The organism is Streptomyces sp. NPDC048659 (assembly GCF_040650575.1).
In the GTDB taxonomy this organism is placed as follows: domain Bacteria; phylum Actinomycetota; class Actinomycetes; order Streptomycetales; family Streptomycetaceae; genus Streptomyces.
This window is the reverse complement of record NZ_JBEZHM010000028.1, coordinates 56403-101259: the sequence shown is the minus strand read 5'-3', so window position 1 is coordinate 101259 and position 44857 is coordinate 56403. Positions and strand designations below refer to the sequence as shown.

The following is a 44857-nucleotide window of genomic DNA, read 5'->3' as shown; positions in this document are numbered from 1 at the left end:
TTCACCGAGCAGGCGCTGTCCCGCCCGACCGAGGAGTACGTGCGCTCGCACGGCCTGCGGCTGGTGGTGTCGGCGGTGGCCGAGCTGGAGTCGGGTCAGACGGCGAGCGCCTGGGCGCGGCGCTTCACCTCCGTGCCGCGATTCTCACTCAGGGCCTGCGCGGGGGTGCCGGGCAGGGTCGGGTCCGGAGTGAAGAGCCACTCCAGCATCTCCTCGTCGCTGAAGCCGTCGTCCCGCAGGAGCGTCAGGGTGCCGGCGAGGCCCTTGACGACCTTGTCGCCGTCGATGAAGGCTTCGGGCACCTGGAGCACCTTGCGCTCGCCGCGGCGCACGGCGATGAGCTGGCCCTCCTTGACCAGCTGCCGCACGCGCGTCACCTCGACGTCGAGCATCTCGGCGATGTCGGGGAGGAAGAGCCAGGCGGGGACGAGAGCATCGGTTCTTGCGTCAATCTCGGTCACAGGACAAGCGTGCCATCCCGGACCGACAGCCGGTAGTCGGGCCCTACCGGACCGCCGCCTTCAGGGGGACGGAGGGGTCGGCGGCGCGCGCCGGGTCCACCGGAGTGCGCCGCTCGATCAGCCGGCGCCCCTGGGCGAGGTCGCGGGGGCGGCTGACGGTGAGCACCGCGACCGGCACCTCCTCGCGGAGCCACAGCACGGTCCACGCCTCCTCGGCCGGGTCGCCGCGCCACAGCAGGGTGTCGGCGGCGGCGTGGTGGCCGGCGTACTGGACGAAGCGGCCGAACTGCTCGGACCAGAAGTAGGGCACCGGGTCGTAGGGCTCCGCCGCCCCGCCGAGGATGTCGGCGGCGACGGTACGGGGGCCCTGGAGGGCGTTGTCCCAGTGGTGGACGAGCAGCCGCTCGCCGTAGCGGCCCGAGGGGAAGGAGGCGCAGTCGCCGACCGCGTACACGTCGGGCAGGGAGGCGCGCAGCCGGTCGTCGGCGGTGACGGCGCCGCCCGGGTCGAGGGCGATGCCGGAGCCGACGAGCCAGCCGGTGTCGGGGCGGGCGCCGATGCCGACGACGACGGCGTCGGCGGGCAGCTCGGCGCGCTCGCCGGAGTTCCCGGCGCCCTCGGCGAGCAGGACCCGGCCCTTCTCGACGCCGGCCACGCGCGCGCTCAGCCGCAGCTCGGCGCCGTGCTCGGCGTACCAGCCGACCATGGGCGCGGTGACCTCGGCGGGCAGGGCTCCGGCGAGGGGGCGGTCGGCGGCCTCGACGACGGTGACCGCGCAGCCGGCCGCGCGGGCGGCGGTGGCGAACTCGGCGCCGATCCAGCCGGCGCCGACGACCACGACGTCGTGGCGGCGGGCGAGCACCTCGCCGAGCCGGACGGCGTCGTCGAGGGTGCGCAGCAGGTGGACGCCGGGGACGTCCTCGGTGCCGGGCAGGGTGAGCGGGCGCGCGCCGGTCGCGAGGACCAGCGTGTCGTACCCGACGGGTCCGGCCTCGGTGTCGATCTCGTGGTCGGCGGCGCGCAGTCCGGTGACGGCGACGCCGAGCCGCAGGGTGATGCCGAGGGAGTCGAAGTCGATGTCGAAGGCGGAGCCCTCGGCGGTGCCGAGGAGGACGGCCTTGGAGAGCGGGGGCCGGTCGTAGGGCTGGTGGGGTTCGGCGCCGATGAGGGTCACGGGGCCGGTGAAGCCCTGTTCGCGCAGGGCGACGGCGGTCTGGACGCCCGCCATGCCGGCGCCGACGATCACGACGTGCCGGGCGGTGGGCCGCGGGGTCTGCTTCTGCTCGCTCACCCGACCACCTTACGCATCTGACGGTCCGTCAGGAAGCCGGGGGGCCTGCGACGGGCCGCGCGCTGCGGCTAGTGTGGCGGGCGTAAAGCACTCGCGGGAGCCCGGACGCACCGGGCTGAGAGGGAGGCTGTCCGGCCTCCGACCGTACGAACCTGATCCGGGTCATGCCGGCGAAGGGAGGGGCTGGACGCCCATGTCGCGTACACGCGGTACCACCGACGTCCTCGTCATCGGGGGCGGCATCATCGGCCTGGTCACGGCCTGGCGGGCGGCGCAGCGCGGGCTGCGCGTCGCCGTGGCCGACCCCGAACCCGGCGGCGGCGCGGCCCGGGTGGCGGCGGGGATGCTGGCCGCCGTCACCGAACTGCACTTCGGCGAGGAGACCCTGCTCGGGCTCAACCTCGACTCCGCCCGCCGCTATCCCGCCTTCGTCGCCGAGCTCGGCGAGGCCACCGGCCACGACGTCGGCTACCGCGCCTGCGGCACCCTCGCGGTCGCCCTGGACACGGACGACCGGGCCCACCTGCGCGAGCTGCACGCCCTGCAGACCCGCTGCGGGCTGGCCTCGGAGTGGCTGAACGGGCGCGAGTGCCGCCGCCTGGAGCCCATGCTGGCGCCGGGTGTGCGGGGCGGGCTGCGGGTGGACGGCGACCACCAGGTCGACCCGCGCCGGCTCGCCGACGCGCTGCTGCTCGCCTGCGAGCGGGCCGGCGTGGTCTTCCACCGGGCGCTCGCCGAGCGGCTCACGGTGAGCGGCGACCGGGCCGTCGGCGCCGAGCTGGCCGCCGGGGCCGAGGTGTCCGGGCTCGCCGCCGACCAGGTGGTGCTGGCGGCCGGCAGCCTGAGCGGGCGGCTGCCCGGGGTGCCGGAGCGGGTGCTGCCGCCGGTGCGGCCGGTGAAGGGCCAGGTGCTGCGGCTGCGGGTGCCCCCCGCGTACGCGCCCTTCCTCTCCCGCACGGTCCGCGCGGTCGTCCGGGGCAGCCACGTCTACCTGGTGCCGCGCGAGAACGGCGAGCTGGTCGTCGGCGCCACCAGCGAGGAGCTCGGCTGGGACACCACGGTGACCGCGGGCGGCGTCTACGAGCTGCTGCGCGACGCGCACGAGCTGGTGCCCGGCATCACCGAGCTGCCGCTCACCGAGACCCGCGCGGGGCTGCGGCCCGCCTCCCCCGACAACGCGCCGCTGCTCGGCCCGAGCGCCCTGCCCGGACTCCACCTGGCCACCGGCCACTACCGCAACGGGGTGCTGCTGACCCCCGTGACCGGCGACGTCATGGCCGAGGCCCTGACCACCGGGGCGCTGCCCGACGCGGCCCGCCCCTTCACCGCCCGCCGCTTCTCCCCCGCACACCTGGAGCACGCATGAACGTGTCCGTGAACGGAGAGCCCCGCGAGCTCGCGGACCCGCTCTCCCTCGACGCCCTCGTCGCCACCCTCACCACCGCCCCCGCCGGGGTGGCCGCCGCCGTGAACGAGACGGTCGTGCCGCGCGGCCGGTGGGCCGCGACGCTGCTCGGCGAGGGCGACCGGGTCGAGATCCTCACCGCCGTCCAGGGAGGCTGAACCATGTCCGACGACGTCTTCGCGCTCGGCGGCACCGAGTTCTCCTCCCGCCTGATCATGGGCACCGGCGGGGCGCCCAGCCTCGACGTGCTCGAACGCTCCCTGACCGTCAGCGGTACGGAGCTGACCACGGTCGCCATGCGCCGCCTGGACCCGAGCGTGCGCGGCTCGGTGCTCTCGGTCCTGGAGCGGCTCGGCATCCGGGTGCTGCCGAACACCGCGGGCTGCTACACGGCGGGCGAGGCGGTGCTGACCGCGCGGCTGGCCCGGGAGGCGCTCGGCACGAACTGGATCAAGGTGGAGGTCATCGCCGACGAGCGGACCCTGCTGCCCGACCCGGTCGAGCTGCTGGACGCCTGCGAGACCCTGGTCGACGACGGCTTCGTGGTGCTGCCGTACACCAACGACGACCCGGTCCTCGCGCGGAAGCTGGAGGACGTGGGCTGCGCGGCGGTGATGCCGCTGGGCTCGCCGATCGGCTCCGGGCTCGGCATCCGCAACCCGCACAACTTCGAGCTGATCGTGGAGCGGGCCGGGGTCCCGGTGATCCTGGACGCGGGCGCCGGGACCGCTTCGGACGCGGCGCTGGCGATGGAGCTGGGCTGCTCGGCGGTGATGCTGGCCTCGGCGGTGACCCGGGCCCAGGAGCCGGTCCTGATGGCCGAGGCGATGCGGCACGCGGTCGAGGCGGGCCGGCTCGCCCACCGCGCGGGCCGCATCCCGCGCCGCCGCTTCGCCGAGGCGTCCTCCCCGCACGAGGGCCGCGCGCGGCTGGACCCGGAGCGCCCGGCGTTCGGCGCCTGACCGCCGGGGACCCCGCCTGACCTCGCCCGACCCCGCCCGTGGCCCGGGTCGCCCGCGTCACAACCGCGCTGCAAGGCGCCGGACGCGGGCGGCGGGCCCCGGCGCGGCTCGTAGACTCGACGCCGTGGACACGACCCTTCAGGACCCTCTCGTCGGGCGGCTGCTCGACGGCCGCTACCGCGTCGACGCGCGCATCGCCGTCGGCGGGATGGCCACGGTCTACCGGGCCGTCGACACCCGCCTGGACCGGGTGCTCGCGCTCAAGGTGATGCACCCGGACCTCGCCACGGACGCCGCGTTCGTGGAGCGGTTCATGCGCGAGGCCAAGTCCGTCGCGCGCCTGGCGCACCCCAACGTCGTCGGGGTCTTCGACCAGGGCGCGGACGGCGCCTACGTGTACCTGGCGATGGAGTACGTGTCCGGCTGCACCCTGCGGGACGTGCTGCGCGAGCGGGGCGCGCTGTCGCCCCGGGCCGCCCTCGACATCCTGGAGCCGGTGCTGGCCGCGCTCGGCGCCGCGCACCGGGCCGGGTTCGTGCACCGGGACATGAAGCCGGAGAACGTCCTCATAGGGGACGACGGCCGGGTCAAGGTCGCCGACTTCGGCCTGGTCCGGGCCGTGGGCTCGGCCACCGACACCACCGGCGCGGTCCTCGGCACCGTCTCGTACCTCGCCCCGGAGCAGATCGAGCACGGCACCGCCGACACCCGCGCCGACGTGTACGCGTGCGGGGTCGTCCTGTACGAGACGCTGACCGGCGCCAAGCCGCACACCGGCGACACCCCCGCCCAAGTCCTCTACCGGCACCTGAACACCGACGTCCCGGCGCCCTCCGGCACCGTCCCGGGGCTCGCCCCCGAGCTGGACGAGCTGGTCGCGAGCGCCACCGCGCGCAACCCCGACCTGCGCCCCTACGACGCGGTCGCGCTGCTCGCCCTGGTCCGCGAGGCCCGCGCCGCACTCGACGACGCGCGGCTCGACGCCGTACCGCCGACCGCGCACCCGCCCGCGCGGGGCGGCGGCTCCGAGGACCGCACCAGCGTCATCCCGCGCCTGCTGCCGCAGCCCGTGGAGCACACGAGCGTGCTGCCCGCCCCGCCGCCCGCGCCCCCGGCCGGCCGCCGCCGGGCGCCCCGGGGGCCGTTCCTGATCGTCGCCGCCGTGCTGCTGGCGCTCGGGCTCGGGGCCGGGGTCTGGTACATCAACTCGGGCCAGTTCACCCGCGTCCCCGCCGTCCTCGGGCAGACCGAGGAGCAGGCCACCCGGCGCCTCGCCGACGCCGGACTCGACGTGGCCGCCACCCGGCGCGCCTTCAGCGACGTGTACGAGCGGGGCACGGTGATGGCCACCGACCCCGGCTCCGGCGAGCGCATCCGCGGCAACGGCACGGTGACCCTCACCGTCTCCCGCGGCCCCGAGATCGTGAAGGTCCCGAACCTGAAGGGCGTCCCGCTCGCCGACGCGAAGAAGCGCCTGGCGGACGAGGGCCTCGCGCCCGGCGTGATCACCTACGCCTTCAGCCAGGCGATCCTCCAGGGCGCCGTCATCAGCTCCGACCCCGAGCCCGGCACCGGGCGCGCCCCCGACTCGGCCATCGCGCTCGTGGTCAGCAAGGGCGCCCCGATCGACGTCCCGGACGTCACCGGCGAGACGGTCGCCGAGGCCACCGCCACCCTCCAGGACGCCGGGCTCAAGGTCACCGTCGCCCCCGAGCGGATCAACTCGCCCGAGGACGCCGGCGCGGTCGCCGCCCAGTCGCTCGCCGAGGGCAGCCGGGCCGCCAAGGGCGACGCGGTCACCCTGACCGTCTCCAAGGGCCCGCGGATGGTCGAGGTGCCGGACGTCGTCGGCATGAAGACCGACGAGGCCAAGGCCGAGCTGGAGACGGCCGGCTTCGAGGTGAAGGTCGAGAAGACCTTCCCCTTCCTCGGCGACACCGTCGGCGGCCAGTCCGTGCCGGGCGACTCCACCGCCGCCCAGGGCTCCGCCATCACGCTCACGATCAAGGGACTGTAGAGACTCATGCGCAACCCCGTCGGCGGACACGTCCCCGTGGCCGGCGGCCTCGCCACCACCGGCCTCGGCTACGCCCGCGAGCTCGGCGCGGAGACCGTCCAGGTCTTCGTCGCCAACCCGCGCGGCTGGGCCACCCCGGTCGGCAACCCGGCCCAGGACGAGCTGTTCCGGGCCGGCTGCGAGGCCGAGGGCCTGTCGGCCTGGGTGCACGCCCCGTACCTCATCAACTTCGGCTCGCACACCGAGGCGACGGCGGAGAAGTCGGTGGAGTCGATGCGCCACTCGCTGCGCCGGGGCCGGGAGATCGGCGCCAAGGGCGTGGTCGTGCACACCGGCTCCGCGACCGGCGGGCGCCCGCGCGCGGTGGCGCTGGCGCAGGTCCGGGAGCGGCTGCTGCCGCTGCTGGACGAGCTGACCCACGAGGACGACCCGTTCCTGCTGCTGGAGTCGACCGCCGGGCAGGGCTTCTCGCTCTGCTCGCGGGCGGAGGACTTCGGCCCCTACTTCGACGCGCTGGACCGCCACCCGAAGCTCGGGATCTGCCTGGACACCTGCCACATCTTCGCCGCCGGACACGACCTGACCGGCCCGCACGGGGCGGCCCAGACGCTGGACGCGCTGGTGGACGTGGTGGGCGAGGGGCGGCTGAAACTGATCCACGCCAACGACTCCAAGGACGTCGTGGGCGCGCACAAGGACCGGCACGCGAACATCGGCGCGGGCCACATCGGCCAGGAGGCGTTCGCGAACCTGCTGAGCCACCCCGCCACCGACGGCGTACCGCTGATCATCGAGACGCCGGGCGGGCCCGAGGGGCACCGCGCCGATGTGGAGCTGCTGAAGAAACTGCGCTGAGGATCACCCCGGGGTCGGCGAGCGGACGATCGGCCGCGGCAAGGGCCACGCCGTCGTCCACGACTAGGGCGTGTGCGCGGCGGGTGTGAAGGCGTCGAGGGACTCCGGGAGCGTCTGCCCGCCGTCGACGGTCAGCGTCTGGCCCGTGATGAACGCGGCCTCGTCCGAGGCGAGGAACAGCACCGCGTGCGCGACGTCCGCGCTCTCGCCGAGCCGGCCCAGCGGGATCGAGGCCGCCATCCGGCGCAGATAGGGCTCCCCCAGCTCCATCAGGCCCTCGGTGCGGACGTTGCCGGGCAGCACGGCGTTGACCGTGACGGCGTAGGGTGCCAGCTCCAGGGCGGCGCCGCGGAGGAAGCCGAGCTGCCCGGCCTTGCTCGCGCCGTAGTGGGACCAGCCCGCGTAGCCGGTGGTGGGCCCGGTGATCGACGAGGTGAGGACCACCCGGCCGCCGCCCGCCCGCCGCATGGCCGGCACACAGGCCCGGGTCGCCAGGATCGTCCCGCGCAGGTTCACGGCCAGCACGTCGTCGACGTCGGCCGCCGTCATCTCCTGGAGCGGCTTCTCCGGGAAGACGCCCGCGTTCGCGCAGAGCACGTCGAGCCGCCCGTGCCGCTCCTCGGCGCCCGCCGCCATCTCCTCGATCGCCGCGGGGTCCCGCAGGTCGACGCCCATGCCCGAGACCCGGCCCCCGGTCTCCTCGGCGAGCTCGCGCGCCACCCCGTCGGCGACCGACGCCGTACGGCCGGTGAGCACGACCGCCGCGCCGCGCCGGGCGAACAGCTCCGCGATGCCCCGCCCGATGCCCCGCGTGCCGCCCGTCACGAGCACGGACCGGTCCTGCCACTGAGTGATCGTCATCGGGCCACCGTAGTGAGGCACCCGGAAGGCCAGCGGCGCATTCCGCTGCGAACGGAAGAATCCGTCACCTATCTGGCCGGTTCACGCCCAGACAGGCCCTAGAGCTCGGGGCCGTCGCCCGGCTCCTCCTGGTACGAGTAGCGCTGCTCGGTCCACGGGTCGCCGATGTTGTGGTACCCGCGCTCCTCCCAGAAGCCGCGCCGGTCGGCGGCCAGGTACTCCACGCCCCGCACCCACTTCGGGCCCTTCCAGGCGTAGAGGTGGGGCACCACGAGCCGCAGCGGGAAGCCGTGCTCGGCGGTGAGCAGCTCGCCGTCCTTGTGGGTGGCGAAGATCGCGCTCTCGGCGGCGAAGTCGGACAGGCGCATGTTGGCGCTGTAGCCGTACTCCGCCCAGACCATCACATGGGTGACCCCGGGCGCGGGCGGGGCGAGGTCGAGGAGCGTGCGGGCGGAGACGCCGCCCCACTCGGCGCCGATCATGCTGAACTTGGTCACGCAGTGCAGATCGGCCACGACCGAGCGGTAGGGCAGCGCCGAGAACTCCTCGTGGTTCCAGCAGTGCTTGTCGCCGTCGGCGGTGGCCCCGAAGACCCGGAACTCCCAGCGCTCCGGCTTGAAGCGGGGTACGGGTCCGTAGTGGGTGACCGGCCAGCCGCGCTGGAGGCGCTGCCCCGGCGGAAGGTCCGTCACTCCTGCTTCCCGGCGTACTCCGCCCTCCGGCTGACCCATGCCATCCATGGTGACAGACGGCGAGGGGTGGTCATGACCAGTCACCGCCCGACATCTCCGGACATCCGGGCGATCTGGACGACCCAAGGACAACTCAGAGTAAGCCTGCACTTACTGGACGCCACCCGAGGGTGCTGCGAGGATGCGGCCATCCTGCCCGGTGGCGGCGGTGTCTATGGTGGAAGGATCCTGAAGCGATGCAGGGCGACCCCGAGGTCCTTGAATTCCTCAACGAGCAGCTCACCGGCGAGCTGACCGCGATCAACCAGTACTGGCTGCACTACCGGATCCAGGACAACAAGGGCTGGACCAAGCTCGCCAAGTACACCCGCGAAGAGTCCATCGACGAGATGAAGCACGCGGACAAGCTCACCGAGCGCATCCTCATGCTCGACGGGCTGCCGAACTACCAGCGCCTCTTCCACGTCCGGGTGGGCCAGACGGTCAAGGAGATGTTCGAGGCGGACCGGCAGGTCGAGGTCGAGGCCATCGACCGGCTGAAGCGCGGGATCGAGGTCATGCGGGCCAAGGGCGACGTCACCTCGGCCAACCTCTTCGAGGAGATCCTGGCCGACGAGGAGCACCACATCGACTACCTGGACACCCAGCTGGAGCTGATCGAGCAGCTCGGCGAGGCGCTCTACTGCTCGACGCTCATCGAGCAGCCGAGCTAGCCGGGCCGGCCGGGGTCTAGGCGGCTTCGGAGAGCTCCGTCGTCAGGGCCGGCATCCCCTGGTCGAGGAGCTCGCGGCGCGGGCAGTTGCCGCGCCCGAGGAGGGCCTGGATGCGCTTGACGCACGAACCGCAGTCCGTGCCGGCCTTGCAGGCCGAGGCGATCTGGCGGGGCGTGCAGGCGCCGGCCTCCGCGTGGTCCTTGACCTGCTTCTCCGTGACACCGAAGCATGAGCAGACGTACACGCGGTTTCACCTCCCGCCGGGATCGATAAGGCTAACCTAACCTTACCCGGCGGTCCCGGCTCTCAAAAGGCCCGGATACGACGATGGGGCGCGGATCACATGGATCCGCGCCCCATCGTCGTAGGAAGCTCCTTACTGATCGCGGTACATCTCCGCGACCAGGAAGGCCAGGTCGAGCGACTGGCTGCGGTTGAGCCGCGGGTCGCAGGCCGTCTCGTAGCGCTGGTGCAGGTCGTCGACGAAGATCTCGTCGCCGCCGCCCACGCACTCGGTGACGTCGTCGCCGGTCAGCTCCACGTGGATGCCGCCCGGGTGGGTGCCGAGCTCCTTGTGGACCTCGAAGAAGCCCTTGACCTCGTCGAGCACGTCGTCGAAGCGGCGGGTCTTGTGGCCCGAGGCCGCCTCGAAGGTGTTGCCGTGCATCGGGTCGGTCACCCAGGCGACGGTCGCGCCCGAGGCGGTGACCTTCTCGACCAGCTCGGGGAGCCGGTCGCGGACCTTGTCGGCGCCCATGCGGACGATGAAGGTCAGCCGGCCCGGCTCGCGGTCGGGGTCGAGGCGCTCGATGTAGGTGAGCGCCTCCTCCGGGGTGGTCGTCGGGCCCAGCTTGATGCCGATCGGGTTCGCGATCTGCGCGCAGAACTCGATGTGGGCGTGGTCGAGCTGACGGGTGCGCTCGCCGACCCAGACCATGTGGCCGGAGGTGTCGTACAGCTTGCCCGTGCGCGAGTCCGTGCGGGTCAGCGCGCCCTCGTAGTCGAGCAGCAGCGCCTCGTGCGAGGCGTAGAACTCCACCGCCTTGAACTCGGCCGGGTCGGTGCCGCACGCCTTCATGAAGTTCAGCGCGTTGTCGATCTCGCGCGCCAGCTGCTCGTAGCGCTGGCCCGACGGGGACGACTTCACGAAGTCCTGGTTCCAGGCGTGCACCTGGCGCAGGTCGGCGTAGCCGCCGGTGGTGAAGGCGCGCACCAGGTTCAGCGTCGAGGAGGACGCGTTGTACATCCGCTTCAGGCGCTCGGGGTCCGGGATCCGGGCCGCCTCGGTGAACTCGAAGCCGTTCACGGAGTCGCCGCGGTAGGTCGGCAGGGTCACGCCGTCGCGGGTCTCGGTGCCCTTGGAGCGCGGCTTGGAGTACTGGCCGGCGATGCGGCCGACCTTGACCACGGGCACGGAGGCCGCGTAGGTCAGGACGGCGCTCATCTGGAGCAGGGTCTTCAGCTTGGCGCGGATGTGGTCCGCGGACACGGCGTCGAAAGCCTCGGCGCAGTCACCGCCCTGGAGGAGGAACGCCTCGCCACGGGCGACGGCTCCCATCCGGGCACGCAGCTGGTCGCACTCGCCCGCGAAGACGAGGGGGGGATAGCTCTGGAGCTCCGCGACGACGTCGCGCAGAGCCTCGGCATCGGGGTACTCGGGCTGCTGCGCCGCGGGCAGGTCTCGCCAGGTCGCCTTGGCGACGGCGTGGGTATCAGCGTTCACGGTCACGCCCCCCACAGTACGGTGCCGCGTGCCGCGTCCACGCCAGTGACCGCTTGCTGAGACGGGTGTGATCCGACTCATGCGCTACGATCGGCGCCATGTTCGCGCTTTCGACCCAGAACTGGTGGTGGACCGCTCATCCGGCGGCCCACTGACTGCGCGTACACCGACATCACGCGAAGGCCGCCCGAGGGGCGGCCTTTCTCGTACCCCGAGGCCGTTCCTCTCCGCTCTCCCCCCGGAAGGAACGACACCCGCCATGGACGTCTCCCCGCTCCTGCACCGCCTGCTCGACCCCTCCTGCCCGCCCTTCGCCCTGCTGCGGCGGCGCACCCCGGGCCGCGACCACGACACCGTCGAGGTGCTGATCGGCCCGGTGCGCGAGGCCGGGCGCCTCGCCGAGCTGCCGGTGGGGGCGGCACCCACGCTGGCGCTGGTGCCGTTCCGGCAGATCCGCGAGCGCGGCTTCGAGGTCCGCGACGACGGCACCCCGCTCGCGTACCTGACCGCCGAGGAGTCCCACGAACTGCCGCTCGCCGAGGTCCTGGCGCAGCTCCCGGCCCATGACGTACGGGTCGAGGGCGGCGGCTTCGACGTCTCGGACGAGGCGTACGGGCGGATCGTGCGGCGGGTGATCGACGAGGAGATCGGCGCCGGCGAGGGCGCGAACTTCGTCATCCGGCGCACCTACACCGGGGAGATCCCGGGCTTCGGGCGGGCCGACGCGCTCGCCCTGTTCCGGCGCCTGCTGGCGGGCGAGCGGGGGGCGTACTGGACGTACGTGGTGCACACCGGGGACCGGACGCTGGTCGGGGCGAGCCCCGAGGTGCACGTGCGGATGTCCGGCGGGACGGTCGTGATGAACCCGATCAGCGGCACCTTCCGCTACCCGGCGGGCGCGGCGCCCACCGCCGAGCAGCTCCTTTCGTTCCTCTCCGACCGGAAGGAGACCGAGGAGCTCTCGATGGTGGTCGACGAGGAGCTGAAGATGATGTGCACCGTCGGCGACCAGGGCGGGGTGGTGATCGGGCCGCGGCTGAAGGAGATGGCGCACCTCGCCCATACGGAGTACGAGCTGCGCGGCCGGTCCTCGCTCGACGTGCGCGAGGTGCTGCGCGAGACGATGTTCGCGGCGACCGTGACGGGCTCGCCGGTGCAGAACGCCTGCCGGGTGATCGAGCGGCACGAGGCCGGGGGCCGCGGCTACTACGCGGGGGCGCTGGCGCTGCTCGGGACCGACGCGAGCGGGGCGCAGACGCTGGACTCCCCGATCCTGATCCGGACCGCCGACATCTCGCCCGGGGGCCGGCTGCGGGTCCCGGTGGGCGCGACCCTGGTGCGCCACTCGGACCCGGCGGGCGAGGTCGCCGAGACCCACGCGAAGGCGGCGGGGGTGCTGGCCGCCCTAGGGGTGCGGCCGGGGCGGCCCTCGGGCGGGGGCGCCGCCGGGCCCCGGCTGGCGGACGACCCGCGGGTGCGGGCGGCGCTGGACGCGCGGCGGGCGGACCTGGCGCCGTTCTGGCTGAAGATGCAGGCCCGGTCGGCGGAGCTGTCGGGGCACGCGCTGGTCGTGGACGCGGAGGACACCTTCACGGCGATGCTGGCGCACCTGCTGCGCTCCTCGGGCCTCACGGTCTCGGTGCTGCGCTACGACGAGCCGGGGCTGCGGGAGCTGGCGCTCGCGCACGAGGGCCCGGTGGTGCTGGGGCCCGGTCCCGGTGATCCCTCGGACGCGGCGGACCCGAAGATGCGCTTCCTGCGCGGGCTGACCGCGGAGCTGCTGCGCGGGCACCGGCACGGGCTGCTGGGGGTGTGCCTGGGCCACGAGCTGATCGCGGCGGAGCTGGGCCTGGAGATCGTCCGCAAGCGGGTCCCGTTCCAGGGGGCGCAGGTGCGGATCGACCTGTTCGGGCAGGAGCGGGTGGTCGGCTTCTACAACAGCTTCACCGCCCGCTGCGACGAGCGGACGGCGACGGAGCTGGCGCTGCACCGGATCGAGGTGAGCCGGGAGGAGGCGACGGACGAGGTGCACGCGCTGCGCGGGCCGGGCTTCGCCGGGGTGCAGTTCCACCCGGAGTCGGTGCTGACGAAGGAGGGGGCGGCGGTGACCGCGTCCCTCCTGGCGGGGGTGCTCGTGTAGGCGCTACGGCAGCTTCGGGACCAGGACGTTCTCGCTGCGGCGCCCGGCGAGGTAGTCGAGGACGTTCTGGACCGTGGTGTCGATGATCTGGCCGACCGCGTCGACCGTGTAGTACGCCTGGTGGGAGGTGACGATCACGTTGGGGAAGGTCACCAGCCGGGCCAGGGTGTCGTCCTCGACGACCTCCAGGGACTTGTCGAGGAAGAAGAGCCCGACCTCGGCCTCGTACACGTCGAGGCCGACCCCGGTGAAGCGGCCCGCGCGCAGCTCGGTGACCAGGGCCTCGGTGTCGACGAGGCCGCCGCGGCTGGAGTTCACCAGGATCGCGTCGTCCTTCATCGCGCGCAGGGCGTCGGGGCCGATGATGTGCTGGGTGGAGGGCAGCAGCGGCACGTGCAGGCTGATCACGTCGGACTCGGCGAAGAGCCGCTCCTTCTCGACGTACTTCATGCCGAGCTCCAGGCAGGCGGGGTTCTCGGCGACGTCCCAGCCGAGCAGGTTCATGCCGAAGCCGTGGGCGATCCGGGTGAACGCCTCGCCGATCTTGCCGGTGCCGAGGACGCCGACGGTCCGGCCGCGCATGTCGCGGCCCATCAGCCCGTCGAGCCGGAAGTCGAAGTCCCGGGTGCGGTTCGAGGCGCGGACGATCCGCCGGTTGACGCCCATGGCGAGGGTCCAGGCGAACTCGGCGACCGAGTACGGCGAGTAGTACGAGACCCGGGCGACCGTGAAGCCGAGCCGCTCGGCGACCTCCAGGTCGATGTTGTTGAAGCCCGTGGAGCGCTGGGCGATCATCTGGGTGCCGCCGGCCGCGAGGGTCTGCAGCACCCGGTGGTCGAGGCTCGCGTTGACGCTGGTCGAGACGACCTCGTAGCCGGCCGCGATGGGGGCGGTGTCCTCGTTGAGGAAGACGTCCACGCAGCGCACCTCGTGGTGCCCCGCGAAGGCCCTCTCGATGAGCGGCTTCTCGTCCGCCTGCACGCCGAATGCCAGGATCTCCACGGGGCCCCTCCGGGGATATGCGCCGTATTTGTCTGGTTACGGGAGCGAATATACGGGCTCTTCCGCCCCCGCGCCCTCAGCCGAAGAAGACCCCCGCCTCCGCGTACCGCGCGGGGTCGACCGTCTTGAGGCGGGCGGTGGCGGCGGCCAGCGGCACCCGGACCACCTCCGTGCCGCGCAGCGCCACCATCGTGCCGTGCGCCCCGTCCCGTACGGCGTCCACGGCGTGCAGCCCGAAGCGGGTGGCCAGCCAGCGGTCGAAGGCGCTGGGGCTGCCGCCGCGCTGGACGTGCCCGAGGACGGTGGTGCGGGCCTCCTTGCCGGTGCGCCGCTCGATCGCGGCGGCCAGCCAGGCGGCGATCGAGCCCTCCACCCGGGCCCCGTCGCGCGGCCGGGCCCCCTCGGCGACCACCAGGATCGGGGCGTACGTGGCCTGGAAGCGGGAGTCGACCCAGGCGCAGACCTGGTCGAGGTCGAAGCGCTGCTCGGGGACGAGGATCACGTTGGCCCCGCCCGCGAGCCCGGCGTGCAGCGCGATCCAGCCGGTGTGCCGGCCCATCACCTCGACGACCAGGACCCGGCTGTGCGAGTCGGCGGTGGTGTGCACCCGGTCGATCGCGTCGGTGGCGATGCCGACGGCGGTGTCGAAGCCGAAGGTCCAGTCGGTGGCCGACAGATCGTTGTCGATGGTCTTGGGCACGCCGACGCAGGGCACCCCGTGCTCGGCGTGCAGCCGGGCGGCGACGGCCAGCGTGCCGCGCCCGCCGATGGCGACCAGCGCGTCCAGGCGGTGCTTGGCGAGCTGCTCCCGGATCCGCCGTACCCCGCCCTCGGTGGCGAAGGGGTCGGTGCGGGAGGCGCCGAGCACGGTGCCGCCGCGCGGCAGGATGCCGCGGACGGCCGCCACGTCCAGCGGGACCGTGTCGCCCTCGACGACTCCGCGCCAGCCGTCGCGGAAGCCGGTGAAGCTCCAGCCGTTCTCCTGGACGCCCTTGCGGACGACCGCTCGGATCACCGCGTTGAGCCCGGGGCAGTCGCCTCCGCCGGTCAGCACACCGACGCGCATGGGGCACTCCTTCGCCGTACGTGGGGGATGCGGCCCACGCTAGCGGCGGGCCGGGCCGCCCCGACACGGCGAACCGAGTGAATCGCGCGGCGCGAAACCGACGGCGGAAACCAGGCCCCGGCGGGGCTCAGGCGTCGTCGAGACCGCGCTCGATGGCGTAGCGCACGAGCTCCACCCGGTTGTGCAGCTGGAGCTTGCCGAGGGTGTTCTGCACGTGGTTCTGGACCGTGCGGTGCGAGATGACCAGCCGCTCGGCGATCTGCTTGTAGCTCAGCCCCTTGGCGACCAGCCGCAGCACCTCGGTCTCCCGCTCGGTGAGCTGCGGCGCCTTCGGCTCGTCGGCGCCGGCCGCCGGGACCGGCTCGGAGGCCAGCCGCCGGTACTCGCCGAGGACCAGCCCGGCCAGGCCCGGGGTGAAGACGGGGTCGCCGACGGCGGTGCGGCGCACCGCGTCGATCAGCTCCGCGGTGCTGGCCGACTTCAGCAGGTAGCCGGTGGCGCCGGACTTCACTGCCTCCAGGACGTCGGCGTGCTCGCCGCTCGCGGAGAGCACCAGGACCCGCAGCCGGGGGTCGGCGCCGACCAGCTCCTTGCAGACCTGGACGCCGGGCTTGAGCGGCAGGTTCAGGTCGAGGACCAGGACGTCGGGTCCGGCCGCCGCCGCGCGGCGCACCGCCTGCTCGCCGTCGCCGGCGGTGGCCACCACGTCGAGGCCCGCCTCCGCGAGGTCCCGGGCGACCGCGTCCCGCCACATCGGGTGGTCGTCGACGACCATCACCTTGATCTGCTGCTCGCTCACTTCTCTCCCGCCTTCCCCCGTTCCCGCGCCGCGCGCGGGACCTTCAGTTCCACTTCGGTGCCCTGTCCGGGGACCGAGACCAGCTCGGCGCTGCCGCCGAGGTCCCGCAGTCTGCCCCGGATGGACAGGGCGACGCCCATCCGGCCCTCGCCCCACGCCTCGGCCAGCCGGCCCTCGGGGATGCCGGGCCCGTCGTCCCGGACGGTGACGATGACCTCGTCGTCCCAGTCCTCCACGAGGATCCAGGCGTTCGCGTCCTGCCCCGCGTGCACCCGTACGTTGTCCAGGGCGGCGCCGACGGCGGCGGCCAGCTCGCGGGCGGCGGGGGCGGGCAGCAGGACCGGGGCGCCCGGGTCGGAGAGGGTCACCCGGGAGCCGGCCCGGGGCAGGAGCAGGGTACGCAGGTCGGTCTCCGCGTCGGGGCCGGCCGCCTCGTCGGGCTCCTCCACGACCCGGACGACGGCGCCCTCGGACTCGTCCTCGGAGACGTACGAGGTGCGGATGAGCCCGCCCGCGACCAGGGTGCGCAGGGCGACCTCCTGCTCGCCGGCCATCCTGCCGAGCTCGGCCGCCTCGCCGCCGAGCGCGGTGCCGCGCCGCTGCACCATGGCGAGGACCTGGAGCACGCTGTCGTGGATGTCCCGGGCGAGCCGCTCCCGCTCGCGGGTGGTGGCCTCGATCTCCAGGGCGCGGGCGAGGGTGCGCTCGGAGGCGCGGGCGACCTCGACGACGTAGCCGATGGCGATGGAGGCGACCCAGACGAGCAGCACGTTGTGCAGGGTGTCCCGGCTGGGCTCGCCGCGCTCGACGATGTTGGCGACGGCGACAAGGGAGGAGGCGAAGCCGGCCCAGCGCCAGCCGCCTTTGATCGCGTACGCGAGGACGGCACCGGCGGTCCATATCGACGGCAGGGTGGTGCCGTCCATGGTGCGGGCCTGCTCGTCCGCGAGCGGGGTCAGCAGGATGCCGACGAGGGCGACGGTGAGGTCGGCGACGAGGAAGCGCTTGGTGCAGCTGGCCGCGTTCGCGACCTTGGGCAGGGTGGCGAGGGTCCAGACGCACAGCACGGCGAGGAAGCCGACGGCGACGCCGGGGCGCTCGTAGCGGCCCTGTCCGAAGACGAAGAGGAGGACCGCGTACACCATGGTGAGCACGCGGTACGCGGTGAGCGCGCGCCACAGCGGCTGCTCGACCGACATGCGCACGACCCGTTCGCGCCTGGCCATCTCCCCCACCCCCGGGCGCCCCCCCTCTACGGGGTCAGGCGCCGGACTCTTCCCGTGCCGCGATCTCGGCCTTGACGGCCTCCTTGGCGGCCTTCTCGGCATCGGCGATCTGCCGCTTGGCGGCGGTCGCGTAGATGTCCACGTACTCCTGGCCGGAGAGCTTCATGATCTCGTACATGACCTCGTCCGTGACCGAGCGGAGGATGAAGCGGTCGCCCTCCATGCCCTGGTAGCGGGTGAAGTCGAGCGGCTTGCCGATCCGGATGCCCGGACGCATCAGCTTGGGGACGACCTTGCCGGGCGGCTGGATCTTCTCGGTGTCGATCATCGCGACCGGGATCACCGGGGCGCCGGTGGCGAGCGCCACCCGGGCGAGCCCGCCGGGCTTGCCTCGGTAGAGCCGCCCGTCGGGCGAGCGGGTGCCCTCGGGGTAGATGCCGAACAGGCCGCCGCCCTTGATGACCTCGATGCCGGCCTTGATCGCCGCCTCGCCCGCGCCGCGGGCGCCGGAGCGGTCCACCGGGAGCTGGCCGACGCCCTTGAAGAAGGCGGCCGTCAGCTTGCCCTTGACGCCGGGGGTGGTGAAGTACTCGGCCTTCGCGATGAAGGTCACCTTGCGGTCGAGGACGGCCGGCAGGAAGAAGGAGTCCGAGAAGGAGAGGTGGTTGCTCGCGAGGATCGCCGGCCCCTCGGCGGGGATGTTCTCCAGGCCCTCCACCCAGGGCCTGAAGGCGAGCTTCAGGGACCCGCCGAGGGAGAACTTCATTGCGCCGTAGATCAACTCGCCATGCCTTCCGTGTGCCGTCACGACGACTTTATCCCCTGCGGGGCCGCCGGGGCCCGCGCGGGCGGCCTGGCCGCCCCGGGCCGCCGGGCTCCTTCGTGCGAACGGCCCTGGTCGGTGTCGGTCCGGTCGCGTACGGTGAAAGCCTTCCCCTTTCCGCCGCCGCTTCGGCGTCCGCGAGAGCCGGGCCCGAAGTCGAACCGAACAGGAGACCCCGTGCCGGTCCTTCCCGGAGCCGAGCCGTACCGCCACGAGGGCGGGAAGGTAGGCGTGCTCCTCTGTCACGGTTTCACCGGTTCCCCGCAGTCGATGCGCCCCTGGGCCGAGTATCTGGCCGGGCGCGGGCTGACGGTCTCGCTGCCGCTGCTGCCCGGGCACGGCACGCGCTGGCAGGACATGCAGGTCACCACCTGGCAGGACTGGTACGCGGAGGTGGACCAGGCGCTGCGGGAGCTGTCCGCCCGCTGCGAGCGGGTCTTCGTGATGGGCCTGTCGATGGGCGGCGCGCTGACCCTGCGGCTCGCGGCGCGGCACGGCGAGGAGGTCGCCGGCATCGTCCTGGTCAACCCGGGCAACAAGGTGCACGGCCTGGCCGCGAAGGCGCTGCCGGTGGTGCGGCACCTGGTGCCGTCCACGAAGGGCATCGCCAGCGACATAGCGAAGCCGGGCGGGGCCGAGGTGGGCTACGAGCGGGTGCCGCTGCACGCGGCCCACTCGCTGCGGCGGTTCTTCCAGGTCGTGGACGCGGAGCTGCCGCAGGTGACGCAGCCGGTGCTGCTGCTGCACAGCCCCCAGGACCATGTGGTGCCGCCCGCCGACTCGGCCCGGGTGCTGAGCCGGATCTCGTCGACGGACGTCACGGAGGTCCTGCTGGAACAGAGCTACCACGTCGCGACGTTGGACTACGACGCGGAGCGGATCTTCGAGGAGAGCTGGGCGTTCGTGGCCCGGCTCGCTCCGGACCTCGTCGGTGAGAAGGGAAGCGCGAGCGGTGGCTGAGCAGCAGGACGGCGGCGAGCGGGAGCCGCAGCCCATCGACGAGGAGGCGGCGTGGGCCGCGATCGTCGCGGGGTACGGCGAGGAGCCGGCCGACCCGCCGGGGGCCCGGCCCTTCCGGTCGGTGGAGGATCTGGCGCTGCCGCCGCTGCCCGAGGACGGCGGCGCGGCCGAGAAGCCGGACAAGTTCCGCAAGCCCGCGGCGGAGGACGAGGAGCCGGACGGGACCGGTCGTCCGGCGCTCGGCTCGTCGGTGGTCTTCGCCCCGGGGGTGAGCGTGTCCGGCGGGCCCCGCGACTACTCGCTGGCGGACCCGGACGCGGCGCCGGAGGGCGCGGACGGCGAGAAGGACGGGAAGAAGCGCGGGAAGGCCGACGACTCCGACGAGGGGCACTTCGTCCCGCCGGAGCCGCCGCCGCTGCCGGAGGCCGACACGACGACCAAGTTCGCCTGGCTCGCGGTGATCGGCGGCCCGGTCCTGATGCTGCTCGCGGTGCTGCTCCAGTGGGACATGACCTGGTGGCTCACCACCGTGTGCGTGGGCGGCTTCCTGGGCGGCTTCGCGACCCTGGTGGGCCGCATGAAGCACGACGACGAGGACGAGGACGGCTACGACGACCCGGGGCGCGGGGCCGTGGTGTAGGCACGGAGCGGTTTACGGGGCAGGGCTTTACGTAGCAGGGCTTTTACGAGGCAGGGCCTTTACGAGGCAGGGACACGGACCACCGCCAGCACCGGCAGGTGGTCCGTCGCCGTTCTCAGGTCGTCGGGGTCGAGGTCCGTCGGGACGCCGCAGGCGAGGACGTCGATGCCCGGGGTGGTGAGGACCGCGTCGATGCGGCGGTCCGGGGCGGCCGAGGGGAAGGTGTGCTCGGCGCCCCACGGCCTGGCCGTCCAGCCGTCCCGGAGCTCCGTGGCCAGGCGGGTGAAACTCCGGCCGCCGGGGCCCTCGTTGAGGTCGCCGGCCACGATGGCGTGCGGGGTGCCGAGGGCGGCGACCCGGTCCAGGACCAGGCCCGCCTGGGCGTAGCGCTCCCCGGCGTCCAGGCTCAGGTGGCAGCTGACCAGGCCGAGGCGGGCGCCGCCGATCCGGACCACGGCGGTGGCCAGGCCGCGCCGGTGGCGGCCGGGGGCGAGCGGGAGCAGGACGTCCTCGGTGCGTTCGACCGTGGCCCGCAGCGAGCACAGCAGCAGCGGTCCGGCGGCGGTGGCGCCGCCGGAGAGATGGAGGAGCTCGCTCTTGGCGGCGAGCCGGGCCGCGTGCTTGCGCCAGCGGAAGAAGCGCGGGGCCTCCTGGACGAAGACCAGGTCGGGGGCGCAGGCCCGGATCACCCGGGCCAGGGCGTCCTCGTCGTCGCGCATCGAGCGGACGTTGTAGGAGAGGACCCGGACGACGGCCGAACCGTCGGGTTCCGTACGGGAGTCGGGGAGCTCGCTGAGCGGGGTCGTCGAGGGGTGCGCGCCGGTCGCCATGGGCCCCAACATAGGGGCAGTGCCCGCCGCGCCCCAGAGGGCACGACGGGCACCGGAGCGAAGGGGGCCGGGCCCCCGGGGCTCAGCCCTGGCGGGCCAGGTCGGCCGCGCCGACGAGTCCGGCCTTGTTGCCGAGCTGCGCGGCGAGCACCTGCGCGTGCGGACGCCACTGGCCGCCGATCAGCCAGCGCCGGAAGGACTTGCGGATCGGGTCCAGGACCAGCTCGCCCTCGTCGGAGACGCCGCCGCCGACGATGAACGCCGACGGGTCGAAGAGCGAGGCCAGGTCGGCGAGGCCCGCCCCGGCCCAGCGGGCCAGCTCGCGGAAGGAGTCGACGGCGACCGGGTCGCCCGCGCGGGCGGCCTGGCTGATGTGCTTGCCCTCGATGCCCTCGGGGGTGCCGTCGCCGAGCCCGAGCAGGATCTCCGCGTTCTCGGGGGTGGCGTTGGCGCGCTGGCGCGCGTACCGCACGAGGGCGCGGCCGGAGGCGTACTGCTCCCAGCAGCCCTGGCTGCCGCAGCCGCACAGCAGGCCGTCGGGGACGACCCGGATGTGGCCGAACTCGGCGGCGACGCCGAAGCGTCCGCGGCGCAGCTTGTTGCCGATGATGATGCCGCCGCCGAGGCCGGTGCCGAGGGTGATGCAGATGACGTCCTCGTGGCCCTGGCCGGCGCCGAAGCGGTACTCGCCCCAGGCGGCGGCGTTGGCGTCGTTCTCGACGACGACCGGCAGGCCGACCCGCTGCTCGACCTTGTCCTTCAGCGGCTCGTGCCGCCAGTCGATGTTCGGCGCGAAGAGGACGGTGGCGCGCTTGTCGTCGACGTAGCCCGCGGCTCCGATGCCGACGGCCTCGATCCGGTGCCCCTTGCCGGCCTCCGAGACGGCGGCGCAGATCGCGTCGACGATGCCCTCCGGTGTCGGCGGGGTGGGCACGGTGTGGGTGTCGAGGATCTTGCCCTCCTCGTCGACCACGCCGGCCGCGATCTTCGTGCCGCCGATGTCGACGCCGATGGTGAGTCCCATGTGTCCCTCAGTTTTCGGTCGAGCCCCGCTAGGGCCCACCGTACCCGAGGGGAGGGGCGCTCCCGATCAGTCCAGATCGATGTGCTGCCCGGTCCCCGGGCCGTCGTCGCGGCCCTCGTCGCGGCGCTCGCGCTTCTCGTCGCGCGGATCGCCCGGTTCCGTTCCGTCGGTGTCGCCGCGGGTCCAGCGGGTCTCCTGCCCCTGGACGGCCGAGCGGTAGGCGGCGAGCAGTTCGTTGCCCGCGGCGGCGAGGTGGTCGAAGACCTGGGGGTTGCGCTCGATGACGGGCTCGACGAGGGCCTTCGCCTGGTTGACGACCTGCTGTACGGTCCCGGCGGCCTGGCCGCCGAGGAGGGGGCCGCCGAGGGCGCCGGAGACCTTCTCGGCGACGGCGTCGAAGAGCTTGCGGAACTCCTCCGCCGGGGTGCCGGGCTCCTCGCCGCGCTCCGCGCGGCGGCGGGCCTTCTCGGCCTCCAGGTCCTCGGCGCATGCCTTGGCCCAGGCGTCCGCGTCGCTCATGGCGTACTCCTCAGGCTCCTCGGGTTCCCCGGGGCGTCCGGTGCTCTCCGGCGTGCTCCGGGGGGCTCCGGTGCTCTCCGATGGGTTCTCCTTCGACGGTACACGCACCGCGCGGCCTCAGGGGGTGGGCTTCGGCCACTGTCCCGGGTCGGGGGTGAAGCGGATCCGCAGGTCCCCGTCGACGAGCGCGGCGCCGGTGACGGCGCAGCGGCGCAGGACGGCGGGGAGCGGCACGTTGCGGCGGAAGGGACCGGCGCCGAGGAGGAGTTCGTCGCCGCGCCGGACGAGGGAGAGGCCGTCCTTGACGGCGCCGGGCAGCGGGACGTGCCAGACCAGGATGCCGTCCTCGGCGCGGCGGTCCTCGACGGTCCAGCCGGGCGCGGGGGCGGTGGGCAGGTCGGCGACGGCGAGCTCGGCGAGGTCCTCGGGGCCGCCGGGGGCGCGCCCGAGGTGGGGCAGTTCGCGCACGTCGGGGTGGGCCTCGCGAAGGGCGGCGAGGTGGCGGTGCTGCTCGGCGGCGAGGCCCGCGAACCAGGGGTCGGCGGAGCCTGCGGGCAGCACCCGGTTGGCGACGACGGCGTCCAGGGCGAGGCCCTGGAGGGCGAGGCCGAGGCGGGCGGTGCGCAGGGCCTCGACGGCGGCGGGACCGGGTTCGACGACGAGCCGGACGCCGGTGCGCGGGGAGTCGACGAGCTCCTGGACGGCGGCGAGCTCGGTCTCCCAGCGGGCGGTGGCCTCGAAGAGCCACTGGGCGGGCAGCGGGACGCCGGCGAGCTGGGCGAGCATGGGCCGCAGGGCGCGGGCGGCCTGCCGCTCGGGGGGCAGCAGGCGGCGCAGGTAGCGGCGCAGCTGTTCGGGCAGGGCGAGCAGGGCGAGGGCCTCGCGCAGCGGCGGCAGGTCCACGACGAGCAGCTCCGCGTCTCCGGCCGCCGCGTCCCGTACGGCCCTGAGCAGGGCGAAGAGGGGGCTGCCGGGGAGTTCGGTGAGCTCGGCGTCCTCGAAGGGGGCGGTGCCGAGCAGGTCCAGGGCGGTGGCGGAGCGGGCCTGGAGGGCGAGGAACTCGCGCCGGAAGTCACCGGCCGGGTCGGGGGCGTGCAGGCGGAGGGTGTCCGCGGCGGTCGCCGTCCCGGCCGGCGCGTCGGCCGAGACGAGCGCGACCCGGCGGCCCGCGCGCGCTTCGGCGAGGGCGGTGCCGGTGGCGACGGCGGTGCGTCCGGCTCCGCCGGTTCCGGTGACGAGGATGATCCGCATGGGGCGACCGTACCGGGGGCGGTCCGGGGGGCGCGGCGCGGGGAGCCCGGGCGGTGCCGCCGGCGCCGGGACGCGGCCCGGCTCGGCCGCGGGGCTGCCACCCGGGGTCCGGCCGAAGGGCCGGCGTCCGGGGCCCCGCCGAGGGACTGCCGTCCGGCTCCGCCGAAGGACTACTTCCCGGACTCGACGCGCTGCTTCAGGCCCTGGAGGGCGCGGTCGATGATGACCTTCTCGGCCTTGCGCTTGATCATGCCGAGCATGGGGATCTTGACGTCCACGGTCAGCTGGTAGGTGACCTCGGTGCGGTCGCCGCCGCCCGCCGGGGCGAGGCGGTAGGAGCCGTCGAGGGAGCGGAGCATCTGGGACTTGACCAGGGTCCAGCTGACCTCGTCGTCGCCGGTCCAGGTGTAGGCGAGGGTGTGGTCGTCCTTGATCGCTCCGGCGTCGAGGAGGAGGCGGACCTTCTCCGCGCGACCGGCGCCGTCGGTCTCCAGGACCTCGGCCTCCTTCACCTCGCCCGTCCACTCGGGGTAGCGCGCGAAGTCGGCGATCACGCTCATGACCTCGGCCGGGGCCGCCTCGATGGTGATGCTAGAGCTGGTGTGTTCCGCCATCGCGGGGGGCTCCTCGTATGGACGCGACTCGTATCTGCCAGAAGGCTATCGCGCCGTCATCGGGCTTCCGTCACCACTCCAGCGTCCAGGGGCGGCCGGTCGCGGCGAAGTGGCCGACGTTGACGCACTCGGTGGCGCCGATCCGCATCCGGCGGGCGAGCGGCTGGTGGACGTGGCCGAAGAGGGCGTAGCGGGGGCGGGTCCGGTGGATGGCGTCGAGGAGGGCGCCGCTGCCGCGTTCGAAGCGGCGGGCGACGGTGTCGTAGACGAGCTCGGGGACCTCCGGCGGGATGTGGGAGCAGAGCACGTCGACCTCGCCGAGGGCCTCGACCTTCGCCGCGTACTCCTCCTCGGAGATCTCGTAGGGGGTGCGCATGGGGGTGGGCAGGCCGCCGCCGACGAAGCCGAAGACGAGGCCGCCGAGCTCGATCCGCTCGCCGTCGAGGACGGTGGTGCCGGGGCGGGCGTACTCGGGCCACAGGCCGGGGATGTCGACGTTGCCGTAGGTGGCGTACGTGGGGGTGGGGAAGGCGGCGAACAGCTCGGCGTACTGGCGGCGGACGGCGCTCTCGATGGCGGTGGCGCGGTCGATGCCGAGCTCGGCCCAGAGCCGGCGGCCGAGTTCGCTCGCTTCGCGGAAGCGTCGGGCGGTGCGGAGCTCGACGATGAGGTCGGCGTTCTCGACGCCGAAGAGGTCGGGGAAGATGCCGCGGGCGTGGTCGGCGTAGTCGAGGAAGAGCACCAGGTCGCCGAGGCATATCAGGGCGTCGGCGCCCTCCCCCGCCTTCGCGAGGGCGCCGGTGTTGCCGTGCACGTCGCTCACCACGTTGATCCTCATGGCGTCAGGGTAGGGGGTGCCTCGCCGGCCGGGCCGGATCGGGCGGCGGCGCCCGGTCGGACCTGCGGTTACTTCCGAGTCGGGAAAGCGGTGGATTACTGTGCGCAAAGCAACGCCATCCACGTGTGACGCACGGAACATCTGGCCAGGACCCCCTATCCGGAACCGCGTACTGATGGGTAACGTCCGGGCAGTCCGGTCGTGCTCACCCCCACTGAGCACCTGCCCGATCTTGGACCGCACCGACGCATCACACAGAGCCGTGGCGCCGGCGCCCGATGAGGAGCAGCAGTCTTGCGCGAGTTCAGCCTTCCGGCCCTGTACGAGGTCCCCGCGGACGGCAACCTGACGGATCTCATCCGCCGCAACGCCGCACAGCACCCAGACGTCGCCGTGATGGGGCGCAAGGTGCCGGGCGGCTGGGCCGACGTCACCGCGAAGCAGTTCCTCGCCGAGGTCCGTGGGGCGGCCAAGGGCCTCATCGCCGCCGGTGTCGAGCCGGGCGACCGGGTCGCGCTGCTCTCCCGCACCCGCTACGAGTGGGTGCTCCTCGACTTCGCGATCTGGAGCGCGGGCGCCGTGACGGTGCCGGTGTACGAGACCAGCTCGCCGGAGCAGATCCAGTGGATCCTCGGCGACTCGGGCGCCTCGCTCGCCCTCGTCGAGTCGGCCGCGCACGAGGCGTCGGTCGAGTCGGTCCGGGCGGGACTGCCGGGCCTCAGGGGCGTGTGGCAGATCGACGCGGACGCGATCGGGCGGCTGACGGAGTCCGGCGCGGAGGTCTCCGACGAGGAGCTGGACCGCCGGATGTCCAGCGCGCACGCGGACGACCCGGCGACGATCGTCTACACCTCGGGCACCACGGGCCGCCCCAAGGGCTGCGTGCTGACGCACCGCGCCTTCTTCGCCGAGTGCGGCAACGTGGTCGCGCGGCTGAAGCCCCTCTTCCGTACCGGCGAGTGCTCGGTGCTGCTGTTCCTGCCCGCCGCGCACGTCTTCGGCCGGCTGGTCGAGGTCGCCTCCGTGATGGCGCCGATCAAGCTGGGCTGCCTGCCCGACATCAAGAACCTCACCGACGAGCTGGCCTCCTTCCGGCCGACGCTGATCCTCGGCGTGCCGCGGGTCTTCGAGAAGGTCTACAACTCGGCGCGGGCCAAGGCGCAGGCGGACGGCAAGGGCAAGATCTTCGACAAGGCCGCGCACACCGCGATCGCGTACAGCCGCGCGCTGAGCACCCCGCAGGGCCCGTCCTTCGGCCTGAAGCTCAAGCACAAGGTCTTCGACAAGCTCGTCTACTCGAAGCTGCGCGCGGTCCTCGGCGGCAAGGGCGAGTACGCGATCTCGGGCGGCGCGCCGCTGGGCGAGCGGCTCGGGCACTTCTTCCGCGGCATCGGCTTCACGGTCCTGGAGGGCTACGGCCTGACGGAGTCCTGCGCGGCGACCGCCTTCAACCCCTGGGACCGGCAGAAGATCGGCACGGTCGGGCAGCCGCTGCCGGGCTCGGTGGTGCGGATCGCCGACGACGGCGAGGTGCTGCTGCACGGCGAGCACATCTTCTCCGGCTACTGGAACAACGAGGCGGCGACGGCCGAGGCGCTGGCGGACGGCTGGTTCCACACCGGCGACATCGGCACCCTCGACGAGGACGGCTATCTCGCGATCACCGGCCGCAAGAAGGAGATCCTGGTGACGGCGGGCGGCAAGAACGTCGCCCCGGCGGTCATCGAGGACCGGATCCGGGCGCACGCGCTGGTCGCGGAGTGCATGGTGGTCGGCGACGGGCGCCCGTTCGTGGGCGCGCTCGTCACCATCGACGAGGAGTTCCTGGGCCGCTGGGCGTCCGAGCACGGCAAGCCGGCCGGCTCGACGGCGGCGACGCTGCGGGACGACCCGGAGCTGCTCGCGGAGGTCCAGCGGGCGGTGGACGACGGCAACGCGGCGGTCTCGAAGGCGGAGTCGGTGCGGAAGTTCCGTATCCTGTCGGCGCAGTTCACCGAGGAGGCGGGGCACATCACCCCGTCGCTGAAGCTGAAGCGGAACGTGGTGGCGAAGGACTTCGCCGACGAGATCGAGGCGATCTACCAGGGCTGACAGGCCCTCGGAGCGCCCCCGGCGGGCCCGCGACGCGGGCCGGCCGGGGGCGTTCGCGCGCCCGGGCCCGGAACGGACCATTCCGGCAGACCCCGCCACACACCGCCACGCACCGCCACACCGATACGAAACGGAAGCAGGGAGACATGCGGGTCAAGCACACCGCCGCCGTCCTGGGCACGGCCCTCACCGCCCTCGTCACCCTCACCGGGTGCAGCAGCACCTGGGGGGAGGACGCCGGGCTGCCCGCGGCCGGCGACATGGCGGCGATCGAGAAGCTGGTCGCCTCGCACACCATGTGCAGCGACCTGCGCACCAACGGCGGCGGCGCCATGGGCGAGCAGGCCGCCGACCCGGGCTGGGCGATAGCCGAACGGGGGGTGTGCGGCGACGACGACCGGGACACCGTGACCCTGCTGTCCGTCTCCGACATGGAGAAGTTCCAGCGGGCCAACAAGGCCGCCGCCGCCCAGGGCAAGGGCGTGCGCGTCCTCCTGGGACAGGACTTCGCGCTCTACCCCGGCGACGAGAAGACCGCGAAGGCGCTGCTCGCCTCCGACGTGCTCCTCTTCACCTGCGAGAAGGGCTTCAAGGTCCCGGACGGCTACCGGAACGAGAAACTGCTGGTCGACGGCTGCGCCCTGACGGACTACCTGCCCGCCTAGGTCCTGTCGTCAAACTCCCGTCTGCCTCGCGACGCCATGCACGCACTCTCGCCGCACCGGGCACAAGCCCGAGTACTCCAGTACGAGGGCGTGCGCCCGGCACACCGAGAGCACGCACCTGACGCCGCGAGGCCGCCCTCCGGGCGACGACGGGAGTGTGACGACAGGCCCTAGGGCAGGCGGGCAGGCGCCGGGTCCGGCGGGCGGGCCGCCCTACAGCAGCTCGCGCAGCCGTTCCGCCAGCAGGTCCCAGCGCCAGCGCTCCTCGACCCAGCGACGGCCGCGCTCGCCCATCCGGGCGCGCAGCTCGGGGTCGAGGAGCAGGGTGGCGATCCGGTCGGCGGACTCCTCGGGGACGCCGCCCCGGACCACCCAGCCGGTCTCGCCGTCCAGCACAGCGTCCGGGGCGCCGCCCGAGTCGCCGGCGACGACCGGCAGCCCGGTGGCGGACGCCTCCAGGTAGACGATGCCGAGGCCCTCGACGTCGAGCCCGCCGCGCCGGGTCCGGCACGGCATCGCGAAGACGTCGCCGGCCCCGTAGTGCGCGGGCAGCTCCGCCCACGGCACGGCGCCGGTGAAGCGCACGGAAGCGGCGACGCCGGTGCGGACCGCCAGCTTGCGCAGCTCCTGCTCGTACGGGCCGCCGCCGACGATCAGCAGGACGGCGTCCGGCACCCGGCGCAGGATCTCCGGCATGGCCTGGATCAGCGTGTCCTGGCCCTTGCGCGGGACCAGCCGCGAGACGCACACGACGACCGGCCGGTCGCTGAGCCCGAGCCGCTCGCGCACCTCGGCGCCGCCCGAGTCGGGGTGGAAGGTCTTCTCGTCGACACCCGGCGGGAGCTGGACCATGCGCCCGGCGGCGGCCGGGGTCAGGGCGGCGGCGATCCGGGAGCGGGTGTACTCGCCGAGGTAGGTGATCGTGTCGGTGCCCTCGCCGATCCGCCGCAGCAGCTGCCGGGAGGCCGGCAGCTGGGCCCAGCCGGCCTCGTGGCCGTGGGTGGTGGCGACCAGCCGGCGGGCGCCCGCGCGGCGCAGCGCCGGGGCCATCAGGCCCAGCGGGGCCGCGGCGCCGAACCAGACGGACTCGCAGCCGTGCTCGCGCAGCAGCGCGGTGGCCCGCGCGGTGACCCGGGGTGTGGGCAGCAGCATGGTGGTGCGGTCGCGTACGACCGTGAAAGGCTGTTCCGCGTCGAACGCGGCGGTCGCCTCGGTCCCCTCGTGGCCGCGCTTCCAGGTGGAGGCGTAGACCACGATCCGCTCGGGATCGAGGCGCAGCGCCATGTTGTGCAGGAAAGCCTGGATTCCGCCGGGGCGCGGCGGAAAGTCGTTGGTTACGATCAGGGTCTTGTGCATCGTGGCCGACAGTACCGCGATCGCGCCCCCGGCCCGGCACCACCACCCTCCGCCCCGGCGGACCGACAGGACAGGAAACAGGACAGGATGACGGGCGCAGTGGGCACGACGGCACCGGACCGCCCTGCACGCGAGGGACTGGGACTTCCCGTCGGTATCTGGGCCGTCACCCGGATCCTGCTGCTGCTGTGCGTCTTCAAGATCGTGGTGATCCCCGGCCCCGACGTCACGAGCGACGTCGAGGAGATCTACCAGGGCTGGTACGAGGTGCTGCGGAGCGGCACGTATCCGCTGGACGACGTCACCTGGCAGTACCCGCCGGGCGCCGCGCTGGCCATCCTCTCCCCCGCCCTGCTGCCGTTCCTCGGCTACTCGGCGGCCTTCTTCGTGCTCAGCCTGGTCTGCGACGCGGTCGTCTTCGCGCTGCTCACGTACGCGGGGCGGCGGCCGGGCCGTTCGATGCGCGGCGCCTGGCTGTGGGTCGCCGGTGTCGCGCTGCTCGGCCCGACGGCGTACGCGCGCTACGACCTGATGGTCACGGCCGTCGCGGTGGCGGGCCTGCTGGCGGCGGTGCGCCGCCCGGCGGTACTCGGCGCGCTCGCGGGCTTCGGCGCGATGCTGAAGGTCTGGCCGGTGCTGCTGCTCGCGGGCACCGCGCGCGGCCGGGCCACCCTGCGCTCCTGGCCGGCGGCGGTGGGCACGGCGGCCGGGGTGCTGCTGCTGTGCCTGCTGGCGGCGCCCGGGGCGCTCGCCTTCCTCGGCTTCCAGCGGGACCGGGGCACCGAGGTCGAGTCGCTGGGCGCGCTCGTCTTCCACGTGGCCAGGCACTTCGGCTGGAGCGGCGAGGCGCGGATGAACTACGGCTCGATCGAGTTCCTCGGCCCGGGGGTCCCGGCGGTCTCCACGGCGGCGATGGTGCTGACGATCGCCGCGTTCGGCTGGCTGCTGGTGTGGCGGCTGCGGACCCGCCGCTTCTCCACCTCCACCACGGCGGACGCCGCCTTCGTGGCGGTGCTGCTGTTCGTGACGACGAGCCGGGTGATCAGCCCCCAGTACATGATCTGGCTGGTCGGCCTGGCGGCGGTGTGCCTGGTCTACCGGGCGAGCCGGATGCGGAGGCCGGCCCATCTGGTGCTGTGGGCGACGGCGGTGACGCAGTTCGAGTTCCCGGTCTGGTTCTCGCACGTCTCGCACAGCGACCCGCTGGGCATCGCGCTGCTCCTGGTCCGCAACGGCCTGCTCGTCGTGGCCTGCATCTCGGCCTGCCGCATCCTGTGGCGGCAGACGGTCACCGAACCGCGCCTCGCGCCGGTGGCGGTGCCGGTCCCGCGGGAGCGCGAGAAGACCCCGGTCGGCGCGTCCTAGGACGCACCCGAGGGCCCGTCAGGCCAGCCGCTCCGCCACGTACGCGCGCCAGTCGGCCGTGAAGCGCTCCGGGGTGGTGCCGAGGACGTCCCCCAGCGCCTTCTCCAGGGCGCCCTCGCGCTGCGGGTGGGCGCCGACCGCCTGGTAGAAGGCGGTCAGCTTCGCCTCGCCCCAGCGCGCGGCGACCAGTTCGCAGGCGAGCCAGCCGCCCTCGTAAGCGCGGGCCATCGCGTCCGGGTCGCCGCCGAAGGTGAAGTCCGCGTCGGCGGGCAGGGCGGCGGGTGGGCCGTCCGCCTGGACGGCCCGGCGCAGCTCGGGGGCGGCCTGGGCGGCGGTGCGGCCGGTGCCCCGGTAGGCGACCCAGTCGGCGAAGCCCTCGGAGAGCCAGACCGGCGTGGACTTCGTGGTCTGCGCGCGGGTCGCGACGTGCACGGTCTCGTGGGTGAGGACGAGCTGGCGGCCGAAGGAGCCGAGCGTGGCATACGCGTCGGGGTTGACGACGACCCGGTCGGCGGGGGCGTCCGGGCCGCCGCCGCTCTCGCCGGTCGTGACGGCCGCGATGCCCCGGTACGAGGCGGCCGGGGCGCCCAGCAGCCCGCCCATCGCCTCGACGGAGGCGGGCACCAGCACCACGACCCGGCCCGCCCACGTCCCCCGCCAGGCGGCGCCGACCGCGGGCACCGCCCGGTCCGCCGCCGCGGCGATCTCGCGCAGCCGCTCCGGGCTCTGGCCGACGCCGAGGACCAGGCTGCGGGCGCCGGTCGCGGTGCGCACCTCGCCCTGCTGCCAGAGCTGCTGCGGGGCGCCCTCGGCGGGGCGGTCGCCGGTGACGTACCAGCGTCCGTCGCGCTCGGCGAGCCGGAGCACCCGCTCGCCGGTGGCGGGCGCGGAGTCGTAGCCCTCGATCCGGTAGCCGAGCTCGGCGCGGGCGGTGGCCGTGCCGCCGCCGGTGCGGTCGACACCGGTGACCCGGTAGCGCCAGCCGCTCAGCGGGAGCTCCCGGAGCCGGGCGAACTCGGTGCGGGCGGCCGGGGCGAGCGCGGGGTCGAGGGCCGCGAGGTAGGCGGCCTCGTCGCGGTCGGTCAGGGCCCGGGCGTGCCGGTCGAGCAGCCGCTGGATCTGTCCGGGCGCGGGGTCGGGGGGCGCCGGGGCGGTGCAGCCGGTCAGCACCAGCAGGGCCGCCGCCAGACACCCGGCCGCGCCGCGCGCCCCGCCGCCTCCCTGACCTGCCACACCCCGATCGTACGGGGCGGCGGCTCAGACCCGGGTGACGGTGACGTGGGACATCATGTTGACCGGGTCGTAGCGGACCCGGGCCCCGGGGTAGGGGGCGTGGATGACCTGCCCGTTCCCGGCGTAGATGGCCACGTGGCTGGCGTCGCTGCGGTAGGTGACGAGGTCGCCGGGCTGCGCCTGCGAGAGCGGGATCCGGCGGCCCGCGTACCGCTGGGCGGAGGAGGTGCGGGGCAGCGCGATCCCGGCCTTGCGGTACGACCAGACCATCAGGCCCGAGCAGTCGAAGGCGGAGGGGCCGGTGGCGCCCCAGACGTACGGCATCCCGACGGCGCTGCGCGCGGCGATCACCGCGGCGGCGGCCCGGGAGGGGCCGAGGTCGGCGAGCGGCGGGAGGTCGGTGTCGAGGGAGTCGCGGCCGGAGCGGGAGGCCCGCTCGTAGCCGGCGCGTTCGTCGTCGGAGAGCGAGGCGAGCACCCGGCGGGCCTCGGCCAGCTTCCCCTCGACGGTGCGCTTGTGCCGGGCCACCTCGGTCCGGCTGCGCTCCAGTTCGACGAGGGCGCGTCCGGCCTCGGTCCGCTGCTGGGCCAGCTTGCGCAGTTCGCCGCGGAGTTCGGCGAGCGCGGCGCCCTGGCGGGCGGTGACCCGGTCGAGCACGGTGGCGCGGTCGAGATAGCTCTCCGGGTCCGAGGAGAGCAGCAGGGCGAGGGCGGGGTCGATGCCGCCGGAGCGGTACTGCGCCCCGGCGACCGAACCGAGGGCGCCGCGCATCCGGTTGACACGCTCCTGGCCGCGGGCGAGGGAGTCCTGGGCGAGCGAGACGGTCCTGCGGAGCTGGTCGGCCTTCTCGTCGGCCTTGTTGTAGCCCTCGGTGGCCTGCTCGGCCTCCTGGTAGAGCCGGTCGACGGTGGCCCGGGTGGCCTCCGGTGCCCCGCCGCCGGGGTCGGCGTGCGCGGGGACGGCGCCGAGGGCCGCCGTGGCCGCGGTGGCCGCTGCTGCGGTGAGGACGGTGACCCTGGCGGGTCGTCGGTGGGACGCCACGGAACGGGCTCCGTTCGGCTCGACGGACTGGCGCCGCAGACAGTAGCCGGTGATCACCCCGGGTCCAACGAAGCCGCCGGGCACGCACAGTGACGCCCCGCCCGTGACCACAGGTCACCGGCGGGGCGTCACGTCAGCCCGGGATTCGGCGAACCACCCGTTCGGAGGGCGTGTGCCGTGTGTCGGACCGGTCGGAACCGTCAGGTCCGCGGGGTCCGTCGGAGCGTCAGAACCGTCAGATCCGTCAGATCCGGACGCCGAACTGGAAGGTGCCCATGTAGTCCATCGACTCGTAGCGGACGTAGGCGCCCGGCTTCGGGGCGTGCAGGATGGTGTTGTTGCCCGCGTACAGGCCCACGTGCGACAGGCCGTTGAAGAAGACCAGGTCGCCCGGCTTGAGCTGGCTGCGGCCGATCTTCACGCCGTCGTTCTGCTGGGTGAAGGTGGTGCGGGTGAGCGAGACGTTGGCCTGGCGGTAGGCCCACTGGGTCAGACCGGAGCAGTCGAACGAGTTGGGGCCGGTGCCGCCGCGGGCGTACGGCTTGCCGATCTGGGTGGCGGCGGCGCTGAGGGCGGCGGCGCCGCGCTGCGAGGCGGGCACCTCGTTGCCGAGCTCGACGCGCTCGCCGGCGGCGCGGCTGGCGCGCTGCTCCTCCTGCTGGATCTTGGAGCGCTCGGCGGCGGTCAGCGTGTTGAGCAGCTTGCGGGCCTCGGCCAGCTTGGCCGTGGACTTGTTCTTCTTCTCGTTGAGCGTCTTGCGGACGTCCTCGAGGTCGGCCAGCTTGGTCGCGGCCTCGGTGCGCTGCTGGGCGAGCGTCCGCTGCTTGGCCTGGATCGACTGGAGCACGTCGGCCTGCTTGGCGCCGAGCTGGTCGATCGCGGACGCCTTGTCGAGGTAGGTGTCCGGGTCGGCGGAGAGGAAGAGCTGGAGCGCCGGGTCGATGCCGCCGGAGCGGTACTGGGCGCTGGCGACCGAACCGATCTGGCCGCGCAGGGTGTTGAGGTCCTGCTGGCCGCGGGCGACCTTGTCCTGGAGGGCGTCGATCTCCTTGTGGAGCTTGCCGCGGCGCTCCTCGGCCAGGTTGGCCTGCTCGGTGGCCTCCTCGGCCTCGTGGTAGAGCTTGTCGACCTTGGACTTGACCTCGTCGATCTTCGGCTTGGGGGCGGCGGAGGCGCCGCTCTGGGCGGAGATCGCGACGGCGAGGCCGGCGGTCGCGGTGAGCACGGTCACACGGGTGCGGCTCGGCTGCTTGGGACGACGGTGGGACGCCACGAAGGCGATCTCCTTCTTCCTTCAGCCGCCGACCGGGTGAGCGGCAGGCGGGCCCTTCGCCGCCACCCCGGATGGGTGATCAACCGCGCGAAGGTTCGAGCCCCGACCCTAGTGACCATCTTGTGATCAGTTCAAATCCCGATGGGCAAAATCTCGCTCGCGCGACAAACTATTCACACCCATCACACGGGCAGTAATGGTCACTTGACCCTGCGCGGACCACAAAAAGGACATCCGTCACAGAAGTTACGAGCCATCACGTGAGGCGCGAAAGCCGCTTCAGCAGCAAGGCGGACGCGACCGGGCGCGCACCGGACTTGGCGACCCCGTCGGCCACCTCGCGGTCGGTGGAGACCACCACCACCGGACGGCCCGGCGGCTCGGCCCGCACCAGCTGACGGATCAACTCGTCGGCCGTGACACCCGGCTTGGAGAACAGCACCCGCACCCCGCGCGGCGGCGCGAGCAGCACCGGGGCGGCCAGCTCGGCCCCGTCGAAGACACAGGTGATCTCGGCGCCCGAGCGGGCCGCGAGGGCGGACAGGCCGCCGAGCAGCCGCAGCCGCTGCTTCTCCAGCGGCATCGTCGGATAGCCGGTCTTGGTGACGTTGTAGCCGTCCACCACCAGATGCGCCTGGGGCAGTTCGAGGAGCTGGTCCAGGAGCGCGGGATCGGTCTCGGAGAGCGCGCGGGCGGCGATGTCCTTCGGCGACATCCGGCCCGGCTCCACCGCGTCCACGGTGTCGGCGGGGTGCATCGAGACCGGGGGCAGGGCCAGTTCGCGGCGCAGCCCCTGGGCCGCGTCCAGCACGGTGTCCAGCAGCAGCCGCAGCCGCATGTCCTCCACCGAGCGCCCCTCGCGGGCGGCCCGGCGGCTGGTCTCCAGCGCCGCCTCGACCTCGCCGAGCCGGGCCTTGAGGCGCCGGCTCTCGCTCTCGGCGGCGGAGACCTGCGCGGCGGCCTCGGCGCGGGCCGTGTCGATCTCGGCCTGGACCCGGCGCAGCGCCGCCTCGCCGCGCTTGACGTCGCTCTGGGAGCTGCGCAGCTTGCGGTGAAGCGATTCGGCTTCCTTGCGGACGGTCTCCAGCTCGTGGCGCAGCTGCTCGGTCTCGGTCCGGGCGCGCTCGCGGGCCCCGGCGACCTCCTCGCGCAGCCGCTCCAGTTCGCGCCGCCCGGCCTCGTCGGCGCGCTCGGCGTCGGCGCGCTCGGCCTCCTCGCCGGCGGCGGCGACCAGCTTGCCCCAGCCGGCCGGGCGCAGCACATAGGCCGCGGCGGCCACGTCGACGGGGTCGGCCGCGGCGGGCGGGGAGCCGGCCTCGACGGCGCCGGCCAGCTCGGGCTGCGCCTCCTTGAAGCGCTCGCCGATCCGCTGCCGGAACAGCGGGTCGCTCTCCAGGGCCGCCGCCATCGCGTTCCCGGCGAACTTGGCGCGCCGGGAGGCGGTGAAGCGGGCGTACTGGCGCAGCGGTCCGGGCAGCTCGGCGACGGTCAGCCCGCCGAAGGCGTCGGCGACCAGCGCGACCACCTTGCGCCGTACGGGTTCGGGCAGCGGCCGGTCGAGCGCCTCGGCGGCGTCGGCAGCCCCGGCGGCTCCGGCGGCGTCGGCAGCCCCGTCCGGCGTGCCCGTCGGTTCCTCACCGTGCGCGGGCTGCTCCACGATCCGTCACCCCACTTCCCTGTCGTCCCTCGCGGGCCGCTTCTCAGGAAGCGGAACCCGGCCTGTCCACCAATTCGATCTGGTCCACCGCGTTGCACCAGCGGCAGCGGACCGACTCGATGGTCTCACTGACCACCTCGCGCTCCTCGACCTTGGGCTCTCCGGCGAGGTCCAGATGGACGTACTCGACGACCTTGGAGGACCGGGTGACGTCGAAACGGGTCAGATTTCCGCAGAGCGTGCAGCGCCAGCGGGTCTCCGGGGTCGGCAGGGGAACCGTCGTCATCGTGCCGCCTCTTTCTGGGCTTTCCCTGGATGTCCGGGGTTGTACGGGACCGCGGTGCGCCGTCGGACTGCGGAATCTGCCCGTTACCCTACGGCCTCCCGGGTACCCCGTGTCACGGCGAGGCACTCTGTCCAGTTCGGGCCCGGTACGCCATGATCTGTCCATGATCGACTGGCGGGGCGCGGCCCGCGGCGCGTGGCAGGGGACCCGGACCGGGCCGACCGTGACGTACGGCCTGATCGCGCTGTGCGTGGGGCTCTTCGCGCTCAGTCCGGTGTCGGGACTCAACCCGGGATACGGCACCGGCGACGGGCTGCTCGCGGCGCAGAGCGCGTACTTCGAGCGCTGGGGGGTGATCCCGGCCGAACTGACGAGCGGGCGGCCCGGCACCCTGCTCACCCCGCTGACCGCGCTCTTCGTGCACGGGAGCTGGCTGCACCTGCTGGGGAACATGCTGTTCCTGTACGTCTTCGGCGCGATGGCCGAGGAGCGGATGGGGCCGGCCGCGTTCGCCCTGTTCTATCTGGGCTGCGGCTATCTGGCGCTGGTGGGGTACGCGGTGGCGCACGCCGACAACGAGCAGACCCTGGTGGGGGCCTCGGGGGCGATCTCGGGGGTGCTCGGGGCCTTCCTCTACCTCTTCCCGCGCTCGCGGGTGACGAGCCTGTTCCCCTTCCTCTTCTTCCTGCCGCTGCGCTTCCCCGCCTGGATCGTGCTCGTCTTCTGGTTCGTGCTCCAGTGGCTGGCGGCCGGCTCGGTCGGGGCGGGGCCGGGGGTGGCGTACCTCGCACACGTCGTGGGCTTCGCCGCCGGCTTCCTCTACGCGTGGGCCCGGTACAGGGGTGGCGTTAAAGTGAAGCCACCAGCCGCGGCCACCGAGGGAGAAAGCCAGCCGTGATCACCGCGATCGTGCTCATCAAGACCAGCGTGGACCGCATTCCCGAGATCGCCGAGTCGATCGCCGCGATCGACTGCGTCAGCGAGGTCTTCTCGGTGACGGGGACCTACGACCTGATCGCCATGGTCCGGGTGCCGCGCCACGACGACCTGGCCGACGTCATCCCCGGGAAGATCAGCAAGATCCCGGGTGTCGAGGGCACCGACACCCACGTGGCCTTCCGCGCCTACTCCCAGCACGACCTGGACGCGGCGTTCGCCATCGGCCTGGAGTCCTGAGCCCGCGGCAGACACACGGGCACACACGGTGAAGCCGGCCTCTCCCCCGCGGGAGGCCGGCTTCACCCGTCTTCACTCGTACGGGGGATGGGAACTCAGCCGCGGTCGGGCACGCAGCGGCCGTCCTCGGTGCGGTACTTCCACTGGGCGCCCTCGCGCACCAGCTCCTTGACCGCGCCGACGAACCGCTCCACATGCTCGTCGGGCGTGCCCGCGCCGAAGCTGACCCGGATGGCGTTCAGAGAGCGCTCGCCGGGGGCGGCCTCCGGGGCGCCGCACTCGCCCGGGTCCTGCGGGTCGCTGCCGAGCAGGGTGCGCACCAGCGGGTGGGCGCAGAACAGGCCGTCGCGGACGCCGATGCCGTACTCGGCGGAGAGCGCGGCGGCGAAGTGGGAGCTGTTCCAGCCGTCGACGACGAAGGAGATGACGCCGACGCGCGGGGCGTCGTCGCCGAAGAGGGAGAGCACCCGTACCTCGGGCACCTCGGCCAGGCCCTCGCGGACGGTGGCGATCAGGTGCCGTTCGCGGGCGACGAGCTCGCCGAAGCCGGCCTCGGTGAGGGCCTTGCAGGCGGAGGCGATGGAGTAGACGCCGATGACGTTGGGCGAGCCCGCCTCGTGCCGGGCCGCGGTGGCGTGCCACTCCACGTCCACCCCGCCGTCGGCCCGGCGGGCCACCTTGCGGGAGGCGCCGCCGCCCGCGAGGTAGGGCTCGGCGTCGCGCAGCCAGTCGGCGCGGCCGGCGAGGACGCCGGAGCCGAACGGCGCGTACAGCTTGTGCCCGGAGAAGGCGACCCAGTCGACGTCCAGCTCCTGGACGGAGACGGGGTGGTGGGGGGCGAGCTGGGCGGCGTCGAGGACGATCCGGGCGCCGTGCGCGTGGGCGGCGGCGGCCAGCTCCCTCACCGGCCACAGCTCGCCGGTGACGTTGGAGGCGCCGGTGACGCAGACCAGGGCGGGGCCGTAGGGGTCGCGGCCGGCGAGGGCGCGCTCCAGGGTCTCGACGGCCTCGCGCGGGGTGCGCGGGGCGTTCAGGTAGGTCACCCGGGCGTCGCGCCAGGGCAGCAGCGAGGCGTGGTGCTCGGTCTCGAAGACGAAGACCTCGCAGCCGGCGGGGATCACCTGGGCGAGCAGGTTGAGCGAGTCGGTGGTGGAGCGGGTGAAGACGACCTGATCGTCGGCGCGGCAGTCGAGGAACTCGGCGACGGTGGCGCGGCTGTTCTCGAAGAGGTCGGTGGAGAGCTGGGAGAGGTAGCCGGCGCCGCGGTGGACGCTGCCGTAGTAGGGGGCGTACGCGGCGACGTCGTCCCACACGCGCTGGAGGGCCGGGGCGCTGGCGGCGTAGTCGAGCGCCGCGTAGGTGACCTCGCCGCCGGTGACGAGCGGGACGGTGACGTCCCGGCCGAGGACCGGCAGCGGGGCGGCGCAGCAGGGGTCGGCGGACTCGCCGGAGGCGGCGGGGGCGGAGACGGCGGCGTTCGGGCGTGCGGACATGACGGTATCTCCCGGCAGAAAAGGGGCGCGAAAAGGCGTGAAGGGGCCCGCAGGGCAGCGCGAGGAAGGGGGTGCCGCGTACGGGTGAGAGAGGTGGAGAAGAGGGCCGGAGGCCCTAACGCATTCGCTTGCTCACGAGACAACGCTCCCTAGAGGACCAAGGACCCCAGGGTTCTGCGCAGGGGTCCGCGCTTGCCGCAGGCTTCTGCACGTACGGCCTGGTCTTCACCCGGGGCACCCCGCCACGGACGGAGGGTTGCCGGACAGCGAGCCGGGGCTTTTTCGCTGTCACTCATGACCTGTCACAGAACCTATGCCAGTCGATCACGACGACGCAACCCCGTCCCGGCATTCGGAACGGGGTCGCGTGGTGGTGGCACGGGTCAGGCGTTGCTGACGGTGATCCAGCGCTCCAGGGCGCGCCGGGCGGCGCCGGAGTCGATGGACTCGGCCGCCCGGGCGATGCCGGCGGACAGCTGCTCCGCGAGGGTGCCGGTGCCGGGGGCGAGGGCGGTGAGCGCCGCCGCCGAGTTGAGCAGCACCGCGTCGCGGACCGGTCCCGTCTCGCCGGCCAGCAGGCGGCGGGCCACGTCGGCGTTGTACGAGGCGTCGGCGCCGCGCAGCGCCTCCACGGGGACGATGTCGATGCCCACGTCGCGCGGGTCGAAGGACTCCTCGCGGACGGCGCCGTCCCGGACGGTCCAGACCCGGGAGGTGGCCGTGGTGGTCAGCTCGTCCAGCCCGTCGTCGCCGCGGAAGACCAGCGCCGAGGAGCCGCGCTCGGCGAGCACCCCGGCGACGATCGGGGCCATCCGGGGGTCGGCCACGCCGGTCGCCTGGGCCCGCACCCGGGCCGGGTTGGTGAGCGGCCCGAGGAAGTTGAAGACCGTGCGGATGCCCAGCTCCTTGCGGGCCATCGCCACGTGCCGCAGCGCCGGGTGGAACTTCACGGCGAAGCAGAAGGTGATGCCCGCCTCCTCGGCGACCTCGGCCACCCGGCGCGGGGTGAGCTCCAGGTTGACGCCGAGCTTCTCCAGGACGTCGGAGGCGCCGCTGGCGCTGGAGGCGGCCCGGTTGCCGTGCTTGACGACCTTGGCGCCGGTGCCGGCCACCACGATCGCGGACATGGTGGAGATGTTGACGGTCTTGGCGCCGTCGCCGCCGGTGCCGACGATGTCCACGGACGGGCCGGGCACCTCGATGGTGTTGGCGTGCTCGTACATGGTGCGGACGAGACCGGTGATCTCGTCGACGGTCTCGCCCTTGGCGCGCAAGGCGACGACGAAGCCGGCGATCTGGGCGTCGGTGGCCTCGCCCCGCAGGATCCGGTCCATGGCCCAGGCGGTGTCCTCCGCGCTCTGGTCCCGGCCGTTCAGCAGCCCGTCCAGGACGGCGGGCCAGGAGCGGCCCGCCGAGTCGAGTCCTCCAGCGGGGGTCGCAGCGCTCATGGCAGCTCCTGGTGATCAGCGAAGTGGATGCCGCCCCACCCTATCGAGCCCCGGGCACGGCAAAGAGCCCCGTCCATCGAATGGACGGGGCTCTCGCCGTGGCGACCTACGTCAGGAGGTCAGTGGTGATCAGTGGTGGCCGTGGCCGCTCGTGATCTCCTTGTACTCCTCGGCGGTGGGCTTGGCGACCTGGTTGTCGCCGCCGTAGTAGCCCTTGTTGAGCTTGACCCGGAGCTTCTCCATGGCGCCGACCTTGCGCTCCACGCCGTTCTCGTCGACGGCCGGCGGCAGCTCCGCCGGCGCGTACTGCTCGTGCGCGGTGAGCTTGTGCAGCTCACCCTGGCTGAGCGGCTGGTGGACCTCGACGAACTCACCGTGCGGCAGGCGCTTGATGATGCCGGACTCGCGCCCGTGCAGCACCTTGTCCTTGTCCCGGCGCTGCAGGCCGAGGCAGATCCGCTTGGTGACGATGAACGCGATGACCGGTCCGAGGAAGAAGAAGATCCGGACGAACCAGGTGATCGAGTTGATCGACAGGTGGAAGTGCGTGGCCCAGAGGTCGTTGCCGCCACCGACGAGCATGATCATGTACGCGGTGATCCAGGCGACACCGAAGCCGGTGCGCGTCGGAGCGTTGCGCGGGCGCTGCGCAATGTGGTGCTCGCGCTTGTCGCCGGTGATCCAGGACTCGATGAACGGGTAGACCGCGATGGCGCCGAGCACCGCCGGGAAGATCGCCAGCGGGATCATCACGCCGAGGACCAGCGTGTGGCCCCACAGGTTGATCTCCCAGCCCGGCATGACACGGATCAGACCCTCGGCGAAGCCCATGTACCAGTCGGGCTGGGCGCCGGTGGACACCTGGTCCGGGCGGTACGGGCCGAGGGCCCAGATCGGGTTGATCGAGGCGATCGCCGCGATGACCGCGATGACGCCGAAGACCAGGAAGAAGAAGCCTCCGGCCTTCGCCATGTACACGGGCAGCAGCGGCATGCCCACGACGTTCTTGTTCGTGCGGCCGGGGCCCTCGAAGTGCGTGTGCTTGTGGACGAACACCAGGATGAGGTGCGCGACCACGAGGCCCAGCATGATGCCGGGCAGCAGCAGCACGTGCGCCGAGTAGAACCGGGCCACGAAGTCGCCGCCGGGGAACTCCCCGCCGAACAGGAACATCGACAGGTACGTGCCGACGACCGGCACGGACAGGATCGCGCCCTGCATGAAGCGGACACCGGTGCCGGAGAGCAGGTCGTCCGGGAGCGAGTAACCGGTGAAGCCGGTGAACATGCCCAGGAAGAACAGCAGGAAGCCGAACAGCCAGTTGATCTCACGCGGCTTGCGGAACGCGCCCGTGAAGAACACGCGCATCATGTGCACGAACATGGCCGCGAGGAAGATCAGCGCCGCCCAGTGGTGGATCTGCCGGATGAGCAGACCACCGCGCACCTCGAACGAGATGTGCATGGTCGAGTTGAACGCCTCGGACATCAGCTGTCCCTGGAGCGGGACGTACGGTCCGACGTACTCCACCTCGTTCATCGACGGGTGGAAGAACATCGTCAGATAGACGCCCGTCAGGATGATGATGAGGAAGCTGTAGAGGCAGACCTCGCCCAGCATGAAGGACCAGTGGTCCGGGAAGATCTTCCGCATGTTGGCCTTGGCCAGCGTGTAGATCCCCAGCCGGCTGTCGGCCCAGTCGGCGACCCGCTCACCCGCGGGCGCCTTCTTCTGCGTATTGGTCACAGTGCTCATCCGCGCTCCCAGAAGGCGGGACCGACGGGCTCATCGAAGTCGCCGTGCGCCTCAAGGAAGCCCTTGTCGTTCACGCCGATCCGCAGCTGCGGAAGGGCGTGGCCGGCCGGGCCGAAGATGACACGGGCGCCGTCGGACAGGTCGAAGGTGGACTGGTGGCACGGGCAGAGCACGTGGTGCGTCTGCTGCTCGTACAGCGAGATCGGGCAGCCGACGTGGGTGCAGATCTTCGAGAAGGCGACGATGCCCTCGTGCGACCACTCGAGCTCGCGCTTGTCCTTGATGTCGTCCGGCTGGATGCGGACGATCATCAGGGCGGCCTTGGCGATCTCGGTCTGGAAGTTCTCGTCGTGCTCCGAGAGGCCCTCGGGCATCGCGAAGGTCAGCGAACCGACCGCGACGTCCTCGGGACGCAGCGGCTCGTGCGTGTTCATGTTGACGAGCAGCTTGCCCTTGGCCCACAGGGTGGAGCGGAGCTTCTTCTCGGGCAGCGGGCCCATGTCACGCAGCAGCACGATGCCGGAGAGCGGGACCATGGCCAGCGCGCCGAACAGCGTGTTGCGGATCAGCTTGCGGCGGCCGAAGCCGGACTCGGCGGCACCGGCCGCGAAGTCCGCCATGACCTTGGCCTTGACCTCGGGCGTGGCCGCCATCGGGTGACGCTCGTCGGCGACCTCGACGTCGGACATCAGGGTGCGGGCCCAGTGGACCGCGCCCGCGCCGATGAAGAACAGGGCCGCACCGAGGGTCAGACCCAGGGAGAAGTTGAGCGCGGACACCCGGCCGAAGGGCCAGATGTACACGATCTTGTCCACCGGGAAGATCACGTACGCGGCGATGAAGCCGACCGTGGCCAGCATCGACAGCGTGAACATGAAGGCGACCGCACGCTCGGACCGCTTGGCGGCCCGCTCGTCGATGTCCTGGATGCGCGGCTTGTGGGGCGGGAGGCCCGGGTCGGCGAACGGGTCGTCGGCGACCTTCACCGCGCCGTGCGCGGTGTCCTGCTCGGACGGCAGGTTCTCTTCTGGATTCTCTTGGGTACTCATGACTTCTTGGCCTTAGCGGTGTGGGCCGCGACCCAGATGGCAACTGCGATCAGCGCGCCCAGACCGAAGATCCACGCGAACAGGCCCTCGCTGACGGGGCCGAGGCCACCGAGCTTGAGGCCGCCCGGGTTGTCGGCTTCGTCGCTGTTGACGGCCTGGACGTAGGCGATGATGTCCTTCTTCTGCTTCTCCGGCATGGTCGTGTCGGGGAAGGAGGGCATGCTCTGCGGGCCGGTCTGCATGGCTTCGTAGAGGTGCTTCGGGCTGACGCCTTCGAGGCTCGGGGCGTACTTGCCGTAGGTCAGCGCGCCACCCTCGCCGGTGAAGTTGTGGCACTGGGCGCAGTTGGAGCGGAACAGCTCGCCGCCCTTGGCGATGTCGGCGCCCTCGGGGCTGTACTGGCCCTCGGTCGGAATGATCGGGCCGGCGCCGAGGGAGGCCACGTACGCCGCGAGCTGGTCGATCTCGGCCTGCGTGTAGATGACCTTCTTCTTCGGGACCTGGGCGCCCGGCTGCTGGGCCGGCATACGGCCCGTGCCGACCTGGAAGTCCACGGCCGCCGAGCCCACGCCGACCAGGGACGGGCCGTCGGAGGTGCCCTGACCGCCGGTCCCGTGGCAGCTGGCGCAGCCGACGGCGTAGAGCTTCTTGCCCTCCTCGATGGCGAGGGACTGGGCGGTTTCATCGGCCTTCGCCGTGCCCGCGGGCGCGAAGGCGGCGTACAGCCCCCCGGTTGCCGCCAGCGCGAGGAGTAGGACGACGACCGCCGCCAGCGGATGGCGTCGTCGTGCGGAGAGCTTTTTCACGGATTACCCCGGTGTCAGGATCTTCTGCGTCGATCTTGCTGGATGTGTGGCCCGCCGGGAGCGGCGGAGCCCGATTACTTGATCAAGTAGATCGTGGCGAAGAGGCCGATCCAGACGACATCGACGAAGTGCCAGTAGTAGGACACGACGATGGCGGCGGTTGCCTGCTCGTGGGTGAACCTCTTGGCGGCGTACGTCCGGCCCAGGACCAGCAGGAAGGCGATGAGACCGCCCGTCACGTGCAGGCCGTGGAAGCCGGTGGTCAGGTAGAACACCGTGCCGTACGGGTCGGAGGAGAGGGAGAGTCCCTCTTCCTTGACCAGCTCGGTGTACTCGAAGACCTGGCCGCCGATGAAGATCGCGCCCATCACGAACGTGATGATGAACCACGACCGGAGCTTCTTCACGTCGCCCCGCTCCGCGGCGAAGACGCCGAGCTGGCAGGTGAGTGAGGAGAGCACCAGGATCGTGGTGTTCGTCGCCGAGAACGGGAGGTTCAAGGCCGAAGCCTTTTCCGCCCAGTACTCGGCGCCCATCACGGATCGCAGGGTGAAGTACATCGCGAAGAGGGCCGCGAAGAACATCAGCTCGGAGCTCAACCAGATGATGGTTCCGACGCTGGTGAGGTTCGGTCGATTGACCGACGGGTGCGCGTGCCCGGTTTCTACTGTCGTTACTGTCGCCACGACCGACATTATGTCGGTCGCTTATCCCGCCCTCACTCCGGGGGGTGCCGTTCGGAGTGTCCGGGGCGCGTGTCCAGCCCGAACGGCCCATCGGAAGCGCCTTCCGGCACCCTTCGAACAGGTGTTGAACGGGTGTTGACGGGGTGTGGAGCGGAGTAGCATCCGCGCAACGACCGACCACCCTCACGCCACCTTCACGGAGGAACGATGCAGTCGAGCGCCACGGTCCTGGTCTACAGCGACGACGCGAACACCCGCGCGCAGGTCCGCCTGGCGGCGGGCCGCAGGCCGGCGGCCGATGTTCCCCCGGTCGAGTTCGTCGAGTGCGCGACGCTGCCCGCCCTGTTGACGGCCCTGGACCAGGGCGGGATCGACGTGTGCGTGCTGGACGGCGAGGCGGTCCCGGCGGGCGGCATGGGGGTGTGCCGGCAGATCAAGGACGAGGTCTTCCGCTGCCCGCCCGTGCTGCTGCTGATCGGGCGCCCCCAGGACGCCTGGCTGGCCACCTGGAGCCGCGCGGACGCCGCGGTCACCCTTCCGGTGGAACCGGTCGGGTTCGCGGCGTCCCTGGCCGCCCTGCTGCGCACGCGGCTCGCCGTCGGCGCCTGAGGGCCCTCGGCCCTACAGGGAGGGCCTGAGCCGGGCCTTGGCGTCCATGGTGGCGGCCGGATCCGCGGAGTCCGCCACCAGGGCGCTGCCCTTGCGCCACTTGTCCCAGTCCAGGTTCCAGTCGCCGAAGCCGTTGCCGAACGGGTCCATCATCTC

Annotated in this window: 46 protein-coding genes and 2 riboswitches (1 of these 48 running past the window's edge); of the genes, 16 read left to right on the top strand and 30 right to left on the bottom strand. The window is 72.9% G+C overall.

Features of this window, described 5'->3' with window-relative positions; genetic code table 11:
* Positions 1-95 precede the first annotated feature (95 nt).
* On the bottom strand, positions 96-461 hold the full coding sequence (locus AB0C99_RS22050; RefSeq protein WP_362477467.1) for an Rv2175c family DNA-binding protein: 366 nt from the start codon (positions 459-461) through the stop codon (positions 96-98).
* Positions 462-504: 43 nt separating this feature from the next.
* Complete coding sequence (locus AB0C99_RS22045) at positions 505-1752, bottom strand: FAD-dependent oxidoreductase (RefSeq protein WP_362477464.1); 1248 nt, start codon at positions 1750-1752, stop codon at positions 505-507.
* A gap of 83 nt (positions 1753-1835) precedes the next feature.
* Positions 1836-1948: riboswitch (TPP riboswitch) on the top strand.
* Here AB0C99_RS22045 and thiO point away from each other — a divergent pair.
* The 5 genes from thiO (at position 1946) to AB0C99_RS22020 (ending at position 6991) form a co-directional block, all read left to right on the top strand.
* Complete coding sequence (gene thiO, locus AB0C99_RS22040) at positions 1946-3118, top strand: glycine oxidase ThiO (protein WP_362477462.1); 1173 nt, start codon at positions 1946-1948, stop codon at positions 3116-3118. (Overlaps the previous riboswitch by 3 nt.)
* Complete coding sequence (gene thiS, locus AB0C99_RS22035; protein WP_362477459.1) at positions 3115-3315, top strand: sulfur carrier protein ThiS; 201 nt, start codon at positions 3115-3117, stop codon at positions 3313-3315. Before thiO ends, thiS begins: the two co-directional genes overlap by 4 nt.
* Positions 3316-3318: 3 nt before the next feature.
* On the top strand, positions 3319-4119 hold the full coding sequence (locus AB0C99_RS22030) for a thiazole synthase (RefSeq protein WP_362477457.1): 801 nt from the start codon (positions 3319-3321) through the stop codon (positions 4117-4119).
* 124 nt (positions 4120-4243) lie between these two features.
* A complete protein-coding gene (pknB, locus tag AB0C99_RS22025) occupies positions 4244-6136 on the top strand; it encodes a Stk1 family PASTA domain-containing Ser/Thr kinase (RefSeq protein ID WP_362477455.1) in 1893 nt (630 codons plus the stop codon).
* A 6-nt stretch (positions 6137-6142) separates the two neighbouring features.
* A complete protein-coding gene (locus AB0C99_RS22020; RefSeq protein ID WP_362477453.1) occupies positions 6143-6991 on the top strand; it encodes a deoxyribonuclease IV in 849 nt (282 codons plus the stop codon).
* A 63-nt stretch (positions 6992-7054) separates the two neighbouring features.
* Here the strand turns inward: AB0C99_RS22020 and fabG are convergent, their stop codons facing one another.
* Complete coding sequence (gene fabG / locus AB0C99_RS22015; protein WP_362477450.1) at positions 7055-7852, bottom strand: 3-oxoacyl-ACP reductase FabG; 798 nt, start codon at positions 7850-7852, stop codon at positions 7055-7057.
* A gap of 98 nt (positions 7853-7950) precedes the next feature.
* The gene (locus AB0C99_RS22010) at positions 7951-8592 is read right to left on the bottom strand and encodes a sulfite oxidase-like oxidoreductase (RefSeq protein ID WP_362477447.1); all 642 of its coding nucleotides are present in this window, start codon (positions 8590-8592) and stop codon (positions 7951-7953) included.
* A gap of 188 nt (positions 8593-8780) precedes the next feature.
* Between AB0C99_RS22010 and bfr the strand changes: the two genes are divergently transcribed.
* Positions 8781-9257, top strand: a complete 477-nt coding sequence (bfr, locus tag AB0C99_RS22005; RefSeq protein WP_362477445.1) for a bacterioferritin — start codon at positions 8781-8783, stop codon at positions 9255-9257.
* Between the two features lie 16 nt (positions 9258-9273).
* Here bfr and AB0C99_RS22000 read toward each other — a convergent pair whose 3' ends face one another.
* Positions 9274-9501: a (2Fe-2S)-binding protein gene (locus AB0C99_RS22000; protein WP_362477442.1), complete on the bottom strand. Its 228-nt coding sequence runs from the start codon at positions 9499-9501 to the stop codon at positions 9274-9276.
* A gap of 132 nt (positions 9502-9633) precedes the next feature.
* Positions 9634-10986 carry a class II 3-deoxy-7-phosphoheptulonate synthase gene (locus AB0C99_RS21995; RefSeq protein WP_362477439.1) on the bottom strand — a complete coding sequence of 451 codons (1353 nt, stop codon included), beginning with the start codon at positions 10984-10986 and terminating at the stop codon, positions 9634-9636.
* A 92-nt stretch (positions 10987-11078) separates the two neighbouring features.
* On the opposite strand from AB0C99_RS21995, the gene AB0C99_RS21990 reads away from it, so the two are divergent.
* The gene (locus tag AB0C99_RS21990; RefSeq protein ID WP_078912442.1) at positions 11079-11135 is read left to right on the top strand and encodes a trp operon leader peptide; all 57 of its coding nucleotides are present in this window, start codon (positions 11079-11081) and stop codon (positions 11133-11135) included.
* 104 nt (positions 11136-11239) lie between these two features.
* Positions 11240-13120, top strand: a complete 1881-nt coding sequence (locus AB0C99_RS21985; RefSeq protein ID WP_362477436.1) for an anthranilate synthase family protein — start codon at positions 11240-11242, stop codon at positions 13118-13120.
* A gap of 3 nt (positions 13121-13123) precedes the next feature.
* Here the strand turns inward: AB0C99_RS21985 and AB0C99_RS21980 are convergent, their stop codons facing one another.
* From AB0C99_RS21980 to AB0C99_RS21960, 5 genes are all read right to left on the bottom strand, one after another.
* Positions 13124-14122, bottom strand: a complete 999-nt coding sequence (locus tag AB0C99_RS21980; RefSeq protein ID WP_362477434.1) for a 2-hydroxyacid dehydrogenase — start codon at positions 14120-14122, stop codon at positions 13124-13126.
* Between the two features lie 76 nt (positions 14123-14198).
* Entirely contained in the window at positions 14199-15188 is a 990-nt protein-coding gene (locus AB0C99_RS21975) for an ATP-dependent 6-phosphofructokinase (protein ID WP_362477431.1), read from the bottom strand.
* Positions 15189-15315: 127 nt separating this feature from the next.
* Entirely contained in the window at positions 15316-15987 is a 672-nt protein-coding gene (locus tag AB0C99_RS21970; RefSeq protein WP_362477428.1) for a response regulator transcription factor, read from the bottom strand.
* A complete protein-coding gene (locus AB0C99_RS21965) occupies positions 15984-17213 on the bottom strand; it encodes a DUF5931 domain-containing protein (RefSeq protein WP_362477425.1) in 1230 nt (409 codons plus the stop codon). The genes AB0C99_RS21970 and AB0C99_RS21965 overlap by 4 nt, the downstream gene beginning before the upstream one ends.
* A gap of 34 nt (positions 17214-17247) precedes the next feature.
* Positions 17248-17994: a lysophospholipid acyltransferase family protein gene (locus tag AB0C99_RS21960; RefSeq protein WP_205628205.1), complete on the bottom strand. Its 747-nt coding sequence runs from the start codon at positions 17992-17994 to the stop codon at positions 17248-17250.
* A 219-nt stretch (positions 17995-18213) separates the two neighbouring features.
* Here AB0C99_RS21960 and AB0C99_RS21955 point away from each other — a divergent pair, with 219 nt between their 5' ends.
* Together AB0C99_RS21955 and AB0C99_RS21950 are read left to right on the top strand one after the other, a co-directional pair.
* On the top strand, positions 18214-18996 hold the full coding sequence (locus AB0C99_RS21955; RefSeq protein WP_362477422.1) for an alpha/beta fold hydrolase: 783 nt from the start codon (positions 18214-18216) through the stop codon (positions 18994-18996).
* Positions 18989-19636 (top strand): hypothetical protein, encoded by a 648-nt coding sequence (locus tag AB0C99_RS21950; protein WP_362477419.1) that lies wholly within the window; start codon positions 18989-18991, stop codon positions 19634-19636. Before AB0C99_RS21955 ends, AB0C99_RS21950 begins: the two co-directional genes overlap by 8 nt.
* A gap of 59 nt (positions 19637-19695) precedes the next feature.
* Here the strand turns inward: AB0C99_RS21950 and AB0C99_RS21945 are convergent, their stop codons facing one another.
* From AB0C99_RS21945 to AB0C99_RS21920, 6 genes are all read right to left on the bottom strand, one after another.
* On the bottom strand, positions 19696-20466 hold the full coding sequence (locus AB0C99_RS21945) for an endonuclease/exonuclease/phosphatase family protein (RefSeq protein WP_362477417.1): 771 nt from the start codon (positions 20464-20466) through the stop codon (positions 19696-19698).
* Between the two features lie 82 nt (positions 20467-20548).
* Positions 20549-21490, bottom strand: coding sequence for an ROK family glucokinase (locus tag AB0C99_RS21940; RefSeq protein WP_362477414.1), 942 nt, complete (start codon positions 21488-21490; stop codon positions 20549-20551).
* A 66-nt stretch (positions 21491-21556) separates the two neighbouring features.
* Complete coding sequence (locus AB0C99_RS21935; protein WP_362477411.1) at positions 21557-22009, bottom strand: DUF5304 domain-containing protein; 453 nt, start codon at positions 22007-22009, stop codon at positions 21557-21559.
* Between the two features lie 117 nt (positions 22010-22126).
* On the bottom strand, positions 22127-23260 hold the full coding sequence (locus tag AB0C99_RS21930) for an ArsA-related P-loop ATPase (RefSeq protein ID WP_362477408.1): 1134 nt from the start codon (positions 23258-23260) through the stop codon (positions 22127-22129).
* Positions 23261-23430: 170 nt separating this feature from the next.
* Positions 23431-23874, bottom strand: a complete 444-nt coding sequence (locus AB0C99_RS21925; RefSeq protein WP_362477406.1) for an SRPBCC family protein — start codon at positions 23872-23874, stop codon at positions 23431-23433.
* 70 nt (positions 23875-23944) lie between these two features.
* Positions 23945-24700 carry a metallophosphoesterase gene (locus AB0C99_RS21920; RefSeq protein ID WP_362477478.1) on the bottom strand — a complete coding sequence of 252 codons (756 nt, stop codon included), beginning with the start codon at positions 24698-24700 and terminating at the stop codon, positions 23945-23947.
* 306 nt (positions 24701-25006) lie between these two features.
* On the opposite strand from AB0C99_RS21920, the gene AB0C99_RS21915 reads away from it, so the two are divergent.
* Positions 25007-26803: an AMP-dependent synthetase/ligase gene (locus AB0C99_RS21915; protein WP_362477403.1), complete on the top strand. Its 1797-nt coding sequence runs from the start codon at positions 25007-25009 to the stop codon at positions 26801-26803.
* Between the two features lie 146 nt (positions 26804-26949).
* The gene (locus AB0C99_RS21910; protein WP_362477400.1) at positions 26950-27468 is read left to right on the top strand and encodes a hypothetical protein; all 519 of its coding nucleotides are present in this window, start codon (positions 26950-26952) and stop codon (positions 27466-27468) included.
* 213 nt (positions 27469-27681) lie between these two features.
* Here AB0C99_RS21910 and AB0C99_RS21905 read toward each other — a convergent pair whose 3' ends face one another.
* A complete protein-coding gene (locus AB0C99_RS21905) occupies positions 27682-28824 on the bottom strand; it encodes a glycosyltransferase family 4 protein (protein ID WP_362477397.1) in 1143 nt (380 codons plus the stop codon).
* Positions 28825-28911: 87 nt separating this feature from the next.
* Between AB0C99_RS21905 and AB0C99_RS21900 the strand changes: the two genes are divergently transcribed.
* The gene (locus AB0C99_RS21900) at positions 28912-30189 is read left to right on the top strand and encodes a glycosyltransferase family 87 protein (protein ID WP_362477394.1); all 1278 of its coding nucleotides are present in this window, start codon (positions 28912-28914) and stop codon (positions 30187-30189) included.
* An 18-nt stretch (positions 30190-30207) separates the two neighbouring features.
* Here AB0C99_RS21900 and AB0C99_RS21895 read toward each other — a convergent pair whose 3' ends face one another.
* From AB0C99_RS21895 to AB0C99_RS21875, 5 genes are all read right to left on the bottom strand, one after another.
* A complete protein-coding gene (locus AB0C99_RS21895) occupies positions 30208-31422 on the bottom strand; it encodes a hypothetical protein (protein WP_362477390.1) in 1215 nt (404 codons plus the stop codon).
* A gap of 24 nt (positions 31423-31446) precedes the next feature.
* Positions 31447-32463, bottom strand: coding sequence for an NlpC/P60 family protein (locus AB0C99_RS21890; protein ID WP_362477387.1), 1017 nt, complete (start codon positions 32461-32463; stop codon positions 31447-31449).
* A gap of 244 nt (positions 32464-32707) precedes the next feature.
* On the bottom strand, positions 32708-33736 hold the full coding sequence (locus AB0C99_RS21885; protein WP_362477384.1) for an NlpC/P60 family protein: 1029 nt from the start codon (positions 33734-33736) through the stop codon (positions 32708-32710).
* A 256-nt stretch (positions 33737-33992) separates the two neighbouring features.
* Positions 33993-35393 (bottom strand): NYN domain-containing protein, encoded by a 1401-nt coding sequence (locus AB0C99_RS21880; RefSeq protein ID WP_362477381.1) that lies wholly within the window; start codon positions 35391-35393, stop codon positions 33993-33995.
* A gap of 43 nt (positions 35394-35436) precedes the next feature.
* Positions 35437-35679 carry a hypothetical protein gene (locus AB0C99_RS21875; RefSeq protein WP_046908952.1) on the bottom strand — a complete coding sequence of 81 codons (243 nt, stop codon included), beginning with the start codon at positions 35677-35679 and terminating at the stop codon, positions 35437-35439.
* A 163-nt stretch (positions 35680-35842) separates the two neighbouring features.
* On the opposite strand from AB0C99_RS21875, the gene AB0C99_RS21870 reads away from it, so the two are divergent.
* On the top strand, positions 35843-36577 hold the full coding sequence (locus AB0C99_RS21870) for a rhomboid family intramembrane serine protease (RefSeq protein ID WP_362477378.1): 735 nt from the start codon (positions 35843-35845) through the stop codon (positions 36575-36577).
* Entirely contained in the window at positions 36574-36855 is a 282-nt protein-coding gene (locus AB0C99_RS21865) for an Lrp/AsnC ligand binding domain-containing protein (protein WP_362477375.1), read from the top strand. The genes AB0C99_RS21870 and AB0C99_RS21865 overlap by 4 nt, the downstream gene beginning before the upstream one ends.
* A gap of 95 nt (positions 36856-36950) precedes the next feature.
* Here the strand turns inward: AB0C99_RS21865 and AB0C99_RS21860 are convergent, their stop codons facing one another.
* The 6 genes from AB0C99_RS21860 to AB0C99_RS21835 all read right to left on the bottom strand — a co-directional run bounded on the left by AB0C99_RS21860 (position 36951) and on the right by AB0C99_RS21835 (position 44101).
* A complete protein-coding gene (locus AB0C99_RS21860) occupies positions 36951-38348 on the bottom strand; it encodes an aminotransferase class V-fold PLP-dependent enzyme (RefSeq protein WP_362477373.1) in 1398 nt (465 codons plus the stop codon).
* Positions 38349-38531: 183 nt separating this feature from the next.
* Positions 38532-38648: riboswitch (SAM riboswitch) on the bottom strand.
* 83 nt (positions 38649-38731) lie between these two features.
* Positions 38732-39796: an anthranilate phosphoribosyltransferase gene (gene trpD, locus AB0C99_RS21855; RefSeq protein ID WP_362477370.1), complete on the bottom strand. Its 1065-nt coding sequence runs from the start codon at positions 39794-39796 to the stop codon at positions 38732-38734.
* A gap of 129 nt (positions 39797-39925) precedes the next feature.
* Positions 39926-41551, bottom strand: coding sequence for a cytochrome bc complex cytochrome b subunit (locus AB0C99_RS21850; RefSeq protein ID WP_362477367.1), 1626 nt, complete (start codon positions 41549-41551; stop codon positions 39926-39928).
* The gene (locus AB0C99_RS21845; RefSeq protein ID WP_362477364.1) at positions 41548-42600 is read right to left on the bottom strand and encodes a Rieske 2Fe-2S domain-containing protein; all 1053 of its coding nucleotides are present in this window, start codon (positions 42598-42600) and stop codon (positions 41548-41550) included. Before AB0C99_RS21845 ends, AB0C99_RS21850 begins: the two co-directional genes overlap by 4 nt.
* Positions 42597-43406 (bottom strand): c-type cytochrome, encoded by an 810-nt coding sequence (locus tag AB0C99_RS21840; RefSeq protein WP_362477361.1) that lies wholly within the window; start codon positions 43404-43406, stop codon positions 42597-42599. The genes AB0C99_RS21845 and AB0C99_RS21840 overlap by 4 nt, the downstream gene beginning before the upstream one ends.
* 74 nt (positions 43407-43480) lie before the next feature.
* A complete protein-coding gene (locus AB0C99_RS21835) occupies positions 43481-44101 on the bottom strand; it encodes a heme-copper oxidase subunit III (RefSeq protein ID WP_362477358.1) in 621 nt (206 codons plus the stop codon).
* A 198-nt stretch (positions 44102-44299) separates the two neighbouring features.
* On the opposite strand from AB0C99_RS21835, the gene AB0C99_RS21830 reads away from it, so the two are divergent.
* Entirely contained in the window at positions 44300-44701 is a 402-nt protein-coding gene (locus AB0C99_RS21830; protein WP_362477355.1) for a hypothetical protein, read from the top strand.
* Between the two features lie 12 nt (positions 44702-44713).
* On the opposite strand, the gene AB0C99_RS21825 is transcribed toward AB0C99_RS21830, so the two are convergent.
* Positions 44714-44857, bottom strand: the final stretch of a protein-coding gene (locus tag AB0C99_RS21825; RefSeq protein WP_362477352.1) for an Ig-like domain-containing protein. It continues 1113 nt past the right edge of the window; only the last 144 of its 1257 coding nucleotides appear in the window; the start codon falls outside the window, past its right edge; the stop codon is at positions 44714-44716.

Coding starts and splice junctions, on each gene's coding strand:
- AB0C99_RS21935 (WP_362477411.1), bottom strand. CDS start 22,009: ATGAGCGACGCGGACGCCTGGGCCAAGGCATGCGCCGAGGACCTGGAG.
- AB0C99_RS21975 (WP_362477431.1), bottom strand. CDS start 15,188: ATGCGCGTCGGTGTGCTGACCGGCGGAGGCGACTGCCCCGGGCTCAAC.
- AB0C99_RS21900 (WP_362477394.1), top strand. CDS start 28,912: ATGACGGGCGCAGTGGGCACGACGGCACCGGACCGCCCTGCACGCGAG.
- AB0C99_RS21905 (WP_362477397.1), bottom strand. CDS start 28,824: ATGCACAAGACCCTGATCGTAACCAACGACTTTCCGCCGCGCCCCGGC.
- AB0C99_RS21860 (WP_362477373.1), bottom strand. CDS start 38,348: ATGTCCGCACGCCCGAACGCCGCCGTCTCCGCCCCCGCCGCCTCCGGC.
- thiS (WP_362477459.1), top strand. CDS start 3,115: ATGAACGTGTCCGTGAACGGAGAGCCCCGCGAGCTCGCGGACCCGCTC.
- AB0C99_RS21985 (WP_362477436.1), top strand. CDS start 11,240: ATGGACGTCTCCCCGCTCCTGCACCGCCTGCTCGACCCCTCCTGCCCG.
- AB0C99_RS21830 (WP_362477355.1), top strand. CDS start 44,300: ATGCAGTCGAGCGCCACGGTCCTGGTCTACAGCGACGACGCGAACACC.
- AB0C99_RS21945 (WP_362477417.1), bottom strand. CDS start 20,466: ATGGCGACCGGCGCGCACCCCTCGACGACCCCGCTCAGCGAGCTCCCC.
- AB0C99_RS21875 (WP_046908952.1), bottom strand. CDS start 35,679: ATGACGACGGTTCCCCTGCCGACCCCGGAGACCCGCTGGCGCTGCACG.
- AB0C99_RS21850 (WP_362477367.1), bottom strand. CDS start 41,551: ATGAGCACTGTGACCAATACGCAGAAGAAGGCGCCCGCGGGTGAGCGG.
- bfr (WP_362477445.1), top strand. CDS start 8,781: ATGCAGGGCGACCCCGAGGTCCTTGAATTCCTCAACGAGCAGCTCACC.
- thiO (WP_362477462.1), top strand. CDS start 1,946: ATGTCGCGTACACGCGGTACCACCGACGTCCTCGTCATCGGGGGCGGC.
- AB0C99_RS21965 (WP_362477425.1), bottom strand. CDS start 17,213: ATGGCCAGGCGCGAACGGGTCGTGCGCATGTCGGTCGAGCAGCCGCTG.
- fabG (WP_362477450.1), bottom strand. CDS start 7,852: ATGACGATCACTCAGTGGCAGGACCGGTCCGTGCTCGTGACGGGCGGC.
- trpD (WP_362477370.1), bottom strand. CDS start 39,796: ATGAGCGCTGCGACCCCCGCTGGAGGACTCGACTCGGCGGGCCGCTCC.
- AB0C99_RS21930 (WP_362477408.1), bottom strand. CDS start 23,260: ATGCGGATCATCCTCGTCACCGGAACCGGCGGAGCCGGACGCACCGCC.
- AB0C99_RS21910 (WP_362477400.1), top strand. CDS start 26,950: ATGCGGGTCAAGCACACCGCCGCCGTCCTGGGCACGGCCCTCACCGCC.
- AB0C99_RS22030 (WP_362477457.1), top strand. CDS start 3,319: ATGTCCGACGACGTCTTCGCGCTCGGCGGCACCGAGTTCTCCTCCCGC.
- AB0C99_RS21835 (WP_362477358.1), bottom strand. CDS start 44,101: ATGTCGGTCGTGGCGACAGTAACGACAGTAGAAACCGGGCACGCGCAC.
- AB0C99_RS22020 (WP_362477453.1), top strand. CDS start 6,143: ATGCGCAACCCCGTCGGCGGACACGTCCCCGTGGCCGGCGGCCTCGCC.
- AB0C99_RS21870 (WP_362477378.1), top strand. CDS start 35,843: ATGATCGACTGGCGGGGCGCGGCCCGCGGCGCGTGGCAGGGGACCCGG.
- AB0C99_RS21940 (WP_362477414.1), bottom strand. CDS start 21,490: ATGGGACTCACCATCGGCGTCGACATCGGCGGCACGAAGATCGCGGCC.
- AB0C99_RS21925 (WP_362477406.1), bottom strand. CDS start 23,874: ATGGCGGAACACACCAGCTCTAGCATCACCATCGAGGCGGCCCCGGCC.
- AB0C99_RS22010 (WP_362477447.1), bottom strand. CDS start 8,592: ATGGATGGCATGGGTCAGCCGGAGGGCGGAGTACGCCGGGAAGCAGGA.
- AB0C99_RS21845 (WP_362477364.1), bottom strand. CDS start 42,600: ATGAGTACCCAAGAGAATCCAGAAGAGAACCTGCCGTCCGAGCAGGAC.